Annotated in this window: 42 protein-coding genes and 3 pseudogenes (1 of these 45 running past the window's edge); 25 read left to right on the top strand and 20 right to left on the bottom strand. The window is 62.9% G+C overall.

All coding sequences use genetic code 11. The annotated features are described in order from the left end of the window. From AOQ71_RS38780 to dapA, 9 genes are all read right to left on the bottom strand, one after another. Positions 1 to 69, bottom strand: partial view of an amino acid ABC transporter permease gene (locus tag AOQ71_RS38780; protein WP_057759077.1) — the 5' portion only. Its footprint begins 663 nt before the window's first position; 69 of the gene's 732 nt are visible here — the first part of the coding sequence; it begins with the start codon at positions 67 to 69; the stop codon falls past the left edge of the window. A 19-nt stretch (positions 70 to 88) separates the two neighbouring features. Continuing rightward, the gene (locus AOQ71_RS38785) at positions 89 to 925 is read right to left on the bottom strand and encodes an ABC transporter substrate-binding protein (protein ID WP_057758530.1); all 837 of its coding nucleotides are present in this window, start codon (positions 923 to 925) and stop codon (positions 89 to 91) included. A gap of 120 nt (positions 926 to 1,045) precedes the next feature. Further along, a complete protein-coding gene (locus AOQ71_RS38790; protein ID WP_057758532.1) occupies positions 1,046 to 1,348 on the bottom strand; it encodes a DUF4286 family protein in 303 nt (100 codons plus the stop codon). Between the two features lie 10 nt (positions 1,349 to 1,358). Further along, positions 1,359 to 2,300 (bottom strand): dihydrodipicolinate synthase family protein, encoded by a 942-nt coding sequence (locus tag AOQ71_RS38795; protein ID WP_245317372.1) that lies wholly within the window; start codon positions 2,298 to 2,300, stop codon positions 1,359 to 1,361. 8 nt (positions 2,301 to 2,308) lie between these two features. Beyond that, complete coding sequence (locus tag AOQ71_RS38800) at positions 2,309 to 2,740, bottom strand: MaoC/PaaZ C-terminal domain-containing protein (protein ID WP_057758536.1); 432 nt, start codon at positions 2,738 to 2,740, stop codon at positions 2,309 to 2,311. Positions 2,741 to 2,743: 3 nt separating this feature from the next. Then, positions 2,744 to 3,151 (bottom strand): MaoC/PaaZ C-terminal domain-containing protein, encoded by a 408-nt coding sequence (locus tag AOQ71_RS38805; RefSeq protein WP_057758538.1) that lies wholly within the window; start codon positions 3,149 to 3,151, stop codon positions 2,744 to 2,746. A gap of 10 nt (positions 3,152 to 3,161) precedes the next feature. Beyond that, the gene (locus AOQ71_RS38810) at positions 3,162 to 4,325 is read right to left on the bottom strand and encodes an acyl-CoA dehydrogenase family protein (RefSeq protein WP_057759080.1); all 1,164 of its coding nucleotides are present in this window, start codon (positions 4,323 to 4,325) and stop codon (positions 3,162 to 3,164) included. Further along, entirely contained in the window at positions 4,325 to 5,512 is a 1,188-nt protein-coding gene (locus tag AOQ71_RS38815; RefSeq protein ID WP_057758540.1) for a CaiB/BaiF CoA transferase family protein, read from the bottom strand. Before AOQ71_RS38815 ends, AOQ71_RS38810 begins: the two co-directional genes overlap by 1 nt. 13 nt (positions 5,513 to 5,525) lie before the next feature. Next, on the bottom strand, positions 5,526 to 6,434 hold the full coding sequence (gene dapA / locus AOQ71_RS38820; protein WP_057758541.1) for a 4-hydroxy-tetrahydrodipicolinate synthase: 909 nt from the start codon (positions 6,432 to 6,434) through the stop codon (positions 5,526 to 5,528). A gap of 183 nt (positions 6,435 to 6,617) precedes the next feature. Between dapA and AOQ71_RS38825 the strand changes: the two genes are divergently transcribed. The 7 genes and pseudogenes from AOQ71_RS38825 to AOQ71_RS49325 all read left to right on the top strand — a co-directional run. Next, the gene (locus tag AOQ71_RS38825; RefSeq protein WP_057758542.1) at positions 6,618 to 7,703 is read left to right on the top strand and encodes a LacI family DNA-binding transcriptional regulator; all 1,086 of its coding nucleotides are present in this window, start codon (positions 6,618 to 6,620) and stop codon (positions 7,701 to 7,703) included. Positions 7,704 to 7,706: 3 nt separating this feature from the next. Beyond that, positions 7,707 to 8,075, top strand: coding sequence for a tautomerase family protein (locus AOQ71_RS38830; RefSeq protein ID WP_057758544.1), 369 nt, complete (start codon positions 7,707 to 7,709; stop codon positions 8,073 to 8,075). Positions 8,076 to 8,087: 12 nt separating this feature from the next. Next, complete coding sequence (locus AOQ71_RS38835) at positions 8,088 to 9,230, top strand: acyl-CoA dehydrogenase family protein (protein WP_057758546.1); 1,143 nt, start codon at positions 8,088 to 8,090, stop codon at positions 9,228 to 9,230. Between the two features lie 16 nt (positions 9,231 to 9,246). Further along, a complete protein-coding gene (locus AOQ71_RS38840; RefSeq protein ID WP_057758548.1) occupies positions 9,247 to 10,830 on the top strand; it encodes an acyl CoA:acetate/3-ketoacid CoA transferase in 1,584 nt (527 codons plus the stop codon). Between the two features lie 8 nt (positions 10,831 to 10,838). Beyond that, positions 10,839 to 11,375, top strand: coding sequence for a MaoC family dehydratase (locus AOQ71_RS38845; protein WP_245317373.1), 537 nt, complete (start codon positions 10,839 to 10,841; stop codon positions 11,373 to 11,375). 13 nt (positions 11,376 to 11,388) lie between these two features. Continuing rightward, entirely contained in the window at positions 11,389 to 12,225 is an 837-nt protein-coding gene (locus tag AOQ71_RS38850) for a transporter substrate-binding domain-containing protein (protein ID WP_057758550.1), read from the top strand. Positions 12,226 to 12,268: 43 nt separating this feature from the next. Beyond that, positions 12,269 to 12,484, top strand: a pseudogene (locus AOQ71_RS49325) (acyl-CoA synthetase); the annotation flags it as partial. 357 nt (positions 12,485 to 12,841) lie between these two features. On the opposite strand, the gene AOQ71_RS38855 reads toward AOQ71_RS49325, so the two are convergent. Then, entirely contained in the window at positions 12,842 to 13,405 is a 564-nt protein-coding gene (locus tag AOQ71_RS38855; RefSeq protein WP_057758552.1) for a hypothetical protein, read from the bottom strand. Between the two features lie 501 nt (positions 13,406 to 13,906). On the opposite strand from AOQ71_RS38855, the gene AOQ71_RS38860 reads away from it, so the two are divergent. The 3 genes from AOQ71_RS38860 to AOQ71_RS38870 all read left to right on the top strand — a co-directional run bounded on the left by AOQ71_RS38860 (position 13,907) and on the right by AOQ71_RS38870 (position 17,867). Then, on the top strand, positions 13,907 to 14,650 hold the full coding sequence (locus AOQ71_RS38860; protein ID WP_057758554.1) for a TetR/AcrR family transcriptional regulator: 744 nt from the start codon (positions 13,907 to 13,909) through the stop codon (positions 14,648 to 14,650). Between the two features lie 390 nt (positions 14,651 to 15,040). Then, a complete protein-coding gene (locus AOQ71_RS38865; RefSeq protein ID WP_057758556.1) occupies positions 15,041 to 16,522 on the top strand; it encodes an NCS1 family nucleobase:cation symporter-1 in 1,482 nt (493 codons plus the stop codon). 439 nt (positions 16,523 to 16,961) lie between these two features. Beyond that, entirely contained in the window at positions 16,962 to 17,867 is a 906-nt protein-coding gene (locus AOQ71_RS38870) for an AraC family transcriptional regulator (protein WP_083514795.1), read from the top strand. A gap of 326 nt (positions 17,868 to 18,193) precedes the next feature. Here the strand turns inward: AOQ71_RS38870 and AOQ71_RS38875 are convergent. Both AOQ71_RS38875 and AOQ71_RS38880 read right to left on the bottom strand, forming a co-directional pair. After that, positions 18,194 to 19,440 (bottom strand): annotated as a pseudogene (locus AOQ71_RS38875) (NAD(P)/FAD-dependent oxidoreductase). A gap of 6 nt (positions 19,441 to 19,446) precedes the next feature. After that, positions 19,447 to 20,832, bottom strand: coding sequence for an aminotransferase-like domain-containing protein (locus tag AOQ71_RS38880; RefSeq protein ID WP_057758560.1), 1,386 nt, complete (start codon positions 20,830 to 20,832; stop codon positions 19,447 to 19,449). Between the two features lie 303 nt (positions 20,833 to 21,135). Here AOQ71_RS38880 and AOQ71_RS38885 point away from each other — a divergent pair, with 303 nt between their 5' ends. From AOQ71_RS38885 to AOQ71_RS38915, 7 genes are all read left to right on the top strand, one after another. Beyond that, complete coding sequence (locus AOQ71_RS38885; RefSeq protein ID WP_083514796.1) at positions 21,136 to 22,296, top strand: ABC transporter ATP-binding protein; 1,161 nt, start codon at positions 21,136 to 21,138, stop codon at positions 22,294 to 22,296. After that, on the top strand, positions 22,293 to 23,354 hold the full coding sequence (locus AOQ71_RS38890; protein WP_057758562.1) for an ABC transporter substrate-binding protein: 1,062 nt from the start codon (positions 22,293 to 22,295) through the stop codon (positions 23,352 to 23,354). The genes AOQ71_RS38885 and AOQ71_RS38890 overlap by 4 nt, the downstream gene beginning before the upstream one ends. A 65-nt stretch (positions 23,355 to 23,419) precedes the next feature. Beyond that, positions 23,420 to 24,640 (top strand): ABC transporter permease, encoded by a 1,221-nt coding sequence (locus AOQ71_RS38895; RefSeq protein ID WP_057758563.1) that lies wholly within the window; start codon positions 23,420 to 23,422, stop codon positions 24,638 to 24,640. Positions 24,641 to 24,646: 6 nt separating this feature from the next. Further along, positions 24,647 to 25,471, top strand: a complete 825-nt coding sequence (locus AOQ71_RS38900; RefSeq protein ID WP_057758565.1) for an ABC transporter permease — start codon at positions 24,647 to 24,649, stop codon at positions 25,469 to 25,471. An 11-nt stretch (positions 25,472 to 25,482) separates the two neighbouring features. Beyond that, positions 25,483 to 26,880: an ethanolamine ammonia-lyase subunit EutB gene (locus tag AOQ71_RS38905; protein WP_057758567.1), complete on the top strand. Its 1,398-nt coding sequence runs from the start codon at positions 25,483 to 25,485 to the stop codon at positions 26,878 to 26,880. Continuing rightward, positions 26,880 to 27,677 (top strand): ethanolamine ammonia-lyase subunit EutC, encoded by a 798-nt coding sequence (eutC, locus tag AOQ71_RS38910; RefSeq protein ID WP_057758569.1) that lies wholly within the window; start codon positions 26,880 to 26,882, stop codon positions 27,675 to 27,677. The genes AOQ71_RS38905 and eutC overlap by 1 nt, the downstream gene beginning before the upstream one ends. A 503-nt stretch (positions 27,678 to 28,180) precedes the next feature. Further along, complete coding sequence (locus AOQ71_RS38915; RefSeq protein WP_057758570.1) at positions 28,181 to 28,519, top strand: hypothetical protein; 339 nt, start codon at positions 28,181 to 28,183, stop codon at positions 28,517 to 28,519. Between the two features lie 77 nt (positions 28,520 to 28,596). On the opposite strand, the gene ftsH is transcribed toward AOQ71_RS38915, so the two are convergent. Together ftsH and AOQ71_RS38925 are read right to left on the bottom strand one after the other, a co-directional pair. Beyond that, a complete protein-coding gene (gene ftsH / locus AOQ71_RS38920; RefSeq protein WP_205668304.1) occupies positions 28,597 to 30,396 on the bottom strand; it encodes an ATP-dependent zinc metalloprotease FtsH in 1,800 nt (599 codons plus the stop codon). 274 nt (positions 30,397 to 30,670) lie between these two features. After that, positions 30,671 to 31,411, bottom strand: a complete 741-nt coding sequence (locus AOQ71_RS38925; protein ID WP_057758574.1) for a maleate cis-trans isomerase family protein — start codon at positions 31,409 to 31,411, stop codon at positions 30,671 to 30,673. 205 nt (positions 31,412 to 31,616) lie between these two features. Here AOQ71_RS38925 and AOQ71_RS38930 point away from each other — a divergent pair, with 205 nt between their 5' ends. The 6 genes from AOQ71_RS38930 (at position 31,617) to AOQ71_RS38955 (ending at position 37,049) form a co-directional block, all read left to right on the top strand. After that, the gene (locus AOQ71_RS38930; protein ID WP_057758576.1) at positions 31,617 to 32,324 is read left to right on the top strand and encodes a GntR family transcriptional regulator; all 708 of its coding nucleotides are present in this window, start codon (positions 31,617 to 31,619) and stop codon (positions 32,322 to 32,324) included. A gap of 2 nt (positions 32,325 to 32,326) precedes the next feature. Next, a complete protein-coding gene (locus tag AOQ71_RS38935) occupies positions 32,327 to 33,076 on the top strand; it encodes an aspartate/glutamate racemase family protein (RefSeq protein ID WP_057758578.1) in 750 nt (249 codons plus the stop codon). A 107-nt stretch (positions 33,077 to 33,183) separates the two neighbouring features. Next, entirely contained in the window at positions 33,184 to 34,278 is a 1,095-nt protein-coding gene (locus AOQ71_RS38940) for an ABC transporter ATP-binding protein (RefSeq protein WP_057758580.1), read from the top strand. 30 nt (positions 34,279 to 34,308) lie between these two features. Then, entirely contained in the window at positions 34,309 to 35,355 is a 1,047-nt protein-coding gene (locus tag AOQ71_RS38945; RefSeq protein ID WP_057758582.1) for an ABC transporter substrate-binding protein, read from the top strand. A 15-nt stretch (positions 35,356 to 35,370) separates the two neighbouring features. Then, complete coding sequence (locus tag AOQ71_RS38950; protein WP_057758584.1) at positions 35,371 to 36,234, top strand: ABC transporter permease; 864 nt, start codon at positions 35,371 to 35,373, stop codon at positions 36,232 to 36,234. Next, positions 36,234 to 37,049: an ABC transporter permease gene (locus AOQ71_RS38955; protein ID WP_057758586.1), complete on the top strand. Its 816-nt coding sequence runs from the start codon at positions 36,234 to 36,236 to the stop codon at positions 37,047 to 37,049. Before AOQ71_RS38950 ends, AOQ71_RS38955 begins: the two co-directional genes overlap by 1 nt. Here the strand turns inward: AOQ71_RS38955 and AOQ71_RS38960 are convergent, their stop codons facing one another. Then, entirely contained in the window at positions 37,050 to 37,385 is a 336-nt protein-coding gene (locus AOQ71_RS38960; protein ID WP_057759084.1) for a hydroxyisourate hydrolase, read from the bottom strand. 86 nt (positions 37,386 to 37,471) lie between these two features. Here AOQ71_RS38960 and AOQ71_RS49330 point away from each other — a divergent pair. Then, on the top strand, positions 37,472 to 37,988 hold a 517-nt coding region (locus AOQ71_RS49330; RefSeq protein WP_245317402.1), incomplete at its 3' end, for an MFS transporter. A gap of 99 nt (positions 37,989 to 38,087) precedes the next feature. Then, the gene (locus tag AOQ71_RS49335; RefSeq protein ID WP_430648680.1) at positions 38,088 to 38,606 is read left to right on the top strand and encodes an MFS transporter; all 519 of its coding nucleotides are present in this window, start codon (positions 38,088 to 38,090) and stop codon (positions 38,604 to 38,606) included. Positions 38,607 to 38,656: 50 nt separating this feature from the next. Here AOQ71_RS49335 and AOQ71_RS38970 read toward each other — a convergent pair whose 3' ends face one another. The 5 genes and pseudogenes from AOQ71_RS38970 to AOQ71_RS49340 form a co-directional block, all read right to left on the bottom strand. Continuing rightward, positions 38,657 to 40,423, bottom strand: coding sequence for a phospholipase D-like domain-containing protein (locus AOQ71_RS38970; protein ID WP_057758588.1), 1,767 nt, complete (start codon positions 40,421 to 40,423; stop codon positions 38,657 to 38,659). Between the two features lie 145 nt (positions 40,424 to 40,568). Further along, positions 40,569 to 41,249 (bottom strand): DUF2278 family protein, encoded by a 681-nt coding sequence (locus tag AOQ71_RS38975; protein WP_057758590.1) that lies wholly within the window; start codon positions 41,247 to 41,249, stop codon positions 40,569 to 40,571. Positions 41,250 to 41,307: 58 nt separating this feature from the next. Further along, positions 41,308 to 43,170: a GMC family oxidoreductase gene (locus tag AOQ71_RS38980; RefSeq protein ID WP_057758592.1), complete on the bottom strand. Its 1,863-nt coding sequence runs from the start codon at positions 43,168 to 43,170 to the stop codon at positions 41,308 to 41,310. A gap of 49 nt (positions 43,171 to 43,219) precedes the next feature. Then, on the bottom strand, positions 43,220 to 43,822 hold the full coding sequence (locus tag AOQ71_RS38985; protein WP_157083798.1) for a hypothetical protein: 603 nt from the start codon (positions 43,820 to 43,822) through the stop codon (positions 43,220 to 43,222). Positions 43,823 to 44,503: 681 nt separating this feature from the next. Beyond that, positions 44,504 to 44,904 (bottom strand): annotated as a pseudogene (locus AOQ71_RS49340) (sugar isomerase); the annotation flags it as partial.

Raw genomic sequence — 44,904 nt, forward strand, 5'->3', positions numbered from 1 at the left:
GAGCACTCCCTTCATCAGGAAGTAGTTGAAGAAGTAGTTGACGGCGGCCGTCAAACTGAAATGGCTCATCGGCTCGTCTCCGTTGATATCAGGCCGGACCGGGGCCGGCGATCGCAAGCGGCTGGTCGGCCGGCATGGCAGTCAGGCCGAACTTGTCGAACAGTGCCTGATAAAAGCCGTCAGCCCGCATCGCGTTGAGCGCCTTGACGACTGCGTCAACCACCACCTTGTTGCGGAAGCCTAGCGTCGTACGCGCGGTGCCGAGGCCGCTCAGCACTTCCTTGACGCGGCCCCGGCTGGTGAGATCGCGCGCGACACTATCGACCAGCAGCGCGTTATCCACTTGGCCCGCAAGCAGCGCGCTGACGACGTTGGTCGCGGTGGGGAACGTCCGCATCTCGACGGCGGCTCCACCCTTCGCAACGCTGGCGTCGCTGAGTTTCTTGAGCCAGTTCATCTGGTAGCTGCTGACCTCGACCGCGGATGATTTTCCGATCAGATCGTTTTCAGTAGCAATTTTTGTGCCGCTCTCGGGCGCAACCACGACCGAAATCGCCTGAATGGCGTAGGGCACCATGTACATCAGCTTGGAGCGCTCCTCGGTCCAGAACATGCCGGTGTCGATGCCATCGATGCGGGCGGCGTTGAGCGCAGGAATCATCGCCGGAAAATCCATCCGGACGAGTTCGACCGGAAGACACAACCGCTTGCCGAGCTCGGCGGCGAGTTCCACGTTGAGCCCCTGCAACTGCCCGTCCTTGTCGACGAATTGCTGCGGCGGATTGGTCGGGTTGATGGAGAGCTGCAGTTTACCGGGCGCGATCAGATTGTCATCGGTGATCGCGGGCGTACACGCGGCATGCGCGGACGCGGATGCGAGAACGAGTACGGCAGCAGCACCGAAGCGAAGCAGTGTCGAGATCATGAATACCTCCAGTAAGACGCCAATAACCGATGCAGTCCCTCTTCCGGAATTCCCTCAACGTTTCTTGGATGCGGCCGGCCGGATCTTGCGATCCAACAGGCAGCATCGTCTTCGATCTGCTCAGGCCGGTCCCGACATCGGCCTCAGCTGGATGCGCATGAAATTCTTCACCAGAGATTCAAACGGACCAAAACCTTTCACCTTCAGGAACTCCGGTGTCTCGAATGCCCATCGTCCCGCGACTTCGTACATCGCGGCGTATTTCGGCCCGTCGCCGATAGAGACGAAGCGCCTTGCCGAGAGCCAGCCGGGACAGGCGAGCAGATCGGGAAAGTGCTTCTGCTCGTACCAGGTGTTGAACGCGGCCTCGTGCTCCGGATCGATGTCGACCCGCACGATATGGATGAAGGCTTCGTCCGGCATGCACCGTCCCTCATGCCAGACGAATGTCGTCGGCCGCGCGCGCGGCACCGACGGTGGTTGCGATGGCGTCGCACAGCGCTGGTAGAACCGGCAGCAGCGGCGGACGCGGATCGGCGTTGCGGATCAGGCCGAGCGCCTTCAGCCCGACCTTCATGCGCGTGTGCATGTCCATGATCGGCGCAGGCCCATAGATCGACCGCACGATCGGATAGAGCCGCTCGTTGACGGCGCGCATCGCCTTGAGGTCGTCGGCGAGCGCAGCCTGCCACAGCTCTGCGAACAAATGCGGTGCGAGGCTGACCAGGCCGGAGAGAACGCCGTCGCCGCCGACGGCGAGTTGCGGCAGGAACCAGTTGAAGTTCGACGGCAGGATGGCGACAGTAGCGTCGGCCTGCTTCACCGCCCGCCGGTTCTCGTCATAGGCCAGCATGGTATCGCTGCCTTCCTTGACGGCGATGACGCTGTCGAGCGCTGCGATCTTCGCCAGCGTCTCCGGCGAATAGCCGAAGCCGGACGCTAGCGGATACTGGAAGATGGAGACCGGAATTCCGATCGCGGAGCTCACCGCCTGCACGAAAGCCAGCGGCGCGCGTGAGGTCGCCGATGCTCCGCCGCCCAGCGGCGCCGGTGGGAACAGCACGGCGCAATCGGCGCCGGCAGCTTCCGCGAGTTGCGCCTGATGGATCGCCTCCGCCGTGGAATGCGCGATGATGCCCGAAAGCAGCGGCTTGCCGCCGATCTGCCGGCGCGTCCGCGCGATCACCGCCTGCCGTTCATCATCCGAAAGCGACCCGCCCTCGCCCGCATGTCCATTGACGAACACTGCCGCGATTCCGTCCGGACAGGCGCAATAGTCGAGCAGGCGGGCATAACCGTCCCAGTCGATGGACAGATTATCCTTAAAGGGCAGCACGGTTGCGACGGTGACGCCACGTAAGTCGGGTTTCTTCATCGGCTTGCTCATGACGATTTGCGCCGCGGGAATTTCAGGCTCGCCCGCGCCTTCAGCACTTCCAGGCCGTTCTCGTTGCGCGCGCTCGCCTCCCAGATGATGGTGCGGGTCTCATCGAGTTGCTCGGCGATCCAGACGTCGAAGGTGAGCGTGTCGCCGTAGAACACGGGACCAGTGAACCAGAAGCGGTCCTCTACCGAGACCCCGATGGTGCCAACCAGTTCAGAGGTGAGGATGCTGGTGCAGAGGCCCGCGACCATGATCCCTGGCGCCAGCCGGCGACCGAAGCGCGTCGCGCCGGCATAGACCTCATCGACGTGAACCGGGCCAAAATCGCCGGTGGCGGCGATATAGAGCGCGCCGTCGGCCTCGGTGATGGTCTTGCTCAGGCTGACCCTGTCATTCACCTTGAGATCATCAAAGGATTTTGGCTCGTACATGGCTCAGCCCTTGGCAAAGGGAACCAGTGTCGCGGTGCCGTCCACCACGGTCGCGCCTGAGGGTGACAGCGTGCAGGTAACGCGACAGACCGCATCATCGCCATCAACGGAGACGATCTCGGCCCTGGCCTCGACGGACTCGCCGACGATCACCGGCGCGGCAAAGTTCAGCGCGATGCTGCCGATCCGCCGTGTCGGTCCGCCGAGCTGGCTGAGACAGGTGGAAGCGAGACCGCCGACGGCGAGCTCGAAGGCAACCATGTTGGCGGCGCCGACCTTCCTGGCGCGAACGGCATCGACGTAGAGACCGCCGAGATTGCCGCTGATTCCCGTGAACATCGCCTGTTCGGCAACGGTCATAGTCTTGCGGAACGCGAACGCAGCGCCGGGCTTGAGAGGTGCGTGAGCCATGAAACGCTTCCTAGAGCTGCAAGCCGTTCTTGATGGTGCTGCGCGCAACCAGCATGCGGTGGACTTCGGAGGTGCCGTCATAGATGCGGGTGACGCGGGCGTCGCGATACATGCGCTCCAAAGGCAGATCCTTGCTGAATCCCATGCCGCCGAACACCTGGATGGCGCGGTCGACCACGCGGCCTTGCATCTCGGAGGCCGCGACCTTGATCATCGAGACCTTGTCGCGCGCATCCCGGCCCTGGTCGATGTCCCAGGCGGCGTTCAGCACCATCATCTTGGCGCCAAAGATCTCGGTGGCGGAATCGGCAATCAGCTTCTGCACCATCTGGAAGTCGCCGATGAGCTGGCCGAACTGGCGACGCTCGCCGGCGTGCTTGCGCATCATCTCCAGCGCGCGCTGCGCCATGCCGACGGCGCGGGCGCCGATATGGGCGAGCCGGATCTGCAGCACGCTCTGCATGATCAGCTTGAAGCCGCCGCCGATCTCGCCGAGCACGGCCGCCTTGGGAATGCGGCAGTTCTCGAAGCTCAGCTCGGCATGGCCATAGCCCCGATGGCCCATCATCGGCTGGGTGCGCGCGACCTTGAAGCCGGCCGTAGCTCGGTCGACCAGGAACAGCGTGATGCCGCCCCGCGCCCGCTTCTCCTTGTCGGTCAGCGCCATCAGGATCACGTAGTCGGCAATGTCGCCGTCGCTGATGAAATGCTTGGTGCCGTTGAGGACCCACTGATCGCCGTCGAGCTGAGCGCTCGTGCTGATCGACGCCGCGTCTGAGCCGGCGCCCGGCTCGGTGATCGCCATGGCGCAGATCTTGTCGCCCTTCACCGTCGGCAGCAGATAGCGCTCGACCTGATCGCCCTTGCACGCCATCAGCATCGGATAGACCTGGCCGAACACCCGGCGGATCAGCGCGTCCGAGGTCTTGCCGAATTCCTCCTCGACCAGGCAATGCTCGACGCAAGACAGCCCGCCGCCGCCGACATCGGCCGGCATGTTCATGGCGTAAAGGCCGAGCTTCTGCGCCTTGGCCTTGGTCACCGCCAGCGCATCCGCCGGCACTTTGGCTGTCTGTTCGACAATATCTTCGAGCGGCTGCACCTCCGTCTCGACGAAACGCCGGACGGTGTCGACCAACAGGCGGGTCTCCTCGGGCAGCGAGAAATCGATCATCACGCCACTCCCACAGCTTTGCTGATGACCATCGCGTCGATCTCCGCCGCGCCGTAGCCGATCTCGCCAAGCACCTCGCGGGTCTGGGCGCCCAGTCGCTGCGGCACTAATCTCACCTCCGGCGTTTCGCCGTCATATCGCGCAGGATGCGCGACCATTCGGATCGGCGCGCCCCCTGAACTCTCGGCGCTCTTGAACGCGCCGAGATGGTTGAGCTGGGGATCGGAGACGAGGTCGCGATAATCCTGCACGGGCGCGTGCCAAACCCGCGCGGCTTCCAGCGCGGGCAGCCATTCCGCCGTCGGCTTCCGCTTCAACCGCGCGGCAACGATCCGCGTGATCTCCTCGCGCTTCGAGAAACTGTCACTCTCCCCGAACTGCTTCAGCTCTTCGCTGTCGAGCGCGACCGCGAGCGCCTTGGGCGACGCCATCGAGATTGCCATATGGCCGTCTGCCGTCGCGTGAATGCCATAGGGACCGGGGCTGAACCACGCCGCGATGCCGGCCGGCCCGCGGGGCGTCGGCGACGGCGCACCATTCAGCCAGGCGGTCAGCGGCTCGACCTGGAGATCGAGCGCGGCCTGATAGAGGTTGACCTCGACGAGCTGCCCCTTGCCGGACTTCGTCCGCGCGAACAGCGCCGCGAGAATACTCATCGCATAGAGCGAGGCGGCATGCTGATCGACAATGACGGCACCGACCGCCGTCGGTTCGCCATCGGCACGCCCCGTCCGCATTGCAAGGCCCGACATTGCCTGAAGTAGCAGGTCCTGGCCGGGACGATCCTTGTACGGCCCCTCCGATCCGAAGCCGGTGGCGACTGCATAGATCAAACCGGGGTTGATCGCCTTGAGTGTGTCGTAGCCGAGGCCGAGCTTGGCCATCGTGCCTGGCCTGAAATTCTCCATCACGACATCGGCGGTGGCGACCAGCTTCTTCACCGCGGCTATGCCATCGGGATGCTTGAGATCGACGGCGAGGCTGCGCTTGTTACGCCCCGTGGCCAGATGATTGACGCTGTCGCCCGCGACGAAGTGGTTGGCGACCGCCCAGTTGCGCTGGAACGCGCCCTCGATCGGCTCGACTGCGATGACGTCGGCGCCGAGATCGGCCAAGGTCTGCGCCGCCAACGGGCCTGCGAGATAGTGATTGAAGCTGAGGATCTTGACGCCGTCGAGCAGGTTCATCCGTTCACCTCATTCAAGCAGCCGCAACCGGCGCGCCGCGCCACGCGAGATCGAACGTCTTGACTAGGGCGCGCGCGGCCGCATCCTGTGCTGCCGGCAGCGGCAGACGCGGGGGGCGCGGGTTGCCGGCTGCAAAACCCATGTGGTTGAGCAGCGCCTTGCTGCCGGCGACGTAGGCCTGGCCGCCGACGAATTCGATTACCGGCAGGTACTTGAGATAGAGCTCGTGCGCCTCCTTAATCGCGCCGTGGTCGGCGACAAGGCTGAAGATGCGGGCCATTTCCGTCGGGACCACGTTGGAGGCCACCGCCACCCAGCCCTGCGCGCCCTCGACGAAGGATTCGAAGCCGAGGATGCCGCCGAACACGGTCATCCTGTCACCGCAGAGGCGGACGATGTCGCGCACGCGCGTTACCTCCAGCGTCGACTCCTTGATATAGAGACAGTTGTCGATCTCGGCGATGCGCGCCACCAGCTGCGGCTTGAGATCGACATTGGCGGTCGCCGGATTGTTGTAGACCATGATCGGCAGCGAGATCGCATCCGCCACCGTCTTGTAGTGGTGCACGAGCTCGTCGTCGGTCGGCGTCGAATAGAACGGCGGAATGATCATCACGCCGTCGGCGCCCAGTTTTTCGGCACGGCGGCTGAGGCGCACCACTTCGCGCGTATCTTCTGCCCCGGTGCCGATCAGTACCGGCACCCGGCCCCCGGCCTGGCGGATGACGACCTCCGCAACCAGCGTCTTCTCGTCATCGTCCATGGACAGGAACTCGCCGGTCGAGCCGAGCGGGATCAACCCATGAATGCCCGCCGCAATCTGCCAGTCGACGAAGGCGCGCAGTGCCGTCACGTCGACCTCGCCCGCTGCGGTGAACGGCGTGATCATAACGTTGTAGGTGCCGCGGAACGTCTTCATCAGGGAGCTGCCGGGTGCTCAGCTGGATTCGGAGGACAGGCGCCGTCTGCTGAATATCCGCACGATTTGTGCAATCGTTTGCATAATTGGCTCTGCATTGAGCAACACCATCCATTTTTTGAGCTTGATTGGCGAGGAATAAGCTCATAGCGTTTTGCAATCGTTTGCAGTCTATCGGCAGGTTTGATGAGCGTCACGCTCAAAGATGTGGCACTGGCGGCCCGCGTTTCAGTCAGCACTGCTTCCCGAGCGCTGACAGGAACCGGCCTGACCAGCGAACGCACGCAGGAGCGTCTGGCGCGCATCGCGCGCGAGCTCGGCTACCGGCCGAACCCGATTGCGCGCGGCCTCAAGACCGGACAGTCGCGGCTGGTCGCTCTTCTCGTCCACAATCTCACCAACGCCTCGTTCCAGGTGATGGCCGAAGTGGTGCAAGCACGTCTGAAGGCGCTGGGTTATCAGATGCTTCTGTGCATCGGCGGCGACGATCCGCAAGCCGAGAGCGACACCCTCACCACGCTGGTCGATCACCGCATCGACGGGCTGATCGTGGTGCCCACGGGCAAGAACGGCGCGCAGCTCAAGACGCTCTCCAAGGACGTGCCCATCGTCTGCCTGGTGCGGCGCGACGACGCGACCGATCTCGAGACCGTGCTCGCCGACGATCCGCAAGGCGCCTATCTGGGCACCCGCCACCTGATCGAGCTCGGGCACAAGCGGATCGGGCTGATCGTCGGCCGCCAGGACACCACGTCGGGCCGCGAACGATTGTCCGGCTATGTCCGCGCCCTGCGTGAGGCCGGCATCGCCAGGGACGACACATTGATTCATGCCGGCCACTACGTCCCGGAGACTGGCGCGACCTACGCCCGCAAGCTGCTCGATCTCCCCCGGCCGCCGAGCGCGATCTTCGTTGCCAATCATGAGGCAACGCTCGGCGTGCTGCGGGTGACGGCGGAGCGAAACATCGCTATTCCCGACGATCTCTCGCTGCTCTGTTATGAAGACATGCCGTGGTTCGAATGGCATCGCCCGGCGATCAGCATTGTCGACAACGGCGCGCGGGATCTTGCCAATCTCGCCGTCGACCGGCTGTTGCATCGCATGGACGTCAAGGGCAACGGCAATGACGGGGTGCGCGAATATCGCGTCGGCGCCCGACTGATCAAGCGCGATTCCTGCCGCCAGATCGACGCCCCCGCCCCTGCTAGATCCGGCAAGTCCAAATCCTCTTCATCCAAACCGTCTGCGGCCAAATCCGCGAAGGCCTGACCGATGCCCTATGTCGAAGTACTCGCCCCGCAAGTTCCAAACCAGCGCAAGGCCGCGCTGGCGCGGTCGGTGACGGACGGCCTGATGTCGGCGTTCGGCGTCACCGCGGATACGGTCACGCTCTATTTCCTGAACATTGCGCCCGACGACTACGCTCATGCCGGCACGTTCGGCGCTCCCGCCAGCGGCCAGCGCATCTTGCTCAAGGTCCACGCCTTCCGCCGCAGCGAGGCCGAGCGGCGCGCCGCCGCCATCGCGCTGACCCGCGCCGTGTCCAGCGCCTATGGCGTGCCCGGCGACGACGTCGCGGTCTATTTCATCGACCGAGACCGCAGCGAAGTGTCCCACGATTCCAAACTGGCCAGCGACTGACGGGAGCACGCCATGGACCGCTTCTACAGCCAGGACCAGAAAGCACTCCGCGACACCGCCCGCCGCTTCGCAGAGGCGGAGATCCTGCCGCGAGCCGCTGCGATCGACCGCGAGGACCGGTTCGACCGCGTGCTCTACAAAAGCATGGCCGATCTCGGCCTGTTCGGCATCTGCCTGCGTGAAGGCGCCGGCGGCGCCGGGCTCGATGCAGTCGCGGCCTGCATCGCAATGGAGGAACTGGCGCGCTGCTCCGGTGCGGTGGCCAACGCCTTCGCGATCCCGGTCGAGGCCGTGCTGTTCTTCGACCATCACGGCACCGAGGCGCACAAGGCCCTGATCCCGAAGATCCTGAGCGGCGACATCATTCCCGCCACCGCCGTCTCAGAGCCCGACCACGGCTCCGACGTAGCTGGCATCCGCACCAATGCGGTACGCGAGGGCAATGGCTGGCGGCTCAACGGCACCAAGGCGTGGGTCACGCTCGGCGGCGTCGCTGACCGCATCATGGTGTTCGCGCGCACCGGCAGCGAGGCAGGCCACCGTTCCATCTCCTGCCTCCTCGTCGACGGCGCCCTGCCCGGTATCGCCCGCGGCAAGAACGAGGAGCTGCTCGGCATGCACGGCCTCGACGATTGCCAGATCACGTTCTCCGATGTGCGCCTACCCTCGGACAGCGTGATGGGGCCGGAGAACCAGGCCTTCAAAATGGCCATGAGCAATTTCAACTTCAGCCGGCTGATGATGGCCTCGATGGCGCTTGGCATGGCGCAGGCCGCGTTCGAGGACGCCACCGCTTATGCCAAGGACCGCAAGCAGTTCGGCCAGGCCATCATCGGCTTCCAGGCGGTGCAGTTCATGCTCGCCGACATGTCGACCGATATCGCCGCCGCGCGTCTCCTGATCCACCATGCCGCCCGCTTGCACGATGCCGGCGAGCCAATCGCCAAGGAGGCGGCGCAGGCAAAACTGTTTACGACAGATATGGCGATGAAACACGTCTCCAACGCCCTGCAGATTCACGGCGGCAACGGCTATTCGCGCGAGTACCGCATCGAGCGGCTGTTCCGCGACGTGCGTCTCGCCCAGATCTACGAAGGCACCAACCAGATCCAGCGGCTGATCATCGCGCGGCAGGTCGAGAAGGACGCCGCGTGATAGGACATCTGTGCTCATGCTAAGCATCATTACCGCGGCAGAGGCCGCCAGCTTGATCCGCGACGCCGATACGTTAATTGTCGGCGGCAATGGCGGCACGGGGGCAGCCGAAGCGATCCTCGAGGCGCTGGAGCAGCGCTTCCTTGGCGGCCAGGGCCCGCATGGGCTCACGCTGATCAACATCACCGGCGTCGGTGCCGTGACCGAGAAGGGCCTCTGCCATCTCGCCCATGAAGGCCTGATCGCGCGGGTGATCGGCGGCAATTTCGGTCTTCAGGTGCCGTTCATGCGGCTCGTCCGCGACGAATTGATCGACGCCTACAATTTCCCGCAAGGCGTGATGAGCCAACTTTGCCGCGCCATGGCGGCGAAACATCCGGGCGTGCTCACCCATGTCGGCCTCAACACCTATATGGACCCGCGCCAGGACGGCGGACGCATGAACAAGCGCACCGCCGCGGCGCTGGTCGACCTGCTCAAGTTGCACGGCCAGTCCTGGCTGCTCTACCGCGTTCCCGCCCCGCCCGACGTCGCCATCATCCGCGGCACCTCGGCCGACGAGGACGGCTATATCAGCATGGAGCACGAGGGCACGACGCGCGAGGATCTCTCGATCGCGCAGGCCGTGCACAATGCCGGCGGCACCGTGATCTGCCAGGTCAAGCGCATCGTGAAGCGCGGCTCGATTCATCCGCAGATGGTGAAGATCCCCGGCTTCCTGATCGACCACGTCGTGCTCGAGCCCGAGCAGATGCAGACCTACGGCACCGTCTACGATCCGGCGCGCTGCGGCGAGACGCGCGTCCCGGTGGCGATGATCACGCCCGATCCGCTCACCGAGCGGCGTGTGATCGCGCGCCGCGCCGCCTTCGAGCTACGGCCGCGCGACGTCGTCAATCTCGGCGTCGGCATCTCCGCCATGATTCCCAATGTCGCGGCCGAGGAAGGTATTTCGGATCTGATCACGCTGACGGTGGAATCGGGCGTGGTCGGCGGCGTACCCGGCCATGCGCGAGAATTCGGCACCGCGATCAATCCGCGCGTCATTCTCGACCAGGCCTATCAGTTCGACTTCTACGACGGCGGCGGATTGTCCTGCGCCTTCCTGTCCTTCGCTGAGGTGGATGAAGCCGGGAACGTCAACGTCACCCGCTTCGGCGAGCGACGCGACGGCTCTGGTGGCTTCATCGACATCACCCAGAATGCGAAGCGGCTGATCTTCAGCGGCACCATGGCCGGCGGCAAGTTCGACATCAGTGTCGAGAACGGCCGCCTCGCGATCCGGCGCGACGGCGCCTTCCGCAAATTCGTCCCGCAGGTCGGCCAGATCAGCTTCAGCGCCTCGCTCGCCGCGCAGCGCGGCCAGCACGTCAGCTACGTCACCGAGCGCGCCGTGTTCGAGCTGGAGAACGGCCACGTGACGTTGACCGAGATCGCGCCGGGCGTGCGCCTAGAGGAGGACATCCTCGCTCATATGGGCTTTCGCCCGCGCATCAGCCCGCAATTGAAGGACATGGACCCGCGCATCTTCCGCTCCGGGCCGATGGGAATCGCGCAAGCCTTCAACGCCCTGCCAGCGCGGCCGCGCAGGGTCGCCTGAGGATCACCATGGACACGAGCGCACCGATCAATCTCCGTTACGAGGACATCGCGCTCGGCGCGGAGTTCGAGACCGCCGTGCACACCGTGACCGAGGCTGACATCGCAGTCTTCGCCGACGTCACGCGCGATCACCACCCGCTCCATATCGACGGCGCCTATGCGCGTTCGCGCGGGTTTCCTGCCGTGATCGGCCACGGCCTGTTCGGCCTGTCGCTTATGGAGGGGCTGAAGTCGGAGCTGAAGCTGTACGAGGAGACCTCGGTGGCCTCGCTTGGCTGGGACGAGGTGAAATTCAAGGGGCCAATCGTGGCCGGCGACAGCCTGCGCGTTCGTTTCCGCTTCGTCGAGAAGCGGCCGACCAAAAATCCTCAACGAGGAATCGTCGTGGAGGCGCTCGACTTGCTCAACCAGCACGACGAGGTCGTGACTGCGGCGCGCCACATCTCGCTGATCCTCACCCGGCAAGCCGATCGCGGTGCCGGCTGCCACGTGACAACGACGGAGCCTCGGACCGGAGACGGCTCAACTGCCACCCACGATTGACAGGAGTACCTTGATGCGACTTCCAGAAACCTTCTCCGCCCTCGCCCTTCTGGTCGGCCTGACCCAGGCCGTCGGTGCCCAGACCTGCACGCCGAAAGTGCCGGCGTCGAGCCTGATCGAAGCGCCCAAATGGCAGATGTCGATCAACCCGACCTTGCCGCCGCAACAATTCGTCGACGACAAGGGCGAGTTGCAGGGCCTCAACGTCGAGCTCGCCCGCGAGATCGCCAAGCGCATCTGCGTCGAGCCGGTGTTCCTGCGCATGGACTTCCCGCCCATGATCCCGGCGCTGCGCTCGGGCCGCTTCGACGCCATCAACACCGGCCTGTTCTGGACCGAGGAGCGTTCGAAGATGCTCTACCTCGTGCCTTACGCGCAGCAGGCGATCAGCATCTACACCGACCCCTCCTCCAGCCTGAAGCTCGAGAAGTTCGAAGATCTCGCCGGCCGCGTGGTCGGGGTGGAATCGGCGACTTACACCGAGCGCAAGGCGCGTGAATTCAGCACGGCCATGGAGGCCAAGGGTCTCAAGCCGATCGATCTGCGCACCTTCACCACGGTAACCGCGACCTCGGCAGCGCTGCGCGCTGGCCAGCTCGAGGCCGCGCTGAATATCAACGAGACCGCAAACTCGCTGGAGCAGAAGGGCATTGCCAAGATCTGGGTGCGCGACATCGCCGGCACCGACATCACCTTTGCTTTCCGTGACAAGCTGCTCGCGCAGGCCGCCGCAGATGCGCTCACCGCGATCCGGGCCGACGGCACTTACGACAAGCTGTTTGACAGGTTCGGCATGACTAAGCTGAAGGCGACGACGTTCGCCATTCGCGGCGAGGGGCCGACGAATTGACCGGCCTGCGCCACCTCATGTGTGGCCGCGCACATACGAGCGACCGAATTGGGGAGTGCGCGCGGCCTTCCGGAAACTGGCGCGCCAGGTCCGCCGTAAGAATATGTCAGAGAGCTTCGTCGTTGTAAGGAGCCATATGAGCGGCTTCAAGACGCCGAAGGCCATCGTGTTCGGACCGATCCCGAAGACGTCGACCGGCAAGATCCAGAAATTCCTGCTGCGCAATCTGGTCGACTCCGCGAAGGCGATCTCGGCTTGAGCCATCATGAAACGGTTTCGAACGCCGCCACCGTGCTGAGACGTAGCACATCGCAGGCAGGCACCCCGCGTCGCGCTCCTTCCCTCCACTGCCCGGAGCTCTCACGAGCTCCGGGCTCACTTTTTGCAGGCAGCGACCCATTCGGCGCGATGACGGCGATCCCAGCGTCAGTATCTTGGCGACGCCCGGTGGCATGGGCGGCAGGTCAACGCACGGGTCGAGGTCCGCCAGGCGCTCGCGCCGGTCACTAATCAGCTGGCTCGATTGTGGTTCAAATACGTGCGAGATATGTCACTCGGCAGAGACAAAGATCTCTTCACGACCGGCCGGTGTCCTCCAGCCCTGCGCGCCTCGCGATCAGAAAGATGATCGGAGGAGACGGCTATCGCTCGAGACGTGATCCTTTTCCTCGATCGTCTTGCCGTCCACCGTTGGCGCAAGATCTGCGACAGTCCCCTCCAGGATCGTGGCCACCTCCAACAGTGAGATCACCAGGCGTGGCATGCGCCGGAGTTTCTCTTCAACAGCAACCGCGCGGAGATCGTTCATCGACTGCCCACCGAGCAGGCGCCATCCCCCAAAGGCGATCTCGCGGACATTGCCGGAGAGGTGTCCCACTGATGACAACGACTGCTTTGATTCAAGCAAGAGCTCGTCAGCCATGCGATCCATCACTTTGATCACGGCAATCGCATCCCGCGCGACACTAGCGAGACTATCCCCATGGCCATTGTGCTTGCCGGATTTACCGAGGCTCGCCCAAAGCGCGATGGCCACAGATCGATTATGCAGTTCGGAAAGTCGGGCCACAAGCGTCGAGAATCGCGACCGAGCGGTTCTAACAAGTGCTTCCAGCAATGACAGGTTGGCCTGCATCGATGCCGATGCGGCCTTCGACCTGATGAGTGTGAAGTACATCATTTGCTCCAGAGGCGCCCTGCGATCACGGCAATACAACTCTAGATTACAGAAGGGCAGCGCGCTTGAACGTCTTGAGCCACGATTGATCAATGCACGCCTCGAAAGCTGATCCCGCTAAATTAGTCCGCCAGCATCTTGCCAGCCGATCGCCCGCGCCGCAGCGGATTGACGGCCTGGCAAGTTCGGACCGCAAAAAACATGATATGCACCAACCTCGATGGTGAGTTTTCTCTCGCACGCATCGCCAGCGAATGGGGTCTATCGGCAGCGCATTTTGCCCGCGCCTCCGAAGTCAGCACGGAGACACCGCCACATGTGGGCTGCGCCGGCCGACGAGCTGTCACTGCCCCTCTCTTCGAAAGCTATTTAATCCTATCATTGCCCGGCCTAACCGCTTGAAAATACTGGATAGGAAGAGCACCTTGCGCATGAATCGCCTATCGCGATCCAAACATTTCCGTTCAGCCCTCCTCGCGGAGGCAGCGCTCCCAATGAGGCCATATGGCTGCCATGTCTGCCGACAAGCTCAAGCTGTTTCGCATCCGCCGCGCGCCAAAAGGCGGCCGCAAGGCTGCGGCGCCGGGCCCTGACGTCGAAGAAAAGATCCTTGATGCGGCGGAGTTCGTATTTGGGCATTTCGGCTTCCGGGGGGCGACGACTGCCCTGATTGCCAAGAAGGCCTCGATCGCAAAACCCCACATCTATTACTATTTTGAGGACAAGGAGGATCTCTACCGCGCGGTGCTCGAACGTGCGATGAACATGTGGGCGCGGGATATGGACAATCTGGACATGACGTCCGACATCCAGACCATTCTTATCGGCTACATCCACAAAAAAATCGATTTCTCGCGAGATCACCCTCATCTGTCGCGCATCTATGCAAACGAAATCATCAGCGGCGCACAATTCATCGGCAGCTTCATCGAGAAGGTCTCAACCCCATTGCTGCTCGATAAGGTCGCGACGTTGGAGCAATGGGCGGCGAGCGGGTCCATTCGCGCGATCAGCGCAGTGGATCTCTTTTTCTGCATCTGGGCAATGACGCAGGCTTATGCCGATTTCTCGAGCCAAATGATCATCATGAAAGGCAAGCGGCAGCTGGAGGATGCGGATTTCGATTCCGCAAAAGCGACCATCGTCCAGCTCGTTCTTGGCGGCCTCGGGCTTGAGAAGAGCGACAAGCCGACGAACCGGCTCCCGCCGAGCGGGCCACGGCAAGGCCGGGCACCTAAGGCACGATGAAAACTGGATGAATCGTCATCGCGCCTTCGGTTGTCGTCTGCGCACGAGATCCACGCAAGCGCATTCGGCGTTTGTCGCGAAGGAAGATTGCTTCGCTCCTTTCGGGACCATGCTTTAGGCCCTTGCTCGGCCGCGCGCATCCCCGGCCCTTCAAGACTTTCCCTCGACAAACGTCACTTCGGCGCTCACGGCCGACCGGTTACTCTACCTTTAGTTGTTCGCTCAGCTCGCGTCAAGGGCTAGAGGCGGGCCATGAAAACCTTATTGTAAAACTATTTTATCGAACGTAAAATTATTTTATCGATCGTTACAGAGATGGCATGTTGCTTGCTTCGATCCGATCGCCTCGCATGGTGCGGGCCCTCGTCAAACAAACATTGGAGAGAGGATATGACGTCCAACAGCGGCGACGTTCCCGCGCTGGTCATTATCGGTGCTCATCCCAAGCTCTATAATCACGACCTTGCTCCGACCGCGCCCGAGGGACGAACATGGGGATTATTCAGCCTGTTCGCGATGTGGATGTCGGATGTCCACTCGGTTGGCGGCTATACCTTCGCCGCAAGCCTGTTTTTTCTCGGCTTGACCGGATGGCAGGTTCTTATCTCCATGACGGTCGGCATCACGGCGGTCTACTTCCTAATGAACCTCATTGGCCGCCCCTCTCAACGATACGGCATCCCCTTCCCGGTCATGGCGCGCGTGTCGTTCGGGGTAATGGGCGCCAATCTCGCCGCCATCGTGCGAGGCGTCGTCGGCATCGTCTGGTACGGCGTACAGACCTACTTCGCCTCGAAGGCGGTCCAGGTCCTCATCATCACTTTGGCACCTTCAGCAGTCGATCTTACGCACAACAGCATTATCGGCCTGTCCACCCTCGCCTGGTTCAGCTTTCTGTTCATGTGGCTGTTCCAGCTTATCATTTTCCTGAGCGGCATGGAGCGCATCCGCCGCTTCATCGATTTCTGCGGACCGGTGGTCTACGTTGTCATGCTGGCCCTCGCGGTCTGGATGCTGTGGCAGACCGGCTTTTCGAGCCTGTCGCTTCAGCTCAGCCCACCCGCGGCATCGAATGCGGCAACGATTGGGGTGATGGCCAATGCCGCAATGCTGATTGTCGCGTACTTCTCGGCCCTCCTGCTCAATTTCGGTGACTTCGCCCGGTTCGCCAAGAGCGAGGACGCCATGAAGGCAGGAAACCTGCTCGGCTTGCCGGTCAACTTCCTGGTGTTTTCGATCATCACGGTCATCGTGACGGCCGGCACTCTGAACGTGTTCGGGGAAGCGATCATGGATCCAGTCCTGATCGTCGAGAAAATCGGCAATCCCATCGTCGTCATTGTGGGCTCGATCACGTTCATCGTTGCGACCATGGGCATCAACATCGTGGCGAACTTCGTTTCCCCCGCCTACGACATCTCCAACCTCAATCCGGAGCGCATCAATTTCAAGATGGGCGGCCTCATAACGTCTATTCTGTCAGTGCTTGTATGTCCCTGGCTGTTCGTGGCGAGCCCATCGGCCATCACGCTGTTCGTGAGCATCTTCGGCTCAACGCTCGGACCGATGTTCGGCATCATGGTCGCCGACTACTACCTCGTGAGAAAGCAGATCGTGAGAGTGGATGACCTCTATACGATGTCGCCGAGCGGAGCATTCCACTACGACGGCGGCTGGAACTCCAGGGCGTTGATCGCGCTGGCACTATCCGGGGTCCTGTCGATTGGGCTGTCCCTGTTGGGTGCCTACGGACTGATCTTCAACGTCGGAGACTGGGGATGGCTCATCGGAGCTTGTGTCGGAGGAACGATCTACCGAGCGCTATCGAAAGAGCAGGACTCGGTCCCCATCGTCGTCGGGGCAGGTGAATGACGGCCCTCTTCGCGGACCCACCGCCGACCCGGCGGCGTCCGGGAAGAAACTTCAGCATGCGCGTTCGACCGAACGCGCATGCAAGATTGAGACGAGCTCGTGATCACCTCAGCAGCTACTGCCGATTATCCGCTCGTTCTGCGGTTTTCAGTGGATGCAGATCGTTGACCGCTTCTTCCAATATGGTCGCGACCTCCAGCAGCGAAATCACCAAGCGCATTATCCGCTTGAGATTGTCCTCGTCAGGAACGGCCGGCGGAGCGCTCGGTTTCCGCTCGCCCGCCGAGCGCTGTCGTCCGAAGTCGATCCTGCGGATCCGCGAGGTTGCGCTTGAACACCTTGAACCAAGGTTGAACGAATCGCGCCTGCGAAGACATGCGGCGGCAGAGCTGGTCGCAGACTGCGCCAAACGGCTCCGGCGGCGCTCCGGGAGCGAACCATGATCAATGCTGGCCGCTACGGAGATCGCTTCGCAAGACTATTTCCCATGCTCCGGCAGCCGAACACCGGAACAGTCAAGTCGCTACAGAAGGGAGCGTTCGCCGCCGTCCGGATAACATATTGCGGGGCGGTCGGTGATCCGACATTGCCATCCCCCGCCGACGAGGCTTTTGGGCTTTGCGTTCGGCTACAGCATCAGAGAGGCGAGATATGGGTGGACGGCCGGCATATGCGCAAGGGCGCCTTGAAGGACGAGACAACCGTCTACGATCTGCGATGCGAAACGATCATTCACTTCCATGACCCATTCGACTTCCTGTACCTCTATCTGCGCCACAACGCGCTAAGTGACCTTGCGACCGAGCTTGACCTTGGTCGCTTTCAATATGACGTCGTGGCCGGTGCGAACCTCCTCGACCCTGTCCTTGCACATTTGGGCCGCTGCCTGCTGCCGGCCTTGGAGAGACCTCAAGAGGCGAACGAGCTGTTCATCGGCTATGTTTCGATGGCTCTTAATACTCATTTCCTCCGCAAATACACGATCAGTCGACCTGGCAACCGCCCTTGCCGCAGCGGATTGGCGCCATGGCAGCTTCGGACCGCGAGGGCACTCATCCGCGCGAATCTGGACGGCAAAATGTCACTGGCACGGATCGCGAGCGAATGTGGCTTGTCAGCTGCCCACTTTGCGCGCGCTTTCAGGATCAGCATGGGAGCCCCACCGCACCGGTGGCTGATGAATCAACGCATCGAGCAAAGCAAGGCCTTGCTGCTGGACTCGACGTTGTCGCTGACGGAAATTGCCATCAAATGCGGCTTCGCCGACCAGAGTCACTTCACCAGATCCTTCTCAGCGGCGCTTGGCGCCACACCAGGCCGCTGGCGACTGATCCGGAAGACCTAAAGCGCGCCGCCAGATCCTCATCTCCATCCATCGGAAGACCGGCGTCTGCATGCCCCGGCCGCAAACGAGAAGCGGCTCGATCGCGGGCATCAATGGCTCCGGCCGCACCTGAAGGATTGCGCCACCTGACAACGAGAGCTGAATTGAACCGTCGCCCCATCTAACGCAGCGTCGGGGTCGTGTGATGTATTTGGCGGCGACCTGGGCGCGCGCCAGCGGTAAAGGCGGCGCGCCCGGTCACGCTCGAAGCAGGCTTGCATGCCGACACTCGACCGGGCTGACTTTCTCATCATCCCATCGAACGAAAGTGCTCCTCGACCGACCACTCAACCAAACCGACCGCTCCGGAAGGCTTCGAGGCTCGGAACGTCGTTTCGCCTCTCGATGAGGCCTGCGACGACACGGCTCGTGACACCGGCCAGGGTCAAGCCGAGATGTCCATGTCCAAAGGCGTGGATCAGGTTGGGAAGGCGCCGGCTGGGTCCGATGACGGGCAGCGAATCCGGAAGCGAAGGACGAAAGCCGAGCCATCGCACTGAACCGGTCCAAGGTCCGGGAAAATCCCGCGGACGCCGCGCTCCAGCAGCGCGATCCGGTTCGGATTGATCGGCGCTTCCAGGCCGCCGAGCTCGACCGTTCCCGCAACCCGCAAGCGGCCCGCCATCGGCGTGAGATAGAAGCCGAGATCGACCGGACTGACCGGCCGCTTGATCGGGCAGGCATCCATCGCGAATTCGATGTGATAACCGCGCTCGGTGTCGAGCGGGATGTCGTCCCCGGCTTGCGCGGCGAGATCGCGGGACCACGCGCCAGCGGCGAGGACAACACTACGCGCTTCGATGGCGCGGTCGCCGCATACCAGATGGATGCGGCCTCCTTCCTGCGGTTGCAGCCGGTCGACACGCGCGCGTTCGAACACGGCGCCTTTCGCCGCGGCCGCGGATGCCAGCCGCCCGGTCAGTGCGGCCGGATCGACGGTATGGGCGGCATCGGGAAAGAAAATGCCGCCGGCTGCGCGCGGCAACGCCGGCTCGAGCCGCGCGACCTCATCCGCAGTCAATCGCTGCTGCCGCACGCCAAGCTCGTTGCGCAGCCGGGCTCCCCACTCGCTGTCGTCCCGGGGCATTTTCCCGCGATAAAGATAGAGGCAGCCTTCATAGCGAAGCAGATCCGCGAGCTGTGCCTGCTCGGCAAGTTCGCGCCATGCCGGCATCGCCTCTTTCAGCAGGCCCGCGAGCGCGTGTCCATTGCGGCGCGCGCGGGCAGGCATGGATTGCCAAAGGAAGCGCGACAGCCACGGCACGAGCGCGGGCATGGCGGCCAGCCTCACCGAGAGAGGGCTGTCAGCGCCAACAAGCAGGCTCGGCAAGTTGCTGATAACATCGGGGTTGCCGACCGGTGCGCAGGCATAGGGGGCAAATGTCCCGGCATTGCCGTAGGAGGCTCCCGAGCCGGGCTCGTTGGGATCGATGACGACGACGTCACGGCCGACGTCCGCCAGCCGAAACGCGATCGCAAGCCCGATGACCCCAGCACCGACGATCGCGACGTCCGTTTTGATCAATTCGGCCACAATGCCTCAGACCGCGCCCGAGATTTCGAAATGACCGGCATTGAGCAGGTCGGCCATGATCGCAAGCGCCTGGCGCAATTCGCCTGAAGACGGTGCTGCGCCGACATTGATCCGCACCGCATGGGCGAGCGTCTCGCGTCCGACGGCGAACGCATCCGCCGGTAGCACGCCGACGCCGCGCTGACGGCAGGCACGGGCGAACGCCGCGCCGCGCCAGGGTTCGGGCAAATGCAGCCAGGCATGCGGCGACGTCTCCTGCGACTGGACATCGAAGGCCGCAAGCGCTTCACGCAAAATGGCCTGCCGCCGACGCAGCTCCTCGCGCTGAACGTCGATGATGCGCCTCGCAGCTCCCTCCTCCAGCAGGATGGTGGCGATCAGCGCGGTGAGCGGGCTGATGCTCCAGCAATCGATCCGGAGCGCTGCTGCGACGTTGCCCAGCACCGCACGCGGCGCGACGACGAATCCATAACGCAGGCCCGGCGCAATGCATTTCGACAGGCCGCTGATATGGACGGTGAGTTCGGGCTCCAGCGCTGCGAAGGACGGGACGGCGCGATCGAGCAATGGACGGTAGACGTCGTCCTCGATGATCAGCACGTTATGGCGGCGCGCGATCGCGGCAAGCGCGCGGCGACGCTCCTCGCTCAAGGTGACCGTGGTCGGATTATGCAGGGTGGGCACCAGGAAAACCGCGCGCGGACGCAGGGTCGCGCAGGCGGCCTCGAATGCGTCGGGCCGCATGCCCTCGCGGTCGATCGACACCCCACGCAGGTCGACGCCTTGTGACCGGCACAACGCGCTGATGCCTTGATAGGTGATGGAATCGGCAAGCACGACATCGTCGGGCTGCGTCAGGGCACGCAACACGCAGGCAAGGCCATGCTGAGCGCCATCGGTCAGCACGACGCGGCCTGCATCACCGTCGCCCGCGACGCCATCGAGCCACTCGGCGACCGCGGCGCGCGCCCATTCAGGACCCTCAGGAGGATGGTAGTCCTGCAAGGCGCTGAACCTGCGATCTTTTGCGATGTGCGGGAGCAGCAGCGCGAGCGCTTCGCGATAGGCCGACGTGGCCGGCCTGTTGACGGACAGATCGATCAAGCCGGCCTCATCGCTGGGAGCCGATTTGAAGCCGCCCTCCTCCGTCTCCTTACCCGCGACAAGGGTCCCGCGGCCAGGGCGCGCCTCCACAAGTCCTCGCTGCTGCAACGCAGAGAAGGCCCGCGTGACGGTCGTGACATTGATGCCGAGCAGGCGCGCAATTTCCCGGTGCGGTGGCAAACGATCGCCTTCTGCCAGCTCTCCGCGTGCAATTCGCTCACCGATGGCATCCGCCAAACGCTGATAAATTGGTCGATCGTTGTTCGGCAATTCCAGATTTTCGAGCATTGCGGCTTGGCGCCCCGGACGTTCTTATCGTCAGCAAAGCCTTCTTATCATGGAGAAAAGGACCAGACAATCTGACTTGTATGCCTACCAACAGGCTTCGCAAGCCTATTATATGGCATAATGTCTGCCATAAATTGCATCATATGATCCGCTTGACGGTGTAATTGCCGCATTATACGGTCACTCAATATCGTATTGTCTGACCACATAACTGCGGCGGGGCGCCCTGGAGGTCGAGCGATGGTTTTATCGGGACAAAGCACGTCGTTTCGCGAAGCGTTGACCGAGAGCGCCCTCTCTGCAATGGACCGGCCGGCAGCCTTGGCCGGCGGAAGAACGGGGTCGGCGGCCCGGGCCGACGCCAAGTTTGTCGAATTCATCGACGTCGAAAAAAACTATGGAAATTTTCACGCCGTCCGCCGGCTCAATCTGAGCATCGGCCGCGGCGAGTTTCTCACCTTCCTCGGGCCGTCGGGCTCCGGCAAGACAACGACCCTGAACATGCTGGCGGGCTTCGAACGCCCGAGCCAGGGCGTGATCACGCTCGACGGCAAATCGGTCGACCGCCTGCCGCCCTATGAGCGCAACATCGGCATGGTGTTCCAGAACTACGCGTTGTTTCCGCATATGAGCGTGGCCGATAACGTCGCCTTCCCGCTCTCGGTGCGCAAGGCGCCGAAGGCCGAGATCGGGCCGCGAGTCATCCGCGCGCTCGAGATGGTCAAGCTGGAGCGCTTCAAGGACCGCAAGCCGACGCAGCTCTCCGGCGGACAGCAGCAGCGCGTCGCGCTGGCGCGCGCGCTTGTCTTCCAGCCGACCCTCGTCCTGATGGACGAGCCGCTCGGCGCGCTCGACAAGAAGCTGCGCGAGCACATGCAGATCGAGCTGAAGCAGATTCACGAAATGCTCGGCGTCACCATCGTCTACGTCACGCACGACCAGAGCGAGGCGCTGACGATGTCGGATCGGGTCGCGATCTTCGAGAGCGGCAACATCGCCCAGATCGGTACGCCCGATGCGCTCTACAACGAGCCTGCGACCGCCTTCGTCGCCGGCTTCATTGGCGAGAACAATGCGCTGGATGGCGTCGTCGAACGCGTCGACGGCGATCAATGCCTGGTCGCGCTGCCGGCGGGACTGACGACATCCGCCATGGCGATCGGCGGCATCAGTCCCGGCACCGCGGTCCAGCTGGCAATCCGGCCCGAGCGCATCGCAGGCAGCGGCGAGCCGGCGAACAACCGCTTCAAGGCCATTGTCGAGGGCCGAATCTATCACGGCGACCATCAACGCCTGCTCGCGCGCCTGCCGGGCGGACAAGTGCTGACCGTCAAGGTCAGCCCCGACGCTGCGATGGCGACGGGCGAAACCATCGATCTGAGCTGGCGCACGATTGACTGCCGGGCCTTTCCGGCGGGCGCAGCTCCAGACGGCAACACTCCGAACACAGGGAGCGTGACATGAAGTTGATCTACCGGACGACCTTGGTTGCCTTATTACCTGTCCTGGCAAGCGCAGGAATGACCTCGCAGATCCGGCCCGCCAGCGCCGAAGAGCTCACCGTCATGGCAACCGGCGGTGAGTGGCAGGCGGCGCTGCGCAAGGCCTGGTTTGAGCCATTCGCCAAGAAGACGGGCATCACGTTCAACGAGCAGGAATACACCGGCGAGCTCGGCAAGATCAAAGCCATGGTCGAGACCGGCAATGTGCCGATCGACCTCGTGACCGTCGAGACTTCGACTGTCCTGCAAGGCTGCGACGCCGGCGTGCTGATCCGCCTCGACTATGCCAAGGTCGCCGATCGCGCGCGGTTCCTCCCCGGCACCGCGCTCGACTGCGGTGTCGGTATCGACGTCTATGGTGACGTCCTTGCTTACGACACCACCGTGTTGAAAGAGGCGCCGACATCGGTGCTCGACATTTTCGACACCAAGAAGTTTCCGGGCAAACGCGCCATGCGCAAGGCGCCGGCACAGAATCTCGAATGGGCGTTGATGGCCGACGGCGTGCCGATCGCCGAGATCTACAAGGTCCTGGCGACGCCCGCCGGCGTCGACCGCGCCTTCAAGAAGCTCGATACGATCAAGAAGGACATCGTCTGGTGGGAGGCCGGCGCGCAGCCGCCGCAACTGCTCGCGTCCAAGGAAGTGGTGATGACGACCGCCTGGAACGGACGCATTCAAAACGCGATCGACAAGGACAAGCGGCCGTTCGCGATCGTCTGGGATAACCAGATCGTCGAATACGACATGATTGCGATTCCGAAAGGCGCCAAGAACCTCGACCTCGCCTACAAATATCTCGCCTATGCGGCCGGGCCCGAGGTGAGCGCGCAGCTCGGCGCATACATCCCCTACGGTCCCGTGATGGCGGATGCGACGCCTTTCGTGCCCAAGGAGGTGCTATCGAAGCTGCCGACGGCGCCCGACCACATGAAGACCTATCTGGTCGGCGATGTCGAGTTCTGGGGCGACCATGGCGAGGACCTGGTGAAGCGCTTCAACGCCTGGCTTGCCCAGTAGATAGCGCGGCGAGATCGCGATCGGTCAACCCGCCCGATCGCCAGCGACCACACGAGGTGACGTTCATGTCGTCGATCGCAATGTCAGGCGTCAAACCGCGCGCCGGCGCCACCGACCGCAGCGACAGCCTGCGGCCACTGGCATTGGCCGCACCGCTGCTGCTTCTGCTCGCCTTCAGCTTCGGCGCGCCGATCGTGCTGCTGCTATCGCGCGCGGTCTATGAACCGACCATCGCCAATGCACTGCCGCACACGATCGCGGCCCTGCGCAATGACAGCGCCGGCGTACCGGCCGAGCCGGTGTTCCGCGCCTTGGCGGACGATCTGAAGACAGACCAGGCGGCGGGCGCGATCTACGAATTCGCCAAGACGCTCAACACCCGCCTGCCCGGCGCGCGCAGCCAGGTGTTGCGCCTCGCGCGGCTCGCCGGCCAGGATCCGGCACCCACCAGGGAGGCGATGATCAAGGCCGCGCCGCTGCTGGGCGAAGACCAGGGCTGGACGGCGATCCGCTCGGGGAGCAACCGTTTCACCTCGTTCTTTCTGCTCAGTGCGTTCGATCTGCGCTGGACCGACCAGGGAACGATCGGCACGGTCCCGGCCGATCAGGCCGTGTTCACCCGGGTGTTCGGCCGGACCTTCCTGATCGCGACGCTGGTGACACTGGCGACGCTCGCGCTCGCCTTTCCGCTCGCCTATGTCATGACCAACGTGCGGCCGGTGATTGCCGGCATCGTGCTCGTGCTGGTGTTACTGCCGTTCTGGACGTCTATCCTGGTGCGCACGGCGGCGTGGACCGTGATCCTGCAGAAATACGGCCTGCTCAACGATCTGTTGCTCTGGCTCGGCATGACATCGGATCGACTCGAGCTGATGTACAGCCGCACTGGTCTCGTCATCGCGATGACGCATATCCAGCTGCCCTTCACACTGCTTCCGATCTATAGCGTGATGCGCGCGGTGCAGACTTCGCAGCTCAGGGCCGCTCAATCGCTTGGCGCGCGGCCGTTCACCGTGTTCCGCAGGGTGTATCTGCCACAGGTCATGCCCGGTGTCCTGGCCGGCTGTCTGCTCACCTTCATCCTGTGCCTTGGCTACTACATCACACCGGTCCTGGTCGGCGGCGCCAGCGACCAGCTGATCAGCAACTTCATTGCCAATTACGTCAATGTCGAGCTGAACTGGGAGATGGCGGCGGCGCTCAGCTTCGTGCTGCTCGCCTCCACGCTCGGCCTGTACGTGACGATGACACGCTATCTCGGTCTCGACCTCTTCAAGATGGGATGAAGCGCCATGCTGTCGCCCTATCCGACCACCTCTGAACGGATCCGCGTCGCCGCACTTTGGTTCTGGTGCGTGCTGGTGCTGATCTTCCTCGTCGTGCCGATCTTCGTTCCCGTGCCGCTCTCGTTCAACAGCGGATCATTCTTTACTTTTCCGCTCGCGGGCGTTTCGACACGCTGGTACGAGGTCGTGCTCGGCACACCGCGTTGGCGTGCTGCCATCGGCAACAGTCTGCTGATTGGGGCGGGTGCGACCGTGCTTGCCACCTTCCTGGGAACGCTGACTGCGATCGGCTTGTCGGACCCGAAATTTCCGGCGCGTCGGTTTGTCGTGCCGCTGCTGATCTCGCCGCTCATCGTGCCCGTCGTCGTGACCGCCGTCGGGACTTACCTGTTCTATGCCCGGCTCGGACTCGCCAATACCTATGCCGGCATCATCCTCGCCCACACCGTGCTGGCGAGCCCCTTTGTCGTCGTGACCGTTGGGGCGAGCCTCTCAGGGTTCGATCGCAATTTGATGCGGGCGACATCGATTCTCGGAGCAAGGCCCCTGACCGGATTCTTCCGGGTGATGCTGCCGCTGATCCTGCCAGGTGTGTTGTCCGGCGCGGCCTTCGCCTTTGTGACATCATTCGACGAGGTGGTCGTCGTCCAGTTTCTCGCCAACGCCCAGCAACGCACCTTGCCGCTCGAAATGTTCACAGGCCTGCGCGAGCAATTGAGCCCTGCGATCACAGCCGCTGCGACATTGATGATGGCACTGTCGATCCTGTTGCTGATCGTTGCCAATCTGCTGGCCCGCCGGTCCAGACAAGCCGGCCTGCCGGCCGAGTGAGGCCTTGTTGCATGTCCTTCCATACGACGATCAACGGCACACGCTGGACCTTTGATGACCTCAAGACGCTGCTCGCCAAGGCATCGCCGGCCCGCTCCGGTGATGCCCTGGCGGGCATCGCGGCGCACAGCGCGATCGAGCGCGTCGCCGCCCAGACGGCGCTTGCCGATCTTCCGCTTAAGACGTTCCTTGATGTCGATCTCGTACCGTACGACGAAGACGAGGTCTCTCGTCTGATCCTCGACAGCCATGACCTCCCGGCATTCGCGCCGGTGTCCCATCTCACTGTGGGCGCGTTCCGCGAGTGGCTGCTCGACACACGCACCACGACAAGCCAGCTGACGGCGCTGGCCCCTGGCCTGACCCCGGAAATGGCTGCCGCAGTCTCCAAGATCATGCGTGCGCAAGACCTGATTGCGGTTGCCGCCAAATGCAACGTCGTGACCGCGTTCCGCAGCACGATCGGATTGGCTGGCCGACTCTCCACGCGGTTGCAACCGAACCATCCGACCGACGATTCCCGCGGAATTGCTGCCAGCCTGCTCGACGGACTCCTGTACGGAGTCGGCGACGCGGTCATCGGCGTCAATCCCGCAACAGATACATTGCATGACTATGTGCGCGTCGTCAGCCTGCTCGACGATGTCCGCCAACGCCTCGACGTTCCGACGCAGACCTGCTGCCTGGGTCATGTTGCCACCGCGATCCAGGCCATCAATCTCGGCGCTCCGGTCGATCTCGTCTTCCAATCCATCGCCGGCTCGGAAAAAGCCAATCGGGGATTCGGGATCAGCCTGTCTGTCCTGGCGGAGGCCCACGATGCCGCGCTTTCGCTGGCGCGCGGCACGGTCGGCCGCAACGTGATGTATTTCGAGACCGGGCAAGGCAGCGCCTTGTCCGCAGATGCGCATTTCGGCATTGACCAGCAGACGATGGAGGCCCGAGCCTATGCCATCGCGCGGCGCTTCAGCCCGCTGCTCGTCAATACCGTGGTCGGCTTCATCGGTCCCGAATATCTCTACAATGGCAAGGAAATCGCGCGGGCCGGGCTGGAGGACCATTTCTGCGGCAAGCTGCTCGGCGTGCCGATGGGATGTGACGTCTGCTACACCAATCACGCCGAGGCCGATCAGGACGACATGGACACGCTGCTGACGTTGCTAAGCGCCGCGGGTGTCAGCTTCGTCATCGCGGTCCCCGGAGCCGATGACGTCATGCTGAATTATCAGAGCCTGGCGTTTCACGACATCCTTTACGCGCGCCAGACCCTCGGCCGCCGATGCGCGCCGGAGTTCGAGAGCTGGCTGAGCCGGGTCGGCCTCGCCGACGCGGACGGTCGCCTGCTCGAGCAGCCAGCATCCGGAGCGATCGGCCCGGCCATTGCGATGATCGAGACGATGAGAGCCTGATGATACGCGACGACCCTCCCCGTGACGGCGATCAGCTTGCGGTGCTCGATAAACTTGCAGGCCTGCGGCGCTTCACGCCGGCACGCATCGCGCTCGGACGTTGCGGTTCCGGTCAACCGACGATGACGGGCCTCAACTTCATGCTCGACCATGCGCGCGCGCGTGACGCGGTTCACGCGGCACTTGATTGCGAGGCGCTCGGGCGATCGCTTCGCGAGCGGAACTGGGACGTCATCGCCGTCCGGAGCTCTGCGGCCGATCGGGCCGAGTATCTGCGCCGCCCGGATCTGGGACGCCGCCTTTCGCCCGAGGGGCGTCTTGCCATCGAAGGCCAGCGGCGGGGCAACGATGTCGCGATCGCCGCCGCCGATGGCCTCTCCGCTTCGGCCGTCGAGATCAACCTGCTGCCGTTGCTCGATCATCTGCAACCGCTGTTGTTGGCCAAGGGCCTCACTGTCGGTCCCATCGTTCTGGTCGAGCAGGGACGCGTCGCAATCGGCGACGAGATTGGTGAAACCCTTGGCGCGAGGTTGGTCGTCGTCCTGATCGGCGAACGTCCGGGTCTGTCGGCGGCGGACTCGCTCGGCGCCTACATGACGTGGCAGCCACGAATCGGCACGATGGATTCGAACCGAAACTGCATATCCAATATTCGCCCCGCCGGACTGCTGCCGGAAGACGCAGCAGCGCAGATCGTCGGCTTGGTCGAACTGGCCTTCAGGCATGCCGTGACGGGTGTACAATTGAACGATTTGCGGGGAGCGGACGCAATGCCTCTGGTCGGGCCTCGCGAGTAAGCAAACCACGGTAAGCCAATGAACGGCTCCCGCTTTCCGCGCGGGCTTGAGTTCAAAATCACCGGCGAGTGGCTCCCGGCATTGCGCAAGCTATTCGGAACCTCGACATAGGAAATCGGGATCAAAGGATATCTCGAGCATCATCTGCTCCGGACATCGCGCGACAATTCACCTGTCGCCACATTTATCAAATGAATCCGCGCACAAGCCGGGCAATGCACGACCACGACCGCCTCGGCAGGCGTCGAGGCAGGCTCGCAGATAGGATGTTGCACGTTCATCCCCGTGTTGGGGCAGCGAAACAGGATGTTGGACATGGAAGCTCCGTGACACAGACCTGTCTCTCCCCAGCCCGAAGATCAACTCAGGAAGATCACCTAGGTGGCAGAAGCCGAAACCGCATCCTGATACCGCCGTTCACTCCCTTCGATGCTCGATCCGTTTCGCCGACCCACCGTTAGTGGTAACATTTAACAGTTGCGCGCAGCGCGGGGGAGCAGACCATGCACAGGTACGTCGCCCGGGCAAACATCGATCACTACGTAGAGATTTTGAAGGACATGGGCCTGTCGACGCAGCGCCGAAGTACCACGATCGCACTGCTTATTGCTGAGCTCGACAAGCTCGGCGAGGACGGCGAGCATCTGGAGTTCGCGGAAACCAAGGTTTCAGCGAGCCGTCAACAGGTCGCACAAGCAGCCGCCCGCCGCGATTCTCTCGCCCTCGGCACATCCGAGCGGGAAAATGCAGAGAGATACCTGATCCACCTTGAGAATGTTCATACGGTACTGGATGATTTCTGCCACCGCCTTCGTCACAGAATCGCATCGGGTCCCGCTTGAGAGCTGACGGAGGTCGCGCAGGTAACCCGACACCAAGCCGCGAACTCTTGAGGAGGTGATGGTCGGCTCGGTTGCGATCAGGCAGCAACGGACTCGTTCGTTTCTCTGTTGCCGAGTAGTGGCGTAAACTGCTCCGCGGTCACGGTTTCATTTGCAATCAACAGTTCAACACCGGCGTCAAGGTCGGCACGGCGTCGCTGCAGGATATCGCGGGCACGGCGATCACCCTCCTCGATCAGATTGCGCACGGCAAGATCAATCTCGCGGCCGGTGGCTTCGGCAGCAGTCACGACCGTATCCTGGGCCGCGAGAAATGCCTGGGGCTTGGGGGCATAGGTGCGCTGCCCGACCGTCTCGTCCATGCCGTATTTGGTCACCATCTCAATGGCCACTTCGGTCGCACGTTGAAGATCGTCGGCGGCCCCGGTCGAAATCGCACCATCGAAAATCAGGCGCTCCGACGCACGTCCACCCATCAGCACCGCGACCCGGTTCTTCAGCTCTTCGATGGTCAGCAGGAACCTGTCTTCGGTGGGACGCTGAATGGTGTACCCCAGCGCCCCGATTCCACGCGGGATGATCGATACTTTCTGCACCGGATCGACCCCCGGCAGGCTCGCAGCCACGAGAGCATGGCCCATCTCGTGATATGCAACCCTACGCCGCTCCTCCTTGCCGAGCACCCTGCTCTTCTTTTCCACTCCAGCAACGATCCGCTCGATCGCGGCGACGAAATCGGCGAAAGAGACCTCGCCAGCGCCCCGCCGGGTCGCGGCTATCGCGGCCTCGTTGACGAGATTGGCAAGATCAGCCCCCGTGAAGCCGGTTGTGAGGCCAGCTACCTTCTCCAGATCAACTAGCTCACCCATCCGGATCTTGCGGACGTGCACCCTGAGAATGGCAATGCGCCCCGTCTTGTCTGGCCGGTCGACAAGGACCTGCCGGTCGAACCGTCCTGCCCGCAACAGCGCGGGATCCAGGATTTCGGGGCGATTGGTTGCCGCCAACAGGATTACGCCGACGCTCGGATCGAAGCCGTCAAGCTCGGACAGGAGCTGGTTGAGGGTCTGCTCCTTCTCATCATGACTCGACAACGACAGCGGTCCACGGCTACGTCCAAGCGCGTCGAGCTCGTCGACGAAGATGATGCATGGGGCTGCCTTGCGGGCTTGCTCGAACAGGTCACGCACGCGCGCGGCGCCGACGCCGACGAACATTTCGACGAACTCGGAGCCCGAAATCGAGAAGAACGGAACGCCAGCCTCGCCGGCGACAGCGCGGGCCAGCAACGTCTTGCCGGTTCCGGGCGGTCCCACCAATAGGATGCCCTTCGGCACATGCGCACCCAGTCGGCCGTAGCTGCCGGGATCCTTTAGAAACGACACCACCTCCTGCAGCTCGAATTTCGCGTCATCGACCCCGGCGACGTCGGCGAAAGTCACCTTGATGTCCTTCTCGACATAGACTTTGGCACGCGACTTACCAATCGCCATGAGTCCGCCGAATCCCTGCCGGCCGGTCATGCCGCGCCCGATCCAGTACCAGATCAGGAAAAAGACCACGATCGGGAAGATCCAGGATAGCAGGCTTTGCAATGCGCCGCTCCCGGGAACGCCAGTGACGCTCACGCCCTTCTGCGCGAGCTTATCGGCCAGGACCATATCAACCCGCGCGGTGACGAACGCGGACTTTCCGCTCGGGAGTTGTTCCTTCAGCTTTCCCTGGATGCTATCCGGTCCCACGGAGACCTCTGCGATCTTTTCCTGGGCGAGCAGCTGCTCAAACTGGCTGTAAGGAATGGTCTCGATCGAATTATAGGTTGCGACAAGGAATTGCAGGGCGACGAGCAACATACTGCCTGCGAAGATGATGGCCATCACGATGGTCTGCTTTCGCGACCCTTGACCTGCCTCCACCTGCTCCTCCCATCAACATCAGCTCGCACTCAATTGGTAACGGGAGATGGCCGCGTCGGATTGATTCAGGTCAACTCGGCCGCCGACCATGGGCTCATACGTTCAATTTGAATGCGACCGTGCAGAACGGTGTGATCGATATCTGGGGCTTCGAACCCGCCCTCGACGCGGTCCGAGATGATGACGATGCGACCGCGGCGAATGGCGGGGTCGGGCTGTGTTACAGATCTCTCCGTCACCTCATCATGGCGGATGTCTGGAAGATGCGCCCCCACGACGCAAGCGCCGTGATGTCGCCGCCGGCGAGACCGAGGGTTCGCCATAGCGTGACCGCGACGGAATCGAGGACGGCGATATCAAGCTCGCGTTCGAGTGCGGGCGCAAGCGCCGCGCCGTCGAGATTGGTGCAGAGGATGACGGCGGCGTCGGCCCCCTGCGCCGCGACCGCGCGGACCATGTCGGCGATATCAGCGGGAGCGACCTCGCCGAAGGAAAAATTGTCGCGCAAGCCGAGATGCCGTTCAGCATGCGGTGCGATGCCCTCCCCGGCCCAGACATTGCCGATCCGCCGCTGCACGTCGTCCGTATAGGGCGAGACGAGCGCGACACGTTTGGCGCCAAGCGCGCGGACAGCCTCGATACAGGCGAGCGTCGAAGTCGTCGCCGGCACGTTTGTGCGCGCCGTGATCGCCTTGCATAGGCTCCTGTCCCTGTCGATGCCGAGCCAGCTTGCGGAGGTGCCGTTCCAGGCGACGGCATCGACCTTGGCATCGGCAAGCAAGTCCGCCGCAGGCAACATCACCGAAACATCGAACTGACTTAGCGCGGCAGCATCAAGCGCAATCTCGGTGACGCGAAAGCGCGAGAAATGCGCGGTGACGTCGGTTACATCATGCAGCATCGCGCTCGTGACCGGCTCGAGCACCGAGTTGGAGGACGGCGTGATCATGCCGAGGCGCTTGCGCAAAACTGACATCGATCACGATCGCTCCGTTGTGGCGAAGCGCATCCGCGCTCGCTGCAAAGGATCATCCGCATCCCCTTGCGTCCGCGCAACCGGCAATTTGCATGCTGCATACAATTTGTTCGATAAGCACGTGTTTTGAGCCACATACGTCTCCTATTTGAGCACCTGATTTGACAGGGAATCGCTAGGATCGGGCGCAACAGGAAGTCCCCGCGTGCAGCACAGATCCGATCCGAACCCGGGACGAAAGTCGCCCAAACTCAAGAGGATGGGCCTGCACGAGCGCGCTGCCGCGCGGATGCGGACGATGATCATTCGCGGTGAGCTCCCGCCGGGATCGCAGACCCAGGAAACAAAACTGTCGAAGGAGCTTGGCGTGTCGCGCACTCCGCTGCGCGAGGCGATGAAGGTGCTCGCGGCTGAAGGATTGATCGAGCTTCGCCCCAATCGCAGCCCGCGCATCGCCGACATCGCAGTCGAGACTATCTCGGAGCTATTCGAAGCGCTCGCCGGCATCGAGCGGCTCGCGGCAGAGCTCGCCGCGGAGCGCGCCAGCGAACGAGATCTTGCCCGCCTGCGCACGCTCCAGACCCGCATGGAAGGTCATCATCGCAACGGCAAGCTCGACGAATATTTCGCGATCAACGGCGAGATACACAACACCATCGTCCGCATGGCCCGCAACGCGCCGCTCCGTGAGGCGCACGAGACATTGATCTCCCGGGCCGAGCGCGCGCGCTATCTCGCGCTGGGCGCCGACAAGCGCTGGAGCAATTCGGTCGAAGAGCACGCCAATATTCTCGCCGCACTCGAAGTACGGGACGGCGAGGCCGCAGGACGCCTGCTCGGCGCCCATGTCCGTCAGACCGGCATCGCACTGCTCGAGACTCTTGTCCCCAAAACCAAGCTGACGGCGGCCTGACCATGAAGCTGCTGCTGCTCAACCCCAACACCAGCACCCCGGTCACGCAGTTGATGACCGAGGTCGGGCAGCGCGCAGCCGCCCCCGGCACCGAGCTCATCCCCTGCACCGCGCCCCGCGGCGTGCCCTATATCGCAACGCGCACCGAGGCGCAGATCGGCGGCGCTATCGTGCTGGAAATGCTGGCCGAGCAGCATCGCAAGGTCGACGCCGCGATCATCGCCGCCTTCGGCGATCCCGGCCTGTTCGCTGCGCGCGAGACGTTCGACATTCCCGTGATCGGTCTTGCGGAAGCCGCGATGCTGTCGGCCTGTATGGCTGGGCGCCGATTTGCAATCGTGACCTTCGCGCAAGCGCTCGGCCCCTGGTACGAGGAATGCGTGCGCGACCATGGCCTGCGAGAACGCTGCGCCAGCATTCGCATGCTCGACACGCCGTTTCAGGCCATCTCCGATGTCGGCGGCGAGAAGGAAGATGTGCTCGTTGAGCTGGCGCAGCGCACCATCATCGAAGATGAGGCCGACGTTCTGATCTTTGCCGGCGCGCCGCTCTCCGGCCTTGCCGAGCGCGTGGCCGACAGGATCCCCGTTCCTGTGGTCGACCAGGTCGTCGCCGCCGTGAAGCAGGCCGAGGCGGTGGTAGCGCTGCGGCTGCGCAAGGCGACCGCAGGCACGTTCCGCCGGCCGGCCGCCAAACCGACCATCGGTCTTGCCGACGCGCTCGCCGCGCGGCTCGAGCGGCGCGACAGCTAAGGAGGCCCCGGCGGCGATGCAAGAAGCTCAATCCGTTTTGAATCGCCGAGCCGGCATTCCAAGGCTTGCGACTTGCTTTCTCTCTCGACGAAACCGGAGCTACCATCATGGCTGAAGCGCAAGGCGGCCGTTCGCTCGTCGTCGACGCCGTCACCCACCGCTATCCGAGCGGCGCGCTTGCGGTCGAGAACATTAATCTCGATATCAAGGGTGGCGAGATCATCGCGCTGCTCGGTCCGTCCGGCTGCGGCAAGACCACGTTGCTCCGCATCATCGCCGGCTTCATCGCGCAGACGCAGGGACGCATCATCATCGGCGACGACATCGTCGACGCGCTGCCGCCGAACAAGCGCGCCGTCGGCATTGTGTTCCAGAACTATGCGCTGTTCCCACACCTCTCGATCAGCGAGAACGTCGCCTATGGACTGGCCGCACGCGGCGTCGACAAGACATCGCGCCAGCGCGAGGCACAACGCCTGCTCGAGCTGGTGCAATTGCCGACCATGGCGGAGCGTCTGCCAAGACGGCTCTCCGGTGGCCAGCAACAGCGCGTTGCCCTTGCCCGCGCGCTCGCGATCAAGCCGTCGATCCTGCTGCTGGACGAGCCCTTTGCCGCACTCGACAAGAATCTGCGGCTGGACATGCAGATCGAGGTGAAGCGGCTGCAGCGCGTGTCCGGCATCACCACGCTGATCGTGACCCACGACCAGGAAGAGGCGCTGTCGATGGCCGACCGCGTCGCGGTGCTAAGCCACGGCAAGCTCGAGCAGTTCGGCTCACCGTCCGATGTCTACGACCGGCCGCAGACCCTGTTCGTGAACACGTTTGTCGGCTCCACCAACCGCATGCCCGGTGTCGTGGTCTCCGCAGATCGCACGGCCGCAAAAGTGCGTCTCGACGCAGGCGCGGAGATCATCGCCCGGCCGGCGGCGGGCAGCCTCACCGAGGGCGCCCGCGTCACCGTCTGCATCCGGCCCGAGCATCTGCAGTTTGTCGGCGACGCGTCGGGGTTTGCCGGCGTGGTCGGCATGTCGCTGCCGTTAGGTGCCACCGTCGTCCACGAGGTCACCACTGCCGATGGCTCCGGCGTAAAGGTCTCCCAGGCGCGCATCGGCGAGACGCGCGCCCTGGCGAGCGGCGCGGCCGTGCGCCTCGCACCGCTCGCCCCCTCGCTCGCAAATGCCTTTCCCGCGACGCTTTAGTTCCAGTCATTGTCCACAACGGAGTTCGACATGATCCTCAACCGCCGCAGCCTGATGACCACCGCCCTCACCCTCGGAGCCATGAAGGCGTTTCCCGGACTGAGCTTCGCCCAGGCACGCCCGCTGGTATTTGCGACCTTTACCGGAAGCTGGGAAGAAGCGCACAAAGCCGTGCTGGTGCCGGCCTTCCGCAAGGCCAACGCCGATGCGGCGATCGTGCTCGACCCCATGCTTTCGGTCGACCAGATCGCGAAGATCAACGCGGCCAAGGCCAACCCGCCCATCGACGTCATGCTGCACGATCCCGGCCCTGCGCTCGTCGCGATCGGCCAGGACCTCGCCGAGCCCTATCCGGTCGAGAAGAGCGCCCATTACAAGGACCTGATCGCCGAGGCGCAGGAGCCGATGGGTCCCGCGCCGTTCTTCCAGGTGGTCGGCCTCACCTACAATCCCGAGGCGATCAAGACGCCGCCGACATCCTGGGCTGATCTCTGGAAGCCGGAATTCAAGGGGCGTGTCGGCATCACCAATCTCAACTCGACGCTCGGCACCGGCTGGCTGGTCGAGATCGCCAAGATGCGCGGCGGTTCGGAAGCCAATGTCGATCCGGGTTTCAAGGCGCTGGAGGAACTCAAGCCCAATCTCGCCGCGGTCGCCGCCAATCCCGGTGCGCTCGCGACCCTGTTCCAGCAGGGCCAGATCGACATCTCGCCCGGCAATTTCAACGCCATCCAGATCCTGAAAGCGCGCGGCGTGCCGGTCGAGTTCGTCGCGCCGAAAGAAGGCGCCATCGCCTTCAAGACCACGATCCACATCGTCAAGAACTCGCCGAACCGCGAGCTGGCCTTCAAGCTGATCGAGGCGGCGCTGACGCCCGAGGTGCAGACCACGTTGATGAACCCGCCCTATCTGATCGTCCCGACCAATTCCAAGGTGACAATGGGCGGCGAGATCGCGCGCGTGCTGGCCAAGGACACCGCGGAGCTGAAGCAGAAATTCGTGTTCCAGGACTGGAAAAAGATCAACGAGCAGCGCTCGGCATGGATCGAGCGCTTCAACCGCGAGATCAAGATCTAGGACAGGCTCAAAACCATGGGCGCAGCTCCGGCATCACGGGACGTCACGTCCTACGGAATGGGATTGGCAGCGCCGCTGGCGCTGTTCTTCCTGCTGTTCTTCGTCGCGCCGCTGCTGCAATTGCTCTGGCTCTCGCTCCATAACGATACGGCCGGGCTCCATTGGGGGCTCGGCCAATACCTGCACTTCCTCACCGATCCCTTCAGCCTCGGCGTGCTCGGCTCGACGCTGCTGCTAGGGGCCGAAGTCACAGCGGTCTGCCTCCTGCTCGGCTTTCCCATCGCCTGGCTGTATCAGCGCGTTGGACCAAAGCTGCAAACCATCATCATCCTGATCGTGCTGCTGCCGCTGCTCACCAGCGTCGTGGTTCGCACCTTCGCCTGGATCGTGATCCTGGGTCGCCAAGGCATCGTCAACGCGACACTACAGTCCCTTGGGATCATCGATACGCCGCTCAAGCTGCTCTACACCCAGTTCGGCGTGGTGATCGCGCTGGCGCAGGTGCAGATGCCTCTGATGACGCTGCCGCTGATCACCGCACTGGGCCGGATCGACCCCAATCTCGATGATGCCTCCTGCTCGCTCGGCGCCGGTAGCTGGCGCACCTTCTTCAGGATCGTGCTGCCGCTGTCGCTGCCCGGCGTGATCGCCGGCTGCACACTGACTTATGCCGCGGCCATCACTGCTTTCATCACCCAGTCGCTGATCGGCGGCGGCCAGATGCTGTTCATGCCGATGTATCTCTATCAGCAGGCCTCCACGCTCCAGAACTGGCCGTTTGCGGCAGCAATCTCGATCATCTTCCTGCTCGCCGTGCTCGCGGTCGTGTCCGTTTTTACCACGCTCGGCCGCCTGTCGCGCGGCTATGGAGGTGCCTGATGAGCGGGCGCAAACGCACTCTTGAGGCGCTCAGCTTCGAGTTCGTCATGACGGTCATCGCGGTCATCGCGCTTGTTATCATCATCGCGCCCTCGCTGGTGGTACTGATCGTGTCCTTCACCAGCGGCTTCTCGCTCAAATTCCCGCCGCCGGGTTATTCGCTGCGCTGGTACGCGGAGTTGTGGAACGCCTGGCAGCTTCACTTCGCGGCCAAGAACAGCCTTGTCGTCGCGTTGTGGGCCACGGGCCTCTCCGTCATCCTCGGCGTCGCGGCGGCGCTCGCAATCTCGAGGTCGCGAACGCTATCGGTGCGGCTGCTCGATTCCCTCTTCATGTCGCCGCTGGTCTTGCCGGCGCTGGCCTTTGGTCTGGCGGCTCTGATGCTATTCTCGCTGGTCGGCCTGCCGGTGTCGCCGCTGACCCTGGTGATCGGCCACACCGTCGTCTGCGTACCCTATGTCGTGCGCAACACGGTCGCCGCACTTGCCCAGTTGGAGCCGACACTGCTGGAAAGCTCGGCGGTGCTGGGCGCGAGCCGGCTCTATACGTTCCGCCGAATCCTGCTGCCGCTGATCCGGCCGGGCATCATCGCCGGTGCCTTCATCGCCTTCATGTCGTCATTCGACAACGTGCCGGTCTCGCTGTTCCTGCGCGATGCCGCGACCGATATGCTGCCGATCCGGATGTGGCAGGACCTCGAGGGGAAGCTGGATGTGACCATCGCCGCGTTGTCGGGTGTGCTGATCATTGCCACCGTCGCGCTGGTCGCGGTGATGGAGCGCGTCACCGGCCTGTCGCGGCGGCTGACGAACTAATCAGGCGCCGCGGAATAGCGCAAAACCCCAGCGCGTGAATTTCAGCGGCAGATGAAAATGCTCGTTGACATCCTTGATACGGAAGCGAAATGGCGTCACGGTCAGGAAGCCCTCGCTGTCGCCAAAGAATTCGCCGAGATGAAACAGCACCTCGTACTCGCCCGCGGTTACGCCCGCGCCTTGTGCGACGGCATGATCGAGTACGCCATTGGCCCCGAGCCGCCCGTCGGCGATACGCGCGGAGTCCGGATCGATCTGCCAGATCTCAACGCGCAGCCCTTGCGCGGGCCGTCCGCTTGCCACATCGACCGCGTGAATGGAAATACCGCCTGCCACCATGTCCCTCCCGTGAGCGCGGCGCCATGGTAGACGCAAACACACAGCTTCGGCCAGCGTCCGCGTTGCTGCTGGCCCTGGGCGCGATGACCTCGCTCCAGGCGCTGGTGGCGCTGGCCCTGTTTGCGCCGGGCGTGGTCGCGCCGCGCGCCCATATCGAGGTCTGGCAACTCTCGCTGTTCTCCTGCGCGGTTTTCACCATCGGCATTCCCGCCTCGTTCTGGGGTGGCGGCCTTATTGCCCGGATGGGCTCGCTCCGGATCGCAAGCCTCTGTGCGGTGGCGATCGTGATCAGCATGGCGCTGGCCGCGTTCGGCACGACGGCCGCCCTGCTCGCCGCAGGCCTCTGTCTCGGCCTCGCGTTCGGACCGGAGACGCCGGCCAGCGCAGCGCTGCTGGCGCGGCTCGTGACCACCGAACGCCGCGCCTTCGTGTTCTCGGTGCGCCAGACGGGTAACCAGATCGGCGCCGTCTGCGGCTCGCTGGCGCTGCCAGCGGTCGCGGTCTCGCTGGGACCGGCCTGGTGCTATGCGGCGGTCGGCGCCTGCGCGCTGATTGCGATCCTGCTGTATGAGTGGCTGCGGCCGGCCTATGCCGGCAAGGNCCCCGCCGCCAGAACTCGATCTCCGCGGGCGACTGGCACTGGTCACGTCAGACCGGCGGATCGCGACGCTGGCGCTGGCCTCGATGCCATTCAGCGCGATGCAGGTGTCGCTCAACACGGTTTTCGTCACGCTCGGCACGCGCGAGCTTGGCCTCAACCATATTGAGGCGGGCATGGCGCTGGCCTGCGCGCAGGCCAGCGGCCTCATCGGCCGTCTCGGCTGGGGCTTTGTCGCGATGCGCCTCAACGCCTCCCGCGCGGTACTCGTCGTTATCGGCCTCGGCATGGCCTTCTGCGCCGCGCTGCTCGGCCTCGACGGCGCCTCGCTTGGCCGTACCGGACAGTTCGCCATTGCTGCCCTGTTCGGCCTGACGGCGTCGGGCTGGAACGGCGTTTTCGTTGCCGAGATTGCCCGCCTCGCCCCGCAGGACAGGGTCGGCGAGACCACTGGAGCGGTTCTGACTGCATCCTATGCGGGCCTGCTGGCCGCGCCGGCCGTGGTCTCGATCCTGGACGGCGCTGCCAGTCTCGGCGCGGCCTTCTTCGCCTTGGCGGGCCTTGCGCTGTGCGGCACATTGGCTCTGATCTGGGGAGATCACGGCAAAGCAGGTCAATAGCGCGCGCCACGCGCGTCGTATCGGCGTCTTGCGGCGCTGACCACGTCCCGCTAATGCGCCGTTCGTCTCCCCCCGGTATTCGCTTTGCGTGTCGCGCTTCGCTTGCCGGAGCCCTTCGCACCCGCGCCCTTCTTGCGTCCGCCAGCAGCCGACGCGGCCATCGCCGGTTTGGCTTTCTGCCAATCGGAGAGGAAGATGGTCTCGAAGTACTTGGCGATGCCCGCATGTTCGAGGATGACGCCGGCATCGCGATTGGTCTGGACGCCGGACGGCGAAAAATTCTGGCTGCTGACCACGGCGATCTGGGAGTCGATCACGAAGCCCTTGTTGTGCACGTCAGGCTGCAGGCTGATATTCGCCGTCAGGTCGACGCCAGTCGTTTTCATCTTTTCGACCCATGGCAGCCCCCATCGGGCACTCTCGATCAGCCTGACCTTCTTGCCTTCCGCGATCTTGTTCGCGATTGCCAGGAGCAGCTGCTCGTACACGCTTCCGTCTCCCTTGGACGACTCGATGTATTGAAGCTGGATGTCGATCGACGTCTTGGCGTTCTCGATCAGATTCATGATGTTCGTGAGATATTGCGGGTGACCATTGGGCAGCAGGTCAGGTGTCAACAACGGCGTGATCGCAAGCGCGCTGTTGGCGAAGGTCTTGGCCGCAACCGGCTTCTTCTTCGCTTGCGCGGGCGTGATGGGCGGCGGATTCGCGTGCGCCGCCTTCTTGGCGCGGGCGTCCGCAATCGTTGTTTCGAAGGCAACCGCATTCGGGGCTTGATGCAGGATGGCCTGCCCGTAATCGTAGTTCAGGTAATAGGCAAAGAGCTGCGCAAGAGCCTTGTCCTCGATGATGACGTGCCAGTCGCGATCTTCAGTCACCGGCCGCGGCCGGGCTGGATTCGGCTCATTGCTGTTGTTCAGGTTGCCGCTCGACAGCCAGAACCGCTGGTCGTCCTGGACGATCACCTTGATATGGTAAGCAAAGGGAAACATGAACGCGGTCACAAACGGGTCCTTGTCGTTCAGGGCCCAGGCGATCTTGGCACGGCCCCCGAGGCCCGCCCTGAGATCCTGCACGGTCGCCGAATCGAGCTGGTCACGCGTCTCGTTGGGTGCAGGGTCATCGAGAACCATCTGCAACGTCTTTTGACCCGTGAGGTCAGCCAGGAAATCGGCGAGCAGGGATCCGGAGGTGAAGTCATACATCCCCACCACAAGTGAATGCTGTGTCGCGGTCAGAAACTTTGACAGGGTCACGTAGCCTGCATCCGGGCTCACCGCCACAGTGATCGTGGTGTTGAGCTGGCGTCGATCGAGCGCGGGAGCCCCGGCCGGCGGTGAATATTGCAGCGCTTGCTTGGTCGCGTGCGCGGAGATCGCTTCATGGATGGCCGGTTGCGTCGTCCTGGACAGCGCGAACGCCGTCTGCGTGTCGCTGGCGGGATCGTCGAGCAGCTTTCCACTCGGCATTTCGCGCTCCAGCGGCCAGGTCGGTGCTTTTTCCTCCGGCCGGGCGTGGAGTTCGCTCAGGACCGCGGCCGCGGGGTCGACGACGCGGAGACGTTGATGCGCGCTGGCCTCGCGCACGTCGACGGGGAATTTTCCGAGTTTCGTCGGCAGTAGATCGCCACGGGCGATATCCGCCGGGCTCTTCTTGGTATGCACAGTTACGACGATAGCTTGCTTGCCGGTCAACTGATTACCCGCGATCTCGAAGCCGGGCCGGACGGTCAGCACACCCGGCTTGCGCAACTTTGCCAGGTTCTTCCGAATGGTTTGATCGATCTCCTGCGCCGCAAATCTACCGGTCGTCTTCATAGTGCACGTCCTCGCGAATGACTGAGCTGCGGCGTTGACCAACTTCCTTGAGCGCCAGAGATTTGATGCTCTCGGGGATACCCGAGAGCACAGCGAATTGATGATGCCGAGTGCTGGAAAGACCGCCTGTGCCCGAGCCGCACGCCTAACCCATTGGGTCGCCGGTGCGATCGTCCGTCTGAAGAGATTGAGTCTGGAAGCGCACAAAGAGGGCAACAATTTCCTGGCCGCTGTTGAAAGACAAGAACAGCGCTCCGTCGCCGTGAACCCGGTTGTCGCTCGCGAATTGCCCGCGATTGCCCTGCATCATGTGAATGTCATGAATCCCCCTCTCGGGTTGAAAGCCAAAATACTTATCGACCTGCCCCGCGTCCTCGAAAAATTCGCCAAAGGCCACCACCATGGCGCTTGGGTCCGCTTTCGCCCGTTCAATATTGGCATCGAGCAGGTTTTTGAGCGAAACGCCGCTGCCCGCCGGAGGAATCGGCTGCATCGCATCGATCGGGAAGAGATCGTCGCGTAGATAGTCGAGGCCCCCGGAGCCAGACGGGCCAGTCTGCAGCGCCTGAAAGCCGGGATCGCCGTTGAGATAGGGCGCGAGGTCCAACGTACCGGCTTGCTGGAATTGGTCGTCAAAATAAGCCAGCACCTCGCTCTGATCGACTGACCTGACATTGACGGCGATCCGATAGTCCCCCCCGCCATCCACCCTGATCTCGTAGTGGGGGGAAGCTCCATCCGGGCTCTCAAAGCCGTCCACGACTGAGCCGACCAGGACACCATAATGACGAACCGCGCCTGGCGGCTTCCTGCGCTTGTGGGGCATTGCAGCTCTCCGCTTCAGATGATGCAGTCAACGAACCAAATCGCAGACGTCCAGGACCTCAGCTGCCCGATCTAAGCTGCCTCTCGATCGAATCGGCCGCTCGAAGCGCCAGAGCTGCGACAGTCGACGTCGGATTGGCATTCGCCCCAGTCGGAAAGACGCTGCTGCCGACAACGAACAGGTTGGGGTGGTCAAATGCCCTGCATTCAGGATCCACGACAGCTTTCGTTCGATCCGTTCCCATCCGGGTCGTCCCCATGATGTGACCGGAGCCGAGGAACAGTTTGAAGGTCGGCTGGTCGTCCATCATGAAGCGATGCGTGACGCCAATATGATCGAAGACCTTGTTGTGGAACTGGATGATCTTGTGGAAGCAGCGCTCGACATAGCCGCCGTCATTGTCGAAGACTTTGTAGGCGATCTGCGGTCGCTCAAGACCGAGGTCGTCTTTCTTGTCAGCGGGCGCAAGGCTGACCCTGTTTTCGAGAATGGGCAGCTGCTCGCATGCGCTATTCAGCGTAATCTGGTGGGTCGCATGCTTTGCCAGCGTCTCCTTCAGCTTGGTCCCCGCGTAGCCGAAATCCCTCACGAGGTTGACGATACTTCCCGGCAGCCAATCGCCCTGCGCCGTCGAAGGAAACCGACCGCTGCCGCGCGGCCAGCTCGCGATGGTGGAGGCCCAGCCATCATTCTTGATCGAGCATTTGAAGGACGCGTAGACCTCACGGAATGCACCGTCGCGGAAACCCTCGATGTGCGAGGTGGTCTGCGGTCCCCTGTATGGAAAGACGGGCGCTTTCGCCAGCGCAAACGACTGCTTCATCGGATGATCCATGAGATAGCCGCCCAGGACCGGACCGCAGGAGCGCGCCGCATTCGAGCGCAACAGGATCATCGGATTTTCAATGCCGTGAGCCGCCAGCACAACGATGCGACCTGTCGCGTAACCTTCCGAGACGACGGCCCTCCTGCCGTTCTCCTCCGGCTTGGTCGAATCCTCCTGCCAGACCCAGTTCAAATAGTGGACGCCAACCACCCGCTTTCCTTCGCTGTCGAAATCGAGATTGCGAACGACAGCCTGCTTTCGCAGCGTTGCTCCGGCGCGAAGGGCTTTCTCGACATGAAACACCGCTTCATACCGAGCCTTGATCGGGCATAGCGGTACGCAAGACGTGCGGCCGTCGCAAACCGGGCGGCCGTCATACGGTTGCGAGTTGATCGCATGCGGAACGGGTGTCGGCCGCAGCGAGATCATTTCCCGCTTCATCGGCATGGGGGCCCCTTCGAGCCGCGCATCCATGTATTCTTCGTCAATAGCCTCTTTGAACTGCTGATCGACATAGCTCTGCGCAAGCGGAGGCATCGGGTAAGGCTTGCTCATCGGGTTGTGGAAGCGAGGTCTCCTGAAGTCGTCCATGCTTCCCGATACGCCCATCTCCTCCTCGGCCCGAACGTAGTAAGGCTCGATGTCTGAATAGCCGATGGGCCAATCCACGGCTTGCTTCACGTGATAGGTGCTGTTGAGCTTGAAATCAGTCGGCAGCATGCGGACATAGATCGCCTGCCAGTGCCAGGTCGTTCCTCCGACGATCCGCTCGTAGAAGCTCTTGAACATGTCGCCGGAATACTGCGGCGGATAATAGAGATAGTTCGACGTATCCGGCGCATTCGTATTGCGAGGATCCGGCTGCGTGGCAAGGATGTTGTCGCCGCAATACGGACTGTCCGTCGCCTTGGACGTCGAAGCCGCGTAGGCGGACAACAGCTCATAACGGCCAATCGATTCGCGTGCGACGCCGCCGGCTTCCAGGATCAGGACGCGAAGTTGCTTTCGCGCGAGCTGATTCGCGATGAGCGCGCCGCTCACCCCTGAGCCAACGATAATGACGTCGTATTCGGGTTGAGAAATCCTGGTCGCCATGCACTCCCCCTTCGCTCGGAAAATCTGCAGGCCGTTAATGCAATCGTGACTAGGCCAGACGAGGGGCCTTGGCCCAGTAATTTGGCTGGAAGGGCTTCATCGGCATCATCGGTGCATGCGCACCAATGACCTTCCAAATTATTCCTTGCTCGTATTGATCAGTCGTGCCGTAGACCCACGCGGGACCGACGGTCGTATTCAGGAAGAATGCGGACAGATACCAAAGATAGATCAGCTGCTCCGCAGCGGCCCGAATATCCTTGTTGTTCATGATGGCGTCCGCGGTGTCGGCATTCGCCGCAATCAGCTTGCGAACATCGATCGCTGGGACGTTTAATTTGGCGAATCGCACGAGATACTCGCGGCCGAGGCGACTTTCGTGCAGTGACGCAAGCGGCATGCCCGTGAGTGTTCGCGAGACCTTCATGAAATCGGCAAGCAGGTCGTCGAGATCGTCGCCGAGGGCCTGTTCAGGAGCCGAGACATGGCACTGGGCTTCGCCCTCCTCCCAGATGTTTGCCTGGACCGCCGGGGCGAGGAAAGCGTTTCCGGCCACCGCAAGGCCCGTGATCGCTACGCCTTGAAGCAGATGTCTTCGATCGATCGCAATGACAGAATGGCTGGAAGGTACGTCTGAAGCAGATCGGCTCATTGCAATGCCTCCGCCAAAACAGACTGGAAAATGAGAAAATCAATCCGCTTACGCAAGTTACTCTTGACAGGGTATTCAACGCAAGAGCGAGGTTCGCTCACTTGGCTTTTTTCATCGCCCACACGTTACACGGGTGAAGCCCGAGGTGCTAACGTCGACCACAACACACCATTCCTGTCGTTCCGATGGTGAAGTAGGCCACAGATTGGAGTGTATTTTTGACGTTCTGCCTCGCATGCACGCCGGCTCGAAAAGGCAAACTTCAACGCTCGGACGGATCTGATTCAAAGTTGATTTGGTTGATAGGACAGGCAGCGTGACCGATGCAATGCAAAGAGTTCAACCATTCGTTGCATTGGCAATGTCGGTCTTAGCGATGGGATGGCGGCTGGACGCTCGTTCTCGTCGCGTGTTCGCCTCAGCGAAATTCGGGTTGCGAGCTGCCGCCCAGCCAGATTGGACCGACGCATGAAGGCGCCCAAAACAGAGGTGCGGTGAGACGCGTGTAGCGGCACAGGATCTCAGCCGGCGAAGCACTCGAAAAGACCAGGACGGCGCATCTTCCCGCCCAAGTGCAACAAATGTGGCGGCAGGGGGCGAATCCCTGCCGAACTCCGGCTTGGGATGATCCCTCCCGCCAAGCCGCGCTTCCGGCCTTCCTGAGATCGAGAGATCACCTTCCTAGACGATGCCTGCCGAAGTCCCGCCCGCGCTGGGACGTTCGCTCGCCTTTCTCGCCCGGTAGCTGGACGCGCGATAGGCGGCAATTGGTGCGATAGCCCCGCCGGCCCGCATGCGGGCGACAGCAAGGAGCGGCGAGACATCGGTGGTGAAGGCACGTTTCAATTCGAGATGCGCGCCGAGCGCATCGTTCGCCTCCTGCGCCGCTTCAAGAGCGGCGCGATCGACGATCAGAGCCTGTGCATAGGCGCGCTGCAACTCGATTGCCGATTGCATCAGGCTCTCGATCGGATCGGTCACATTGTGCGACTGATCGATCATATAAGCGGGCGCCAAGCCTTCCACTTTGCGACGCTCGGCGTCGATCAGCTCGTTGAAAACAAGAAACAGCCGGAACGGCT

This window comes from Bradyrhizobium manausense (assembly GCF_001440035.1).
Taxonomy (GTDB): domain Bacteria; phylum Pseudomonadota; class Alphaproteobacteria; order Rhizobiales; family Xanthobacteraceae; genus Bradyrhizobium; species Bradyrhizobium manausense.

Bases quoted from the DNA above. Each gene is read 5' to 3' on its own strand.
- AOQ71_RS38860 (WP_057758554.1), top strand. From the start codon at position 13,907: ATGGCTGCCATGTCTGCCGACAAGCTCAAGCTGTTTCGCATCCGCCGC.
- AOQ71_RS38790 (WP_057758532.1), bottom strand. From the start codon at position 1,348: ATGCCGGACGAAGCCTTCATCCATATCGTGCGGGTCGACATCGATCCG.
- AOQ71_RS38985 (WP_157083798.1), bottom strand. From the start codon at position 43,822: ATGAGCCGATCTGCTTCAGACGTACCTTCCAGCCATTCTGTCATTGCG.
- AOQ71_RS38800 (WP_057758536.1), bottom strand. From the start codon at position 2,740: ATGTACGAGCCAAAATCCTTTGATGATCTCAAGGTGAATGACAGGGTC.
- AOQ71_RS38950 (WP_057758584.1), top strand. From the start codon at position 35,371: ATGGGCGCAGCTCCGGCATCACGGGACGTCACGTCCTACGGAATGGGA.
- AOQ71_RS38850 (WP_057758550.1), top strand. From the start codon at position 11,389: ATGCGACTTCCAGAAACCTTCTCCGCCCTCGCCCTTCTGGTCGGCCTG.
- AOQ71_RS38895 (WP_057758563.1), top strand. From the start codon at position 23,420: ATGTCGTCGATCGCAATGTCAGGCGTCAAACCGCGCGCCGGCGCCACC.
- AOQ71_RS38865 (WP_057758556.1), top strand. From the start codon at position 15,041: ATGACGTCCAACAGCGGCGACGTTCCCGCGCTGGTCATTATCGGTGCT.
- AOQ71_RS38945 (WP_057758582.1), top strand. From the start codon at position 34,309: ATGATCCTCAACCGCCGCAGCCTGATGACCACCGCCCTCACCCTCGGA.
- AOQ71_RS38835 (WP_057758546.1), top strand. From the start codon at position 8,088: ATGGACCGCTTCTACAGCCAGGACCAGAAAGCACTCCGCGACACCGCC.
- AOQ71_RS38870 (WP_083514795.1), top strand. From the start codon at position 16,962: ATGATCAATGCTGGCCGCTACGGAGATCGCTTCGCAAGACTATTTCCC.
- ftsH (WP_205668304.1), bottom strand. From the start codon at position 30,396: ATGGCCATCATCTTCGCAGGCAGTATGTTGCTCGTCGCCCTGCAATTC.
- AOQ71_RS38905 (WP_057758567.1), top strand. From the start codon at position 25,483: ATGTCCTTCCATACGACGATCAACGGCACACGCTGGACCTTTGATGAC.
- AOQ71_RS38805 (WP_057758538.1), bottom strand. From the start codon at position 3,151: ATGGCTCACGCACCTCTCAAGCCCGGCGCTGCGTTCGCGTTCCGCAAG.
- AOQ71_RS38825 (WP_057758542.1), top strand. From the start codon at position 6,618: ATGAGCGTCACGCTCAAAGATGTGGCACTGGCGGCCCGCGTTTCAGTC.
- AOQ71_RS38900 (WP_057758565.1), top strand. From the start codon at position 24,647: ATGCTGTCGCCCTATCCGACCACCTCTGAACGGATCCGCGTCGCCGCA.
- AOQ71_RS38925 (WP_057758574.1), bottom strand. From the start codon at position 31,411: ATGTCAGTTTTGCGCAAGCGCCTCGGCATGATCACGCCGTCCTCCAAC.
- AOQ71_RS38830 (WP_057758544.1), top strand. From the start codon at position 7,707: ATGCCCTATGTCGAAGTACTCGCCCCGCAAGTTCCAAACCAGCGCAAG.
- eutC (WP_057758569.1), top strand. From the start codon at position 26,880: ATGATACGCGACGACCCTCCCCGTGACGGCGATCAGCTTGCGGTGCTC.
- AOQ71_RS38845 (WP_245317373.1), top strand. From the start codon at position 10,839: ATGGACACGAGCGCACCGATCAATCTCCGTTACGAGGACATCGCGCTC.
- AOQ71_RS38815 (WP_057758540.1), bottom strand. From the start codon at position 5,512: ATGAACCTGCTCGACGGCGTCAAGATCCTCAGCTTCAATCACTATCTC.
- AOQ71_RS38855 (WP_057758552.1), bottom strand. From the start codon at position 13,405: ATGATGTACTTCACACTCATCAGGTCGAAGGCCGCATCGGCATCGATG.
- AOQ71_RS38880 (WP_057758560.1), bottom strand. From the start codon at position 20,832: ATGCTCGAAAATCTGGAATTGCCGAACAACGATCGACCAATTTATCAG.
- AOQ71_RS38935 (WP_057758578.1), top strand. From the start codon at position 32,327: ATGAAGCTGCTGCTGCTCAACCCCAACACCAGCACCCCGGTCACGCAG.
- AOQ71_RS38955 (WP_057758586.1), top strand. From the start codon at position 36,234: ATGAGCGGGCGCAAACGCACTCTTGAGGCGCTCAGCTTCGAGTTCGTC.
- AOQ71_RS38940 (WP_057758580.1), top strand. From the start codon at position 33,184: ATGGCTGAAGCGCAAGGCGGCCGTTCGCTCGTCGTCGACGCCGTCACC.
- AOQ71_RS38975 (WP_057758590.1), bottom strand. From the start codon at position 41,249: ATGCCCCACAAGCGCAGGAAGCCGCCAGGCGCGGTTCGTCATTATGGT.
- AOQ71_RS49335 (WP_430648680.1), top strand. From the start codon at position 38,088: ATGCAGGTGTCGCTCAACACGGTTTTCGTCACGCTCGGCACGCGCGAG.
- AOQ71_RS38980 (WP_057758592.1), bottom strand. From the start codon at position 43,170: ATGGCGACCAGGATTTCTCAACCCGAATACGACGTCATTATCGTTGGC.
- AOQ71_RS38885 (WP_083514796.1), top strand. From the start codon at position 21,136: ATGGACCGGCCGGCAGCCTTGGCCGGCGGAAGAACGGGGTCGGCGGCC.
- AOQ71_RS38795 (WP_245317372.1), bottom strand. From the start codon at position 2,300: ATGAAGAAACCCGACTTACGTGGCGTCACCGTCGCAACCGTGCTGCCC.
- AOQ71_RS38890 (WP_057758562.1), top strand. From the start codon at position 22,293: ATGAAGTTGATCTACCGGACGACCTTGGTTGCCTTATTACCTGTCCTG.
- AOQ71_RS38785 (WP_057758530.1), bottom strand. From the start codon at position 925: ATGATCTCGACACTGCTTCGCTTCGGTGCTGCTGCCGTACTCGTTCTC.
- AOQ71_RS38810 (WP_057759080.1), bottom strand. From the start codon at position 4,325: ATGATCGATTTCTCGCTGCCCGAGGAGACCCGCCTGTTGGTCGACACC.
- AOQ71_RS38970 (WP_057758588.1), bottom strand. From the start codon at position 40,423: ATGAAGACGACCGGTAGATTTGCGGCGCAGGAGATCGATCAAACCATT.
- AOQ71_RS38840 (WP_057758548.1), top strand. From the start codon at position 9,247: ATGCTAAGCATCATTACCGCGGCAGAGGCCGCCAGCTTGATCCGCGAC.
- AOQ71_RS38915 (WP_057758570.1), top strand. From the start codon at position 28,181: ATGCACAGGTACGTCGCCCGGGCAAACATCGATCACTACGTAGAGATT.